At 66.4% G+C, this 57671-nt stretch carries 39 protein-coding genes and 2 pseudogenes (1 of these 41 running past the window's edge); 24 read left to right on the forward strand and 17 right to left on the reverse strand.

Annotated elements, in window-relative coordinates; translation table 11 throughout:
- Positions 1 to 406 precede the first annotated feature (406 nt).
- The 6 genes from FHR66_RS07970 to FHR66_RS07995 form a co-directional block, all read right to left on the reverse strand.
- Entirely contained in the window at positions 407 to 847 is a 441-nt protein-coding gene (locus FHR66_RS07970; protein ID WP_202394753.1) for a hypothetical protein, read from the reverse strand.
- Positions 848 to 851: 4 nt separating this feature from the next.
- Complete coding sequence (yeiP, locus tag FHR66_RS07975; RefSeq protein WP_160967726.1) at positions 852 to 1418, reverse strand: elongation factor P-like protein YeiP; 567 nt, start codon at positions 1416 to 1418, stop codon at positions 852 to 854.
- 109 nt (positions 1419 to 1527) lie between these two features.
- Positions 1528 to 2298, reverse strand: coding sequence for an SDR family oxidoreductase (locus tag FHR66_RS07980; RefSeq protein ID WP_160967728.1), 771 nt, complete (start codon positions 2296 to 2298; stop codon positions 1528 to 1530).
- 111 nt (positions 2299 to 2409) lie between these two features.
- Positions 2410 to 3306 (reverse strand): hydroxymethylglutaryl-CoA lyase, encoded by an 897-nt coding sequence (locus tag FHR66_RS07985; RefSeq protein ID WP_160967730.1) that lies wholly within the window; start codon positions 3304 to 3306, stop codon positions 2410 to 2412.
- Between the two features lie 144 nt (positions 3307 to 3450).
- Positions 3451 to 3855 carry a VOC family protein gene (locus tag FHR66_RS07990; protein ID WP_160967732.1) on the reverse strand — a complete coding sequence of 135 codons (405 nt, stop codon included), beginning with the start codon at positions 3853 to 3855 and terminating at the stop codon, positions 3451 to 3453.
- Complete coding sequence (locus FHR66_RS07995) at positions 3852 to 4640, reverse strand: enoyl-CoA hydratase-related protein (protein ID WP_160967734.1); 789 nt, start codon at positions 4638 to 4640, stop codon at positions 3852 to 3854. Before FHR66_RS07995 ends, FHR66_RS07990 begins: the two co-directional genes overlap by 4 nt.
- Positions 4641 to 4764: 124 nt before the next feature.
- Between FHR66_RS07995 and FHR66_RS08000 the strand changes: the two genes are divergently transcribed.
- From FHR66_RS08000 to recJ, 12 genes are all read left to right on the forward strand, one after another.
- Complete coding sequence (locus tag FHR66_RS08000) at positions 4765 to 5016, forward strand: FeoA family protein (protein WP_343160673.1); 252 nt, start codon at positions 4765 to 4767, stop codon at positions 5014 to 5016.
- Positions 5013 to 6872: a FeoB small GTPase domain-containing protein gene (gene feoB / locus FHR66_RS08005; protein ID WP_160967736.1), complete on the forward strand. Its 1860-nt coding sequence runs from the start codon at positions 5013 to 5015 to the stop codon at positions 6870 to 6872. The genes FHR66_RS08000 and feoB overlap by 4 nt, the downstream gene beginning before the upstream one ends.
- Position 6873: 1 nt before the next feature.
- A complete protein-coding gene (locus tag FHR66_RS08010; RefSeq protein WP_160967737.1) occupies positions 6874 to 7128 on the forward strand; it encodes a DUF6587 family protein in 255 nt (84 codons plus the stop codon).
- A 73-nt stretch (positions 7129 to 7201) separates the two neighbouring features.
- Positions 7202 to 8410 carry an aminotransferase-like domain-containing protein gene (locus FHR66_RS08015; protein ID WP_160967739.1) on the forward strand — a complete coding sequence of 403 codons (1209 nt, stop codon included), beginning with the start codon at positions 7202 to 7204 and terminating at the stop codon, positions 8408 to 8410.
- A gap of 20 nt (positions 8411 to 8430) precedes the next feature.
- Positions 8431 to 9144, forward strand: a complete 714-nt coding sequence (locus tag FHR66_RS08020) for an MOSC domain-containing protein (protein WP_160967741.1) — start codon at positions 8431 to 8433, stop codon at positions 9142 to 9144.
- A 287-nt stretch (positions 9145 to 9431) separates the two neighbouring features.
- Positions 9432 to 10148: a 4-hydroxy-tetrahydrodipicolinate reductase gene (gene dapB, locus FHR66_RS08025; protein WP_160967743.1), complete on the forward strand. Its 717-nt coding sequence runs from the start codon at positions 9432 to 9434 to the stop codon at positions 10146 to 10148.
- 162 nt (positions 10149 to 10310) lie between these two features.
- The gene (gene carA, locus FHR66_RS08030; protein ID WP_160967745.1) at positions 10311 to 11435 is read left to right on the forward strand and encodes a glutamine-hydrolyzing carbamoyl-phosphate synthase small subunit; all 1125 of its coding nucleotides are present in this window, start codon (positions 10311 to 10313) and stop codon (positions 11433 to 11435) included.
- Positions 11435 to 11878 carry a DUF6973 domain-containing protein gene (locus FHR66_RS08035; protein ID WP_167087695.1) on the forward strand — a complete coding sequence of 148 codons (444 nt, stop codon included), beginning with the start codon at positions 11435 to 11437 and terminating at the stop codon, positions 11876 to 11878. Before carA ends, FHR66_RS08035 begins: the two co-directional genes overlap by 1 nt.
- A gap of 8 nt (positions 11879 to 11886) precedes the next feature.
- A complete protein-coding gene (gene carB, locus FHR66_RS08040; RefSeq protein ID WP_160967749.1) occupies positions 11887 to 15129 on the forward strand; it encodes a carbamoyl-phosphate synthase large subunit in 3243 nt (1080 codons plus the stop codon).
- A gap of 8 nt (positions 15130 to 15137) precedes the next feature.
- Positions 15138 to 15602 (forward strand): transcription elongation factor GreA, encoded by a 465-nt coding sequence (greA, locus tag FHR66_RS08045; RefSeq protein WP_026143501.1) that lies wholly within the window; start codon positions 15138 to 15140, stop codon positions 15600 to 15602.
- 4 nt (positions 15603 to 15606) lie between these two features.
- Entirely contained in the window at positions 15607 to 16527 is a 921-nt protein-coding gene (locus FHR66_RS08050; protein WP_160967751.1) for a phosphoglycerate mutase, read from the forward strand.
- Positions 16524 to 18257 (forward strand): single-stranded-DNA-specific exonuclease RecJ, encoded by a 1734-nt coding sequence (gene recJ, locus FHR66_RS08055; RefSeq protein ID WP_167087697.1) that lies wholly within the window; start codon positions 16524 to 16526, stop codon positions 18255 to 18257. The genes FHR66_RS08050 and recJ overlap by 4 nt, the downstream gene beginning before the upstream one ends.
- 75 nt (positions 18258 to 18332) lie before the next feature.
- Here recJ and FHR66_RS08060 read toward each other — a convergent pair whose 3' ends face one another.
- Positions 18333 to 19289 (reverse strand): IS1595 family transposase, encoded by a 957-nt coding sequence (locus tag FHR66_RS08060; protein ID WP_160967755.1) that lies wholly within the window; start codon positions 19287 to 19289, stop codon positions 18333 to 18335.
- A 453-nt stretch (positions 19290 to 19742) separates the two neighbouring features.
- On the opposite strand from FHR66_RS08060, the gene FHR66_RS08065 reads away from it, so the two are divergent.
- From FHR66_RS08065 to FHR66_RS21060, 4 genes are all read left to right on the forward strand, one after another.
- Positions 19743 to 21896, forward strand: coding sequence for a type I secretion system permease/ATPase (locus tag FHR66_RS08065; protein WP_160967818.1), 2154 nt, complete (start codon positions 19743 to 19745; stop codon positions 21894 to 21896).
- Positions 21893 to 23314: an HlyD family type I secretion periplasmic adaptor subunit gene (locus FHR66_RS08070; protein WP_160967757.1), complete on the forward strand. Its 1422-nt coding sequence runs from the start codon at positions 21893 to 21895 to the stop codon at positions 23312 to 23314. The genes FHR66_RS08065 and FHR66_RS08070 overlap by 4 nt, the downstream gene beginning before the upstream one ends.
- Before the next feature lie 208 nt (positions 23315 to 23522).
- A complete protein-coding gene (locus tag FHR66_RS08075) occupies positions 23523 to 24038 on the forward strand; it encodes a hypothetical protein (RefSeq protein WP_237475343.1) in 516 nt (171 codons plus the stop codon).
- A 27-nt stretch (positions 24039 to 24065) separates the two neighbouring features.
- Positions 24066 to 31166, forward strand: coding sequence for a putative Ig domain-containing protein (locus FHR66_RS21060; protein ID WP_160967760.1), 7101 nt, complete (start codon positions 24066 to 24068; stop codon positions 31164 to 31166).
- 154 nt (positions 31167 to 31320) lie between these two features.
- Here FHR66_RS21060 and FHR66_RS21065 read toward each other — a convergent pair whose 3' ends face one another.
- A complete protein-coding gene (locus FHR66_RS21065) occupies positions 31321 to 31473 on the reverse strand; it encodes a hypothetical protein (RefSeq protein WP_237475348.1) in 153 nt (50 codons plus the stop codon).
- Here FHR66_RS21065 and FHR66_RS08115 point away from each other — a divergent pair.
- The 5 genes and pseudogenes from FHR66_RS08115 (at position 31406) to FHR66_RS08135 (ending at position 38448) form a co-directional block, all read left to right on the forward strand.
- Positions 31406 to 32180, forward strand: a pseudogene (locus FHR66_RS08115) (LytTR family DNA-binding domain-containing protein). The gene FHR66_RS21065 and the pseudogene FHR66_RS08115 sit on opposite strands and share 68 nt — an antisense overlap.
- A 69-nt stretch (positions 32181 to 32249) precedes the next feature.
- A protein-coding gene (gene prfB, locus FHR66_RS08120; protein ID WP_160967761.1) for a peptide chain release factor 2 occupies positions 32250 to 33375 on the forward strand; the annotation gives its coding sequence in 2 pieces (ribosomal slippage) (positions 32250 to 32324 and positions 32326 to 33375; 1125 coding nt in all).
- Between the two features lie 94 nt (positions 33376 to 33469).
- Positions 33470 to 34987, forward strand: a complete 1518-nt coding sequence (lysS, locus tag FHR66_RS08125; protein WP_160967763.1) for a lysine--tRNA ligase — start codon at positions 33470 to 33472, stop codon at positions 34985 to 34987.
- 141 nt (positions 34988 to 35128) lie between these two features.
- Positions 35129 to 36266 (forward strand): annotated as a pseudogene (locus FHR66_RS08130) (HD domain-containing phosphohydrolase).
- A gap of 1 nt (position 36267) precedes the next feature.
- Positions 36268 to 38448: an ATP-binding protein gene (locus FHR66_RS08135; RefSeq protein WP_160967765.1), complete on the forward strand. Its 2181-nt coding sequence runs from the start codon at positions 36268 to 36270 to the stop codon at positions 38446 to 38448.
- Between the two features lie 54 nt (positions 38449 to 38502).
- On the opposite strand, the gene FHR66_RS08140 is transcribed toward FHR66_RS08135, so the two are convergent.
- From FHR66_RS08140 to acnA, 3 genes are all read right to left on the reverse strand, one after another.
- Positions 38503 to 39375 (reverse strand): crotonase/enoyl-CoA hydratase family protein, encoded by an 873-nt coding sequence (locus FHR66_RS08140; protein ID WP_160967767.1) that lies wholly within the window; start codon positions 39373 to 39375, stop codon positions 38503 to 38505.
- A gap of 149 nt (positions 39376 to 39524) precedes the next feature.
- A complete protein-coding gene (locus FHR66_RS08145) occupies positions 39525 to 41210 on the reverse strand; it encodes a long-chain fatty acid--CoA ligase (protein WP_160967769.1) in 1686 nt (561 codons plus the stop codon).
- A gap of 533 nt (positions 41211 to 41743) precedes the next feature.
- Positions 41744 to 44503, reverse strand: coding sequence for an aconitate hydratase AcnA (gene acnA / locus FHR66_RS08150; protein WP_160967771.1), 2760 nt, complete (start codon positions 44501 to 44503; stop codon positions 41744 to 41746).
- A 148-nt stretch (positions 44504 to 44651) separates the two neighbouring features.
- Here acnA and FHR66_RS08155 point away from each other — a divergent pair, with 148 nt between their 5' ends.
- From FHR66_RS08155 to acnB, 3 genes are read left to right on the forward strand one after another with little or no spacing between them, the layout of a single operon-like run.
- On the forward strand, positions 44652 to 44915 hold the full coding sequence (locus FHR66_RS08155; RefSeq protein ID WP_010343322.1) for an AbrB/MazE/SpoVT family DNA-binding domain-containing protein: 264 nt from the start codon (positions 44652 to 44654) through the stop codon (positions 44913 to 44915).
- Positions 44912 to 45319 carry a type II toxin-antitoxin system VapC family toxin gene (locus FHR66_RS08160; protein WP_019798091.1) on the forward strand — a complete coding sequence of 136 codons (408 nt, stop codon included), beginning with the start codon at positions 44912 to 44914 and terminating at the stop codon, positions 45317 to 45319. The genes FHR66_RS08155 and FHR66_RS08160 overlap by 4 nt, the downstream gene beginning before the upstream one ends.
- Before the next feature lie 52 nt (positions 45320 to 45371).
- Entirely contained in the window at positions 45372 to 47963 is a 2592-nt protein-coding gene (gene acnB, locus FHR66_RS08165; protein ID WP_160967773.1) for a bifunctional aconitate hydratase 2/2-methylisocitrate dehydratase, read from the forward strand.
- A 136-nt stretch (positions 47964 to 48099) separates the two neighbouring features.
- Here acnB and FHR66_RS08170 read toward each other — a convergent pair whose 3' ends face one another.
- The 6 genes from FHR66_RS08170 to FHR66_RS08195 all read right to left on the reverse strand — a co-directional run.
- Positions 48100 to 50697 (reverse strand): sensor domain-containing protein, encoded by a 2598-nt coding sequence (locus FHR66_RS08170; protein WP_160967775.1) that lies wholly within the window; start codon positions 50695 to 50697, stop codon positions 48100 to 48102.
- Positions 50698 to 50701: 4 nt separating this feature from the next.
- Positions 50702 to 51775, reverse strand: coding sequence for a protein-glutamate methylesterase/protein-glutamine glutaminase (locus FHR66_RS08175; protein ID WP_160967776.1), 1074 nt, complete (start codon positions 51773 to 51775; stop codon positions 50702 to 50704).
- The gene (gene cheD / locus FHR66_RS08180) at positions 51772 to 52374 is read right to left on the reverse strand and encodes a chemoreceptor glutamine deamidase CheD (protein WP_160958665.1); all 603 of its coding nucleotides are present in this window, start codon (positions 52372 to 52374) and stop codon (positions 51772 to 51774) included. Before cheD ends, FHR66_RS08175 begins: the two co-directional genes overlap by 4 nt.
- Positions 52371 to 53237 (reverse strand): CheR family methyltransferase, encoded by an 867-nt coding sequence (locus FHR66_RS08185; RefSeq protein WP_160967778.1) that lies wholly within the window; start codon positions 53235 to 53237, stop codon positions 52371 to 52373. Before FHR66_RS08185 ends, cheD begins: the two co-directional genes overlap by 4 nt.
- A 97-nt stretch (positions 53238 to 53334) precedes the next feature.
- Complete coding sequence (locus FHR66_RS08190) at positions 53335 to 55578, reverse strand: methyl-accepting chemotaxis protein (protein WP_160967780.1); 2244 nt, start codon at positions 55576 to 55578, stop codon at positions 53335 to 53337.
- A gap of 391 nt (positions 55579 to 55969) precedes the next feature.
- Positions 55970 to 57671, reverse strand: partial view of a methyl-accepting chemotaxis protein gene (locus tag FHR66_RS08195; protein WP_160967782.1) — the 3' portion only. 524 nt of this gene lie beyond the right edge of the window; only the last 1702 of its 2226 coding nucleotides appear in the window; the start codon falls outside the window, past its right edge — the gene reads right to left on this strand; its stop codon occupies positions 55970 to 55972.

The raw sequence follows: 57671 nt of genomic DNA on the forward strand, positions 1-57671 counted from the left end.
TCGATGCGAGTTCACGCCGGGGGCGGACTCTGGATACCGTTCGGACACCCAAGGGCCAGCATGTGGAGAGGGGAGCCGATCTACGATGCAAGCTCGAAGCTTCAGGAGCGACTGGACTTCCCACACCTCCTCCGATGATCAGTCGGAAGACATGACGCCTGTTTAGGGGCGCCAGGTCCAGATACAAGGAGCGGCTTCAGCCGCGACGAGCAAAGCGGTGAGGCGATTCGTCCAGGATAGCTACCGGGGCCGAAGGTATTCCCACAGGTGCCGCACAGAGTGGCCAACACCTGTAGGAGCGGCTTCAGCCGCGACGAGCGAAGGCGGGAACTGGCCGATATCGATTGCTCTCAGGGCTGAGGTCCGTTCCCGCAAGGGCGCGACCTTACCGGCCTGAAAGCCGCCATCAGGGCTGTTCGAGATCGGCATCCTCGCCGTAGCGGCGCAGCCAGGCGTCGCGCGGCGGATCCTGGCGGTACTGCGCGCGCAGTTTCGCCCAGGTCTGTGCATTGCCGTCGCAGTACCTGGCCATCGCCTTTTCCAGTTCGCGACGCCGCGCCGCATCGTAGGGCTCCTCGCCCGCGAAGTGGTTGCAGGTGTCCTGGCGCGCGACGAAGGCGCGGATCGGCTCGGGCAGCGCGCAGAAACCGGCGTAGTGCTCGGGATCGACCGCGTCCGGAATCGTGCACGCGGGCTTGGCCGCAGCTGTGGCGGCCGGCGTCACCGGCGCGGCGAGCGCCAGCGCCGGCAGCGCCAGCAGCGCCAGCAGCAGGCCGAGGCAGGCGCGCCGTGACGCGCGCTCGGCGCTCCCTGCGCGGGAGGCGTGGTTGGCACGGCGCCCGCGCATCGGGTCAGTCGGCGCGGCCGGCGAATTCGCCGGTGGTGGTGTTGACCAGCACGCGCTCGCCGTTACCGATGTACTCAGGCACCATGATCTCGATCCCGGTGTTGAGCTTGGCCGGCTTGGGCCGCTTGGTGGCGGTGCCGCCCTTGAGTTCCGGCGGGGTCTCGATCACTTCCAGGGTCACGCTCTGCGGCAGCTGGATCGCCACCGGCTGGTCGTCGATGACCTGCACGTAGATGCCGCTGAGGCCCTCGGTGATGTAGCCGGCATCGGTGCCGATCACATCGGCGTCCAGGGTGTACGGCGTGTAGTCCTCGTCGTCGAGGAATACGAAGGCCTCGCCATCCTTGTAGGAGAAGGTGGCCTGGCGACGCATCAGCTCGACCTCGCGCAGGTCGTCGTCGCCGTCGAAGCTGGCATCGAGCTTGTTGCTGCCCGGCACGCTGTACATCACGAAGCGGAAGCGCACGTTGCCGCCGCGGCCCTGCGGCGAGCTGCGCTCGATGTCGCGGATCTGGTACACGCCGTTGTTGTATTCGACGACGTTGCCTTTCTTGATTTCGTTGGCTTTCATGGGTGTGGGGCCGGGATTGGGGATTGGGGAGTCGGGATTGGAGAGCGCCGGGCAGGGATGAGGAACGGGGAGCGCTTACGAATCCCCAATGCCGAATCCCCAATCCCGGCTACTTGGGCGCCAACCGCACCGCGCCGTCCAGGCGGATGGTTTCGCCGTTGAGGTAGCGGTTGCGCAGCAGGAACATCACCGTGTCGGCGAATTCGTCCGGGCGGCCGAGACGCGAAGGATACGGGATCGATGCGGCCAGCGACTGCTGCACGGCCTCGGGCATGCCGTCGACCATCGGGGTCCAGAAGATGCCCGGGGCGATGGTGTTGACGCGGATGCCGAAGCGCGCCAGTTCGCGTGCCATCGGCAGGGTCATCGCCACCACGCCGCCCTTGGACGCGGCGTAGGCGGCCTGGCCGATCTGGCCTTCGTAGGCGGCGACGCTGGCGGTGTTGACGATGGCGCCGCGCTCGCCGTCCTCGCCCGGGGCGTTGTGCTGCATCAGGTCGGCGGCGGCCTTGGCGACGTTGAAGCTGCCGACCAGGTTGACCATCACCGTGCCCTGGAAGGTGGCCAGCGGCATCGGCGCCTCCTTGCCGAGTACGCGGCCGGCGCCGAGGATGCCGGCGCAGTTGATCGCGGCATTGAGTCCGCCGAGGAAGTCGCGCGCCGCGCCGAGCTGCGCGGCCACCTGGGCCTCGTCGCTGACGTCGGTGCGCAAGTAGCAGGCCCGGTCCGCGCCCAGGGCGGCGACCGCGGCCGCGCCCTTGTCGTCGTTCAGATCGAACAGCGCCACCTTGCCGCCTTCGGCGACGATGCGTTGCGCCACCGCCAGGCCGAGGCCGGACACGCCGCCGGTGACCACCGCGTTGAGATCGGCAAGCTGCATGATGTTCCCTCCCAGGAAAACGCCCAGTTTAGAGGGTGCCGCCCCATCGCGGCGAGATCGGCGACGGGCCGCGGCACGCAGGCACGTCACGGGGTACGGACCTGCAGTGGCTCAGGCCTCGGCGGCCAGCGCCTGGCCGACCTTGCTGCCGGTGGGCCGGCCGAGTTTCTGCGCCAGCCAGCGTCCGGTCGCGGCCAGCGCCGGCAGGTCGATGCCCGTCTCCACGCCGTTGCCGTGCAGCAGGTAGACAACATCCTCGCTGGCCACGTTGCCGCTGGCGCCCTTGGCGTACGGGCAGCCGCCGGCACCGGAGACGGCGGCATCGACCACGCGCACGCCTTCTTCCAGGCAGGCGGCGATGTTGGCCAGGGCCTGGCCGTAGGTGTCGTGGAAATGCACCGCCAGCGCCGTCATCGGTACCGCCGCGGCGACCGCGCGCAGCATCGCCCGCGCCTTGCCCGGCGTGCCCACGCCGATGGTGTCGCCCAGCGAGATCTCGTAGCAGCCCATCGCATGCAGCCGCTGCGCCACGCGCACCACGTCGGCCAGCGGGACCTCGCCCTGGTAGGGGCAGCCGAGCACGGTGGAGACGTAGCCGCGCACCTTGACCCCGTCCGCCGCCGCGCGCTCCAGCACCGGCGCGAAACGCGCCAGCGATTCGTCGATGCCGGCATTGGTATTGGTGCGGTTGAAGGTCTCCGAGGCGGCGGTGAACACCGCCACCTCGCGTACGCCGACCGCGGCGGCGCGCTCGTAGCCCTGCAGGTTCGGCACCAGCACCGGATAGTCCACGCCCGGCACCTGCGCGATGCCGGCGTAGACCTCGGCCGCATCGGCCAGTTGCGGGACCCATTTGGGGCTGACGAAGCTGGTCGCCTCGATGCTGCGCAGGCCGGTACGCCCCAGCCGTGCGATCAGCTCGATCTTGTCTTCTGTTGCGACCCAGGCCTTCTCGTTCTGCAGGCCGTCGCGCGGGCCGACTTCGACGATGCGCACGCGGTCGCTCATCGGCGAAGTTCCTGTGCGGTTGTCCGCGCACTGCGCACGAGACGAGAAGCGATGATGGTCATGGGGATTCCTGATAGGGCAGATGGGGAAACGGCAGCAGGCACGGCCAGCGCCGTAGGCGCCAGCGTGACACCGTAGTGCGGATCAGGCCGACGCCGGGCGGTGGCAGACCGCTTCGATGTTGTGGCCGTCCGGATCCAGCAGGAACGCACCGTAGTAGTCGGGGTGATAGTGCGGTCGCAGGCCCGGTGCGCCGTGGTCGCGGCCGCCGGCGGTCAGGCCGGCGCGGTGGAACGCGTCCACCTGTGCGCGGCTGGCGGCGACGAAGGCCACGTGCACACCGTTGTCGCCGGCGTCGCGGCCGCCGTCGGCGATCCAGAAGCTGGGCTTGCCGTCGCGGCCGAAACCGACGTGGCGCTGGCCGCCGCTTTCCTCGGCGCTCACCTGCATCACCACGTCCATGCCCAGCGCAGCCAGGGCGGCGCGGTAGAAAGCCAGGCTGCGGTCGAGGTCGCTGCAGCGCAGGCCGAGATGGTCGATCGGATTCATGGGCTGGCCCTCCAGGCCGGTTCGCGCTTCTCCAGGAACGCATTCAGCCCTTCCTGGCCCTCGGCCGAGACCCGCAATTGCGCGATCAGGGCCGCGTTGGCCTGGTCCAGCGCATCGCGCTCGCCGCCGGCGGCGACCCGCCGCACCAGGGCCTTGGCGCCGGCGGCGGCCAGCGGACCGGCCTGGCCGAGCAGGGCGACCTGGCGCTGCACCGCCGCGTCCAGCGCGTCCGGCGCCACCGCCTGGTGGACCAGGCCGATCTGCGCCGCGGTGGCGGCGTCGAAGGTCTCGGCGCTGGCGAACCAGCGCCGCGCCTGGCGCGCGCCGATCGCCGCGATCACGTACGGCGAGATCACCGCCGGCAGCAGGCCCAGCCTGCTTTCGCTGAGCGCGAAACGCGCATCGGTGGCGGCCACGGCGATGTCGCAGCAGGCGACCAGGCCCACCGCGCCGCCGAACGCGGCGCCCTGCACCCGCACCACGGTGGGCTTGGGCAGTTCGTCGAGCAGGCGCATCAGTCGCGCCAGGGCCAGCGCGTCGTCCAGGTTTTCCTGTTCGCCGGCGCCGGCCATCGAGCGCATCCACTGCAGGTCGGCGCCGGCCGAGAACGCCGCGCCGGCGCCGGCCAGGACCAGCACCTGCACCTGCGGGTCGGCGCCGATCTGCAGCAGCGCGTCGCTGAGCTGGGCGATCAGCGCGGCGTCGAAGGCGTTGCGGACCTCGGGTCGGTTCAACTGCAGGGTCAGGACCTTGCCGGATCGTTGCAACAACAGGGCATCGCTCATCGAACACTCTCGTACGCAGGGAAAACGGCAGCCATACGGCGATCATAGCCGGCCGTGCCGGCGCCGCCATGACGCGCCGCGGCGATGCTACAATTGATAACCATTCTTATCGACGGAACGTGCTGTGACGTTGTCCGACATGCCGTTGCGCAGCAGCGCCCTCGTTGAATCCGTGCACGACCGCCAGCCCAACGACGCCATCGCCCGGCGTCTGCGCGAGCTGGGTTTCGTCGCCGGCGAGCAGGTGCAGATGCTGGCCAGCGGGCCGATCGGCGGCGAGCCGTTGCTTGTGCAGGTGGGCTATACGCGCTTCGCGCTGCGCCGTAGCGAGGCGGCGCGGGTGCAGGTCAGCGCGCTGGACCAGGTGTGCCCGTGAGCGCGGTGGCCGCGCCGCTGCGCCTGGCCCTGGTCGGCAATCCGAACTGCGGCAAGACCGCGCTGTTCAACCAGTTGACCGGCAGCAAGCAGAAGGTCGCCAACTACGCCGGCGTTACCGTCGAGCGCAAGGAAGGCCGCTTCCGCGCGCCGTCCGGCCGCGAGTTCGCAGTGCTGGACCTGCCCGGGGCCTACAGCCTGCAGCCGGCCAGCCTGGACGAGGCGATCACCCGCGACCTGTGCCGCGGCTTCTACCCGGGCGAGCCGGCGCCGGACGTGCTGGTCTGCGTGGTCGACGCCACCAACCTGCGCCTGCACCTGCGCTTCGCGCTGGAACTGCGCGAGCTGGGAAAGCCGATGGTGGTGGCCTTGAACATGGTCGACGCGGCGCAGCGCCGCGGCATCCAGATCGACCGCCAGGCGCTGGAGCAGGCGCTGGGCGTGCCGGTGATCGAGACCGTGGCGGTGCGCCGCAACGGTGCTCGTGCCCTGGTCGAGCGGCTGGACATGCTGGCACCGGCACTGCCGCCGGCGGTGGCGCCGAGCGAGGGGCAGGGCGACTACCACCAGCAGGTGCGCGCGATTCTCACCGCGGCGGTGTCGATGCCGACCCGCACCTCACGCATCGACGACGCGCTGGACCGCTGGCTGCTGCACCCGGTGGCCGGGCTGCTGACCCTTGCGGTGGTGATGTTCCTGATCTTCCAGGCGGTCTACGCCTGGGCCGCGCCGTTGATGGACCTGATCGAAGGCGGTACCAAGGCGCTGGGCGCCTGGGTCGGCGCGACGCTGCCGGAGGGTCCGCTCAACAGCCTGCTGGTGGACGGCATCATCGCCGGCCTTGGCGGCGTGGTGATCTTCCTGCCGCAGATCCTGATCCTGTTCGCCTTCATCCTGGCGCTGGAGGAATCCGGCTACCTGCCGCGCGCAGCGTTCCTGCTCGACCGCATGATGGCCGCGGCTGGCCTGTCCGGGCGCTCGTTCATCCCGCTGCTGTCCAGCTTCGCCTGCGCCGTGCCCGGGATCATGTCCACCCGCAGCATCCAGGACCCGCGCGACCGCCTGGCCACCATCCTGGTGGCGCCGCTGATGACCTGTTCGGCGCGCCTGCCGGTGTATGCCTTGTTGATCGGTGCGTTCATCCCGCAGAAGCAGGTGTGGGGCGTGTTCAACCAGCAGGGGTTGGTGCTGTTCGGCCTGTACTTCGCCGCCATCGCCAGCGCGCTGGCGGTGTCGTGGACGATGAAGAAGTGGCGCCGCGACAAGGGCGAGCACCCGCTGCTGCTGGAGCTGCCGTCCTACCGCGTGCCGCACCTGCGCGACCTGGCGCTGGGCCTGTGGGAGCGCGCGGCGATCTTCCTCAAGCGCGTCGGCGGCATCATCCTGGCGCTGACCATCCTGCTGTGGTTCCTGCTGTCGTTCCCGGCGCCGCCGGCCGACGCCACCTTGCCGGCCATCGACTATAGCTTCGCCGGTCGCATCGGCCACGCCATGACCACGGTGTTTTCGCCGCTGGGCTTCAACTGGCAGATCTGCATCGCGCTGATTCCCGGCCTGGCCGCGCGCGAGGTGGCGGTGTCGTCGCTGGCGACGGTGTACGCGCTGTCGGCGGCCGACGACGATGCCGCCGCGCAGGCGCTGTCGCCGCTGATTCATGACGGCTGGTCGCTGGCCACCGCGCTGTCGCTGCTGGTCTGGTACATCTACGCACCGATGTGCATTTCCACCCTGGCCACGATCAAGCGCGAGACCAATTCCTGGAAGCAGATGAGCTTCGCCGCGTTCTACCTGTTCGCGCTGGCGTATCTGGCCTCGCTGGTCACCTACCAGGTCGCGGTGGCGCTGGGAGCCGGCTGAGATGAGCACCTCGCTGCTGCTGCAGTACCTGGTGATCGCGCTGGCGGTGCTGGTCAGCGCCTGGGTGGTGCTGAAGAAGCAGTTCCCCGGCACCGCGCGCAAGCTGCGCGGCGCCATCGCCGTGCGCCTGCTCAAGCCCGGCCGTGCGCCGTGGCTGCAGGCCCTCGGTCGCAGCATCGCGCCGGCGCCCACCGCGGGCGCAGGCGCTTGCGGCGGTTGCGACAGTTGCGGGCCGACGCCGCCGCGGCGGCACTGAGCCGCGCCACGCGTTGCCGGCCGGCGCCGGCTTGTGCGCCGCACATGCGCGCCGTGAAGGCGGCGACTATCCTATGCCGATGACCAGCCCATTCCAGTTCTCCCGCCGTGCGCAGGCGCTGACCAGTTCGGCGATCCGCGAAATCCTCAAGGTCACCGAACGTCCGGAAGTGATCTCCTTCGCCGGCGGCCTGCCGTCGCCGGATACCTTCCCGGTCGAGCGCATGCGCGAGGCCTGCGCCAAGGTGCTTCGCGACGCGCCACAGGCGGCGCTGCAGTACGGCCCGACCGAAGGCTATCTGTTGCTGCGCGAATGGGTGGCGGCGCGGCTGAGCCGCGACGGTGCCCACATCCGTCCCAGCCAGGTGCTGATCACCACCGGTTCGCAGCAGGGCCTGGACCTGCTCGGCAAGGTGTTCATCGACGAAGGCAGCAAGGTGCTGGTGGAAACGCCCAGCTATCTCGGCGCGCTGCAGGCGTTCTCGCTGTTCCAGCCTGCGTTCGCGGCGATGCAATCGGACGACGATGGCGTGGTGGTGGACGCGCTGGACGATGCGCAGCTGGCCGGCGCGCGCTTCATGTACGTGCTGCCGAACTTCCAGAATCCGACCGGGCGGCGCCTGCCGCTGCACCGGCGGCAGGCACTGGTGGCGCGTGCGGCCGAGGCCGGCGTGCCGATCGTCGAGGACGATCCCTACGGCGAGCTGTGCTACAGCGGCGACACGCTGCCGAGCCTGCTGTCGATGAACCCGGACGGCGCCATCTACATGGGCTCGTTCTCCAAGGTGTTCGCACCCGGCCTGCGCCTGGGCTACGTGGTCGCGCCCGAAGCGGTGCACGCCAAGCTGGTACAGGCCAAGCAGGCGGCGGACCTGCACACGCCCTCGTTCAGCCAGCGCATCGTCTACGAGGCGGTGCAGGACGGTTTCCTGGATGCGCACATCCCCGGCATCCGCGCGTTGTATGCCAGCCGCTGTGAGCAGATGCTCGCCGCCCTGGCCAGGTATTTCCCGGCGCAGGTGCGCTGGAACCGCCCGGCCGGCGGCATGTTCATCTGGGTCGAACTGCCGGAGGGCATGGACGGCAGCGCGCTGCTGAGCAAGGCGATCGAGCGCAACGTGGCCTTCGTGCCGGGCGCGCCGTTCTTCGCGGTCGCGCCGCAGCGCAATACCCTGCGGCTGTCGTTCGTGACCGTGCCGGCCGAGCGCATCGAGACCGGCGTGCGCATCCTCGGCGCGCTGTTGCAGGACGAAGTCGCCGCGCATCGGCGCGCGACGGCCTGAGTCCGGGCGCGCCTCCGTCCATGACGTCGTCCGATTCCGCCGCCGCGGCGTGGACCATCGATGCGGTGCTGGTCGGCCGCGCGCAGGCGTTCACCCGCCCAGGCAGCCGCAGCGCCATCGACAAGCGGTCGCAGGCCGGGCGCCTGCGCATCGGCCTGGAGGGGCTGGAACTGGACGAGCAGGGCGACCGCCGCGTGCATGGCGGCCCCGACAAGGCCTTGCACCACTATCCGCGCGACCATTACCCGGCCTGGCGCGAGGAACTGGGCGCGCATGCCTTGCTGGACGCGCCGGGTGCGTTCGGCGAGAACCTCAGCAGCTGCGGCGTGACCGAGGCCGACCTGTGCCTGGGCGACCGGTTGCGCCTGGGCACGGCCGTGGTCGAGGTGTCGCAGTCGCGGCAGCCGTGCTGGAAGCTGTCCGACCGGTTCGGCGTGGCCGCGCTGGCGCGGCGCGTGCAGGACAGCGGCCGCACCGGCTGGTACTACCGCGTGCTGCAGCCCGGCGAGGTCGCCGCCGGCGATCGTTTGACCTTGCTGGAGCGCCCGTATCCGCAGTGGCCGCTGGCACGGTTGATCGGCCTGCTGTACCGGCGCGAGATCGATCCGACGCAACTGCAGCAGGTGCTGGCGCTGCCGCTGGTGCCGAACTGGCGCACCTTGTTCGAGCGGCGCCTCGCACAGCATGCGGTGGAGGACTGGGACAAGCGCTTGTTGGGGCAGGCGGCCGAGTAGGGCTTGCTTGCTGCTGCGCGGGCGCGTTCCTGGCGTCGGGGCTGAAGCTCCTCCCACAGCTGGGGCGATCGGCTGCGATTGCGTTGTGGTGCCAGGTGCCAAACGCCTCGCGCGCCAGCTTTTTCTGTCGCTTCCAGTGCCACCACGCTGTTGTGGGAGCGGCTTCAGCCGCGACGAGTGAAGCATCGCCACTTCCGAGGCAGCGCGCTGGCTGCCCGTCGCGCGCTTGCGTCTCCCATGCACGCACCCTCTGTCGCACCCGCCCGCAAACCGCTAGCCTTGTGCCGATGACGACTTCTCCGCTGCGTGTGTTGATCCATGGTGCGTCCGGCCGCATGGGCCAGGCGTTGTTGCGACTGGCCGCGCAGGACCCGGCGCTGCAGGTGGTGGCCGCGGTGGTGCGGCGCGCGCCGGCGCAGCGGGTGATCGACGGCGTGCCGTATTTCGCTGCGGCCGAGCTGGGTGGGGTGCCGGCCTTCGACGTGGCGATCGATTTCAGCCTGCCGCAAGGCTTCGATCCGGTATTGGCCTTGTGCACGGCGCGCGGCGCGGCGCTGGTGTCCGGCACCACCGGGCTGGAGGAGGCGCAGCGGCAGGCACTGACTGCCGCCGCCGAACGCATTCCCTTGATCTGGGCATCGAACTTCAGCCTGGGCGTGGCGGTACTGCACGATCTGGTCGAGCGTGCCGCCGCGGCGCTGCCGGGCTGGGACTGCGACATCGTCGAATCCCACCACGTGCACAAGCAGGACGCGCCCTCCGGCACCGCGCTGACCCTCGGCGACGCCGCGCAACAGGGCGGCGCCACCCCGCGCTACGCCAGCCTGCGCGCCGGCGATATCGTCGGCGAACATCTGGTGCAGTTCGCCGGACTCGGCGAGCGGGTGGAACTGGTGCACCGCGCCAGCAACCGCGACATCTTCGCCCGCGGCGCGCTGCATGCCGCCGCGCGCCTGCCGGGGCGTGCACCCGGGCCCTACCGGCTGCGCGACCTGCTCGGCTGAACAGGCGCTTCACCCAAACGGCTGGCGCGGACCGTCCCGCGCCGGTACAATTCTCGCTCGCCTGTTACCCATCGCCACGGACCCGGAGAAGCGCCGAGTTCGCGGTTTCTTGCAGCCTGCAAGTTGGTGGGGCAGGGTTCCTCTCTCCCCAAGGCGAACCCCGTGACTCAACCCGCAATCCTTGTCCTTGAAGACGGCACCGTGTTCGAGGGCGAATCCGTAGGCGCTGCCGGCCTGTCCGTCGGCGAAGTGGTGTTCAACACCGCCATGACCGGCTACCAGGAGATCCTCACCGATCCCTCCTACGCCCGCCAACTGGTCACGCTGACGTATCCGCATATCGGCAACACCGGCTGCACCGACCAGGACGACGAGGCCGCCCAGGTCTGGTCGGCCGGCCTGATCGTGCGCGACGTGCCGCGCCGTCCCAGCAACTGGCGCAACCAGGTGGCGCTGCCGGACTGGCTGATCCAGCGCGGCGTGGTCGCCATTGCCGGCATCGACACCCGCAAGCTGACCCGCATCCTGCGCGAGAAGGGCTCGCAGAACGGCGCGCTGATGGCCGGCGAGGTCGACGTGGACACCGCGCTGGAAGCGGCGCGCAAGTTCCCCGGACTGAAGGGCATGGACTTGGCCAAGGTGGTCTCCACCGAGAAGGCCTACCCCTGGCGCGACGGCCAGCTCGACCTGGACAGCAACGCCTTCGTGCAGGCCGAACCCAAGTTCAAGGTCGTCGCCTACGACTACGGGGTCAAGCACAACATCCTGCGCATGCTCGCCGAGCGCGGCTGCGAAGTGACCGTGGTGCCGGCGCAGACGCCGGTCGCCGAGGTGCTGGCGATGAATCCGCACGGCGTGTTCCTGTCCAACGGCCCCGGTGACCCGGCGCCGTGCGACTACGCGATCGCCGCGATCAAGGAATTGCTGGCGCGCAAGATTCCGACCTTCGGCATCTGCCTGGGCCACCAGCTGCTGGCGCTGGCCGCCGGCGCGCAGACCCTGAAGATGGGGCACGGCCACCACGGCGCCAACCACCCGGTGCAGGACCTGGACAGCGGCCGGGTGATGATCACCTCGCAGAACCACGGCTTCGCGGTGGACGAGGCGACCTTGCCGGCCAATGTGCGCGTCACCCATCGCTCGCTGTTCGACGGCAGCAACCAGGGCATCGCGCTCACCGACGCGCCGGCCTTCAGCTTCCAGGGCCACCCGGAAGCCTCGCCGGGCCCGCGCGACGTGGCGCCGCTGTTCGATCGCTTCACCGCGCTGATGGCGGCCGCCGCCTGATGGCCGTAGCGCCGGCCATGCCGTTGCCGACCCGCCGCTGGCGGTGGCCGGCTACGGCGTTGCTGGTGCTGGCCGCGTATCCGGCCTTCGTGCTGGGCGCGGTGTACCCGCAGTGGCTCAGCGCCGGCCTGCCAGGCGGGCGCGATGGCCCTGCCGATGCTTACCGCCACAGCCTGGCCAGCGCCGTGGTCGCCTACACCCTGTCGCCACGCTGTGTGGACTGGGTCACGGCGGTCATGGAGCGCGACGGCCGCGGCTCCGCGAGCCGGGCGATGGACGCCCACAACAACCGGATCGGCGCGCGCATCGGCGCCACCGCCAGCAGTTGGGCCGCGATGCAGCGCGAGGTTCGCGCCGCGGTCGACCATGGCGCGATCGATGCGCGTTCGTCCGATCAGATCACCTGGCGCGCCCCCGCGGCGTGGCAGGACCGCCTCTACTGAGAATCCCCATGCCCAAGCGCACCGACCTCCAAACCATCCTCATCATCGGCGCCGGCCCGATCGTCATCGGCCAGGCCTGCGAGTTCGACTACTCCGGCGCGCAGGCGTGCAAGGCGCTGCGCGACGAGGGCTACCGCGTGGTGCTGGTCAACAGCAACCCGGCCACGATCATGACCGACCCGAACATGGCCGACGCCGTGTACATCGAGCCGATCAACTGGCAGACGGTCGAGAAGATCATCGCCAAGGAAAAGCCCGATGCGCTGCTGCCGACCATGGGCGGGCAGACCGCGTTGAACTGCGCGCTGGACCTGGCCGACCACGGCGTGCTGGAGAAGTACGGCGTCGAGCTGATCGGCGCCAAGCGCGAGGCCATCCGCATGGCCGAGGACCGCGAGCTGTTCCGCGTGGCGATGGGCGAGATCGGCCTGGAGTGCCCGAAGGCGGCGGTGGCCCACACCCTGGAAGAGGCGCTGGAGATCCAGACCACGGTCGGCTACCCGACCATCATCCGCCCCAGCTTCACCCTCGGCGGCAGCGGCGGCGGCATCGCCTACAACCGCGAAGAGCTGATCGAGATCGTCGGCCGCGGTCTGGAACTGTCGCCGACCAGCGAAGTGCTGGTCGAGGAGTCGGTGCTGGGCTGGAAGGAGTTCGAGATGGAAGTGGTCCGCGACACCGCGGACAACTGCATCATCGTCTGCTCGATCGAGAACCTGGATCCGATGGGCGTGCACACCGGCGACTCGATCACCGTGGCCCCGGCGCAAACCCTCACCGACAAGGAATACCAGCGCCTGCGCGACGCCTCGATCGCCGTGCTGCGCAAGATCGGCGTGGACACCGGCGGCTCCAACGTGCAGTTCGGCATCAATGCGCAGACCGGCCGCGTGGTGGTGATCGAGATGAACCCGCGCGTGTCGCGCTCCTCGGCGCTGGCCTCCAAGGCCACCGGCTTCCCGATCGCCAAGGTCGCGGCCAAGCTGGCGGTCGGCTACACCCTGGACGAACTGAAGAACGAAATCACCGGCGGCCTGACCCCGGCCTCGTTCGAGCCGTCGATCGACTACGTGGTCACCAAGATCCCGCGTTTCGCCTTCGAGAAGTTCCCGCAGGCCGACGCGCGCCTGACCACGCAGATGAAGTCGGTAGGCGAAGTGATGGCGATGGGCCGCACCTTCTCCGAATCGCTGCAGAAGGCGCTGCGCGGGCTGGAGACCGGCAAGATCGGGCTCGATCCGACCGGCCTCAACCTGGCCAGCGAAGACGACCTGGCCGCGCTCAAGCGCGAACTGAAGGCGCCGGGTCCGGAGCGGCTGTTCTACGTCGCCGACGCCTTCCGCGCCGGCATGAGCGTGGAGCAGGTACACGCGCTGTCGTTCATCGACCCCTGGTTCCTGGACCAGATCGAAGACCTGATGGCGCAGGAAGCGCAGGTGGCCGCCGACGGTCTCGCCGCGCTGGACGCGGCACGCCTGCGCACGCTCAAGCGCGCAGGCTTCTCCGATGCGCGCCTGGCCGAGCTGTGCGGCACCAACGAGGCCGCGGTGCGCGCGTTGCGCCGCGCGCACAAGGTGCGGCCGGTGTACAAGCGGGTGGACTCGTGCGCGGCGGAATTCGCCACCGACACCGCCTACCTGTACTCGACCTACGAGGACGAGTGCGAGGCCAAGCCCAGCAACCGCGACAAGATCATGATCCTTGGCGGCGGTCCCAACCGCATCGGCCAGGGTATCGAGTTCGATTACTGCTGTGTGCACGCGGCGCTGGCGCTGCGCGAGGACGGTTACGAGACCATCATGGTCAACTGCAATCCGGAGACCGTGTCCACCGACTACGACACCTCCGATCGCCTGTACTTCGAACCGCTGACCCTGGAAGACGTGCTGGAGATCGTCGAGCTGGAGCAGCCCAAGGGCGTGATCGTGCAGTACGGCGGGCAGACCCCGCTGAAGCTGGCGCGTGCGCTGGAAGCCAATGGCGTGCCGGTGATCGGCACTTCGCCGGACTCGATCGACCTGGCCGAGGATCGCGAGCGCTTCCAGCAACTGGTCGACAAGCTCGGCCTGAAGCAGCCGCCGAACCGCATCGCCCGCAACGCCGAGGAAGCATTGGTGCTGGCGCGCGAGATCGGCTACCCGCTGGTGGTGCGCCCGAGCTACGTGCTCGGCGGCCGCGCCATGGAAATCGTCTACGGCGAATCCGACCTGGCGCGCTACGTGCGCGACGCGGTCAAGGTCTCCAACGATTCGCCGGTGCTGCTGGACCGCTTCCTCGACAACGCGGTGGAAGTGGACGTGGACATCATCGCCGACCAGGACGGCCAGGTGCTGATCGGCGGCGTGATGGAGCACATCGAGGAAGCCGGCGTGCATTCGGGCGATTCGTCCTGCTCGCTGCCGCCGTACTCGCTGTCGCCGGCCACCCAGGCCGAGCTGCGTCGCCAGGTGGTCGAACTGGCCAAGGCGCTGAACGTGGTCGGGCTGATGAACACGCAGTTCGCGGTGCAGGTGAACGATGCCGGCGACGACATCGTGTATCTGCTGGAAGTGAACCCGCGCGCCTCGCGCACCGTGCCGTTCGTGTCCAAGGCCATCGGCGTGCCGCTGGCCAAGATCGCCGCGCGCTGCATGGCCGGCAAGACCCTGGCCGAGCAGGGCGCGCTGAAGGAGATCGTGCCCGACTACTACTCGGTGAAGGAGGCGATCTTCCCGTTCGCCAAGTTCCAGGGCGTCGATCCGATCCTCGGCCCGGAGATGCGTTCCACCGGTGAGGTGATGGGCGTGGGCCGCAGCTTCGGCGCGGCGTTCGCGCGCGCGCAGGAGGCCGGCGGCATCAAGGCGCCGCCACTGGGCAAGGCCTTCGTGTCGGTGCGCGATCCGGACAAGCAGCGCGTGCTGCCGGTGGCGCAGGCGCTGGTCGAGCGCGGCTACACCCTGGTCGCCACCCGCGGCACCTGCGCCTGGCTGCAGCAGCACGGTCTGCAGTGCGAACAGGTGAACAAGGTGGCCGAAGGCCGTCCGCACATCGTCGATCTGATCAAGAACGGCGAAATCGTGTATATCGTCAACACCACCGAGGGCCGGGCGGCGATCTCCGACTCGTTCTCGATCCGTCGCGAAGCCCTGCAGCATCGCGTCACCTATTCGACCACGGTCGCCGGCGCGCGTGCGCTGGTGCATTCATTGGAATTCCGCGGCACCGGTCCGGTCTGGGCGCTGCAGGAATTGCACAAGGAGCTGGAAGCGTGAGAGCCCCGATCACCATGCAAGGCGCGCAGCGGTTGCGCGAGGAACTGGATCACCTGAAGTCGGTCAAGCGTCCCGAGGTCATTACTGCCATCGCCGAGGCGCGTGCGCACGGCGACCTCAAGGAGAACGCCGAGTACCATGCCGCGCGCGAGCAGCAGGGTTTCATCGAAGGCCGCATCAAGCAGCTGGAGAGCGAGCTGTCGCACGCCGAGGTCATCGACGTCAGCAAGCTGGCGGTCGGCAGCAAGGTGGTGTTCGGCGCCACCGTGACGCTGGCCGACGTCGAGACCGACGAAGAGAAGCGCTACCAGTTGGTCGGCGACCTGGAAGCGGACATCAAGCTCGGCCTGATCGCGATCTCCTCGCCGCTGGCGCGTGCGCTGATCGGCAAGATGGAAGGCGACAGCGTCAGCATCGATGCCCCGGCCGGTCGCCGCGAGTACGAGATCGTCAGCGTCGCCTACGTCGGCTGATCCGATGGCGGTCGCCACCTTGCTGTTGCCGGAGCGGGTTCGCCTGGCCGGCGCCGTGCTGGCCGGCGAGGTGGCGCGTGCGTTCGCCCGTGCCGACCGCACGCAGGCCACGCCGGGCGGCGAGGCACAGTTGCGCCGCCATTTCGTGCTGGCGGAAGCATCGCTGCCGGCCGCGGCGCTGACGCGGCAGCTTGACGCTGGCGATGCCGCCGATGGCCTGTGGCTGCGCGCCGATCCTGCCTACGTGGTGCCGGACATGCAGGGCGCGCGGCTGATGGCGCATGGCGACATGCTGCCGCTCGACGCGGTGGACCTGGACGCGCTGCTGCCGGCGGTGCAGGGTCTGTTCGCCGAGAGCGGGCTGACCCTGGACGCGCCCGATCCCACCCGCTGGTATCTGCGCCTGCCGCTCGACAGCGTGCTGCCGGTCTTCGCGGCGCCGGCGCAGGTGCTCGGTGCGGACCTGTTCGATCATCTGCCGCAGGGCGAGGACGCGCGCCGCTGGCGTGCGCTGCTGACCGAGGCGCAGATCGTGCTGCATCAGCATCCGTGGAACCGCGAGCGCGTCGCCCGCGGCCAGCCGGCGATCAATTCGCTGTGGTTCTGGGGCGGCGGCCGCCTGCCGGCCACGGTCGGCACCGCGCATGCGCAGGTGCGCAGTCGCGATCCGCTGTTGCGTGCCTTGGCCCAGGCCGCCGGCGTCGCCGATGCGCAGGCGCCGCGGGTCGATGCGCTGGTCGACCTGCGCCAGCTGCGCGCGCCCGAGCAGTTCGTCGGCGAGGTGGTGCAACCATTGCTGCAGGCGCTGCGCGATGGCGAGCTGCAGCAGCTGCAGCTGGATTTCGAGGACGGCACCTGTTTCCGCATCGCCCCCGCGCAACGCTGGCGCCTGTGGCGGCGGCCGTTGTCGCGCCTGGACGCATGAGTTCGATCGCGCGCATCGTGCGGCGGCCCGCGGCGGCCGCGGCTGGCCCGTGGCACGAGGCCACATTGCCGCTGCTGCGGCGCATCTACGCCGCGCGCGGCGCGCACCATAGCGGACTGGCGCAGCCCAAGCTGGCGCAGTTGCTGCCGCCGGATGCGCTGAGCGGCATCGACGCCGCAGTGGCATTGCTGGCCGAGGCGATCGCCGCGGGCAAGCGCATTCTGGTGGTCGGCGATTTCGATTGCGACGGCGCCACCGCCTGCGCGGTGGCGGTGCGCGGGCTGCGCCTGCTCGGCGCCGCGCAGGTGCTGCACGCGGTGCCCAACCGCATGGTCCATGGTTACGGCCTGTCGCCGGCGCTGGTCGCGGAACTGGCGCCGTTGCAGCCGGACCTGCTGGTCACCGTGGACCACGGCATCGCCTGCCATGCCGGCGTCGCCGTGGCCAAGGCGCTCGGTTGGGAGGTACTGGTCACCGACCACCATCTGCCGGGTCCGGCGCTGCCGCCGGCCGATGCCATTGTCGATCCGAACCTGGCCGGCGACGCGTTCCCGAGCAAGATGCTGGCCGGCGTCGGCGTGATCTTCTATGTGCTGCTGGCATTGCGCCGGCACCTGCGCGCGCACGGCGCGTTCGCCGCGGCGCCGCCGGATCTGGGCGTGCTGCTGGATCTGGTCGCCGTCGGCACCGTCGCCGACCTGGTGCCGCTGGACCCGAACAACCGTGCACTGGTCTCGGCCGGCCTGCGCCGGCTGCAGCGTGGCGAGGGCTGCCTCGGCCTGCGCGCCTTGATCGAAGCCAGCGGTCGCGACCCGGCGCGGCTCAGCGCCAGCGACATCGGCTTCGCCCTGGCCCCGCGGCTCAACGCCGCCGGCCGGCTCGAGGACATGGCCCTGGGCATCGAGCTGCTGTTGTGCGAGGACCCGCAGCAGGCGCGTGCGATCGCCGCGACGCTGGAAGAGATCAACGCCGAACGCCGCGCCGTGCAGCAGCAGATGACCGACGAGGCCGAGGCGGTGGTGGCGCAGGCGCTGCTGGCCGCGCCCGAGCAGCCGCCGGTGGCGGTGTGCCTGTTCGATGCGCAGTGGCATCCCGGCGTGATCGGCCTGGTCGCCTCGAAGATGAAGGACCGCCTGCACCGGCCGGTGATTGCCTTCGCCCCGGCCGAGCCCGGCAGCACGCAGTTGCGCGGCTCGGCGCGTTCGATTCCCGGTTTCCATATCCGCGACGCGATGGCGGCGGTGGAGGCGCAGCGGCCTGGCCTGATGGAGAAGTTCGGCGGCCACGCGATGGCCGCGGGCCTGAGCCTGCCCCAGGACGCGCTGGCCGAGTTCGAACAGGTGTTCCGCGCGCATGCGCTGGCCAGCCTGGACGCGGAACTGCTGCAGGCCGAACTGCTCAGCGACGGTGCGCTGGACCCGCACGAACTCGACCATCACCATGCCGAGGCGTTGCGCCAGGGCGGGCCGTGGGGGCAGGGCTTCCCCGAACCGCTGTTCGACGGCGAATTCGAGGTGCTGCAATGGCGCGTGCTGAAGGAGCGCCACCTCAAGCTGAGCCTGCGCTGCCCCGGCCGCGACGAGCCCTTGAACGCAATCCATTTCAATGGCTGGCACGGCCGCGAACCTGGCCGCCGCGTGCACATCGCCTATCGCCTGGTGGCCGACGATTATCGCGGCGGCAATGCAGTGCAACTGGTGGTGGAGCACTGTCTGCCATTGGGTAGTTGAATATCTGGCGGTCTGCAGATGCAGATCGCGTCGCGTGTGCCGACCCTCACCCCAACCCCTCTCCCGGCGGCCTGATTAGCGCTGTGTCTCAGCTGGCGTACGCAGGTGCTGCTCTGTGAGCCGTCCGGCGCCGGCTAAAGCCCTGGCCAGGCGCGGCACCATAGCGGCCAGGTTGAAGCGGCGGTTGAACCGGTAGGCGTGCGCATGCAGGTACCGTGCGCCGTATTTCGGGAAGTCCACCGCATGGTGGGTGCCGCTAAGCGCCGTCTTGAGATTGCCCAGGATCGTGTTGACCCAACGCAGACGCGGCTGCTGGGCACCTTTGCGGCCGCTTCCGGTCACGATGGCATCGTGAGTAAGGCCTGCCCAGCTCACCCCTGTGAACGCTGTCAGTCCATCACTGACAACATGGGTGCCCGGTGTCAATGCCTGCTGGGCCCACGTGTGCACGACACTTCTTCGGAAGCTGGAGACCACATCCAGGCGGAGATAACGCGGGCGCCCTTGATGCAGGGAAACCGCTGCGATAAACGGCACTTTGTTCCGCCACTGCGGTTCGCCTGGACCACCGGCGCGTTCGCCGCCCAGATAGGCATCATCGATCTGTACCTCTCCGTCGAGCCGACGTGACTGCTCACGATCGGCCATCGCCGACATCACTTTGTGCTTGATCCGCCAGGCAGTGCGATAGCAAACGCCCAACTGCCGAGCCAGTTCCAGCGCAGCAACTCCATTCTTGGCTTGGCTCACCAGATAGATGGCCAGCCACCACACCCGCAAGGGGAGTTTGGTGTCTGCCATGGGCGTGCCGGCAGTCAAACTGGTTTGTACCCGGCAGCGTACGCACTGCCATAGTTGCTGGTGACCTCGCTCAAAGCGACTGACATGTGTGTGCCCGCACTGCGGGCACACGAAGCCATCGGGCCACCTGGCCTGAACCAACGCCTCCACACATTGCGCCTCGGAGCCGTAGCGGCTCAGAAAAGCCGGAATCGAAAGCCCCCTCTGGAACTGGATCCGATTGAGCGTCATCGCCGTATCTCACTGAAGATCCTAAGGTTTTAAACCCAGGTAGCATCACCAGCTGAGACACAGCGCTAATCAGGTCCCGGCGGGAGAGGGGCTTTGCTTTCCCTTCTCCCATCGGGAGAAGGTGGCCCGAAGGGCCGGATGAGGGTACGGGCGCAGCCTCGTTCAGTCCATTGCATCGCGCCTTGCGCCGTACCCTCACCCCATCCCTTCTCTCACCGGGAGGGGGTGGCATGCGGCGGCTGACCGAACGCAAGAAAACGGTGCTGATCGGTGAGTTCGAAATTCGCTGAATTAATTCATGTTTATGAAAAAACGAAATTGTCAAGGAGTTTTATTGACCTTGATTGCAAATAAATGGGATGTGAATCGAGATTGACGGCAGGCTACAAAGCGTGGATTCTATGCGCCCATTAAGCCTTTGTTTAGTTGCGGCAAGGATCGCTCATGTCAAAGATGGTGCCGCTCTCGCTGGACGAGAGCGCCGGCCCAGGAGAGGGCTGTCCGCAACTGGCGTTGCACGGCCTGGTATTGCTTGCCCAGTTTCACGGCATCGCCGCAGATGCGGCTCAGATCGCGCATGCCTTCGGGCGTGCCGGCGAGCCATTCGATGAGACGACACTGCTGCTGGCTGCCAAGCAGCTTGGACTCAAGGCGAAAGTCACTTCACAACCTGCATCGCGCATTTCCATGGCGGCGCTCCCGGCGCTCGCGCTTTCGGCGGACGGTGATGCCTTCATCGTCGCCAAGGTCGGACCCGATCAGATCCTGATTCACGACCTGGAGAAGAAACGCCCAGTTTCGCTCTCGATCGAAGAGTTCGTTGCGCGCTACGCCGGCCGTCTGCTCCAGGTGGCTTCGCGTGCGTCGGTGCTTGGTGATCTCGCCAAATTCGACTTCAGCTGGTTCATTCCTGCGTTGGTCAAGTACCGCAAGCTGATGATGGAGGTCTTTGTCGTCTCCTTCTTCATTCAGCTGTTTGCGTTGGTGACGCCGCTGTTCTATCAGGTCGTGATGGATAAGGTGCTTGTCCATCATGGCTTGACTACATTGGATGTCATCGCCATCGGCCTGCTTTCGATGGCGCTGTTCGAGGTGCTGCTGACGGGACTGCGGACCTACGTCTTCGCCCATACAACCAGCAAGATCGACGTGGAACTGGGGGCGCGGCTGTTCCGCCACGTACTGGCGCTGCCGTTGGCTTACTTCGAGTCCAGGAGGGTTGGCGACACTATCGCGCGCGTGCGGGAACTGGAAAACATTCGCAATTTCCTGACTGGGCAGGCGCTGACGTCCGTGCTGGACCTGCTCTTCACTGTGGTGTTTCTTGCAGTGATGTTCTGGTACAGCGGCTGGCTGACCTTGATCGTTGTGCTGTCCCTGCCGTTGTACGCGCTGATTTCGACCCTGATCACGCCGCTGTTGCGGACGCGTCTCAACGAAAAGTTTGCTCGTGGTGCAGACAATCAGTCGTTCCTGGTGGAGACGGTCAGCGGAATCGGGACGGTCAAGGCGATGGCGGTGGACCCTCGCGTCACGCGGACCTGGGACAACCAGCTCGCCGGCTACGTCAGCGCCGGCTTCGGGGTGACGCGGGTGGCGACGCTTGGTCAGCAGGGCGTGCAACTTGTGCAGAAGGCAACCGCGGTCGCCGTGCTGTTCTGGGGCGCCAAACTGGTCATCGAGGGCAAGCTTTCCATCGGTCAATTGATCGCCTTCAACATGCTGTCCGGCCAGGTCACCGCGCCGATCATCCGCCTGGCGCAGCTGTGGCAGGACTTTCAGCAGGTCGGCATCTCCGTCGAGCGCCTTGGCGATATTCTCAACACGCGCACTGAAGTGCCGGGCAGCAGGCTTGCGCTTCCCCCGATACGGGGCCAGGTCACGTTCGAGCGCGTGACGTTCCGCTATCGACCGGACGCGCCAGAGGTGCTCAACGCGATCGATCTGGAGATCCGCCCAGGCGAAGTGATCGGCATCGTCGGCCGATCCGGGTCGGGCAAGAGCACGTTGACCAAGCTGGTACAGCGGCTTTACACGCCGGAGCAGGGCCGTGTATTGATCGACGGACAGGATCTGGCATTGGCCGATCCGGCATGGCTGCGGCGGCAGTTGGGGGTCGTGCTCCAGGAAAACTTCCTGTTCAACCGCAGTGTGCGCGACAACATCGCGTTGTCCGATCCCGGGATGCCGTTGGAGCGCGTCATCCAGGCTGCCAAGCTTGCCGGAGCCCACGATTTCATCGTGTCGCTTCCGGAAGGCTACGACACCAAGGTGGGCGAACATGGCGCCGGCCTGTCCGGTGGGCAGCGTCAGCGCATTGCGATCGCCCGTGCCTTGATCGGCAATCCACGTATCCTGATTCTCGATGAAGCGACCAGTGCGCTGGATTACGAATCGGAACACGCGGTGATGCAGAACATGCGTGCGATCTGCAAGGGCCGCACGGTTCTGATCATCGCCCACCGCCTGTCGACCGTGCGCCATGCCGATCGCATCGTGGTCGTAGAAAAAGGCCGCATCGTCGAGAGCGGGCCGCACGGCCAGTTGGTCGATGTGCCGAATGGTCACTATGCGCGGTTGCACCAACTGCAGCAGGCGGCACCATGAGACATAAGCTCCAGGGATGGCAGGATTTCCTGCGCCGGTACTGGAAGGTAATGCGTTCCGCATGGTCCGTTCGCGCGCAGTTCGATACGCCCACACGCAGCGCGGACGAACGCGCTTTTCTCCCTGCGCATCTGGAACTGACCGAGACGCCCGTCTCTCCCACCGCCCGGTGGACGATGCGCATCCTGATCGCGTTTTTCTGTGCTGCGTTGCTATGGGCGTGCCTGGGGAAGGTGGACATCGTCGCCGTCGCACCCGGCAAGACGGTGGTCGACTCGCGGACCAAGGTGGTGCAAGCGGCCGAAACGGCGGTGGTGCGCAGGATCATGGTGCGTGATGGGCAGGCGGTGAAGCACGGCCAACTGCTGGTCGAACTCGATGCCACTGCCACCGGTGCCGACTTCACCCAGGCCGGCGATGCGCTAGTGAACGCGCGTCTAGCGGCTTTGAGACAGGCGGCGCTAGTACGCGCAATCGCCGAAAGCCGACTTCCGGTGCTTGCTGTAGCGAATGGTCTGAACTCGGAGCGGGTCGCGACTGAACAGCAACTGGTGGTCAGTCAGTACGACGCTTTTCAGGCGCATCGCCGCAATCTGGAGGCCAACATCGCCCAGCGTGAAGCGGAACTGCGGACGACGGAGGACGCCATCGGTCCGTTGGCCGAATCCGCGCGCATTTCCGCGGCGCGTGCGCAGGACTACGCGCGTCTGGTCGAGGGCAAGTACGTGGGGCGGCACGAATACTTGCTGCGCGAACAGGAGCGCATCGCGGCCGAGAGCCAACTGGCGACCCAGCGTAATCGTCTCCAGGAGATCCGCTCCTCGCTGAGCGCCGCACAGGGGGAGTTGCGGATGCTGGTGACTGAGACGCGTCAGAATGCGCTCGATGCGCTGCGCCAGGCCAACGAGCAGGTGGCGCAGTTGACCCAGGATGTCACCAAGACCGAGCAGCGCAACAGGCTGATGGCATTGCACGCGCCCGTGGACGGCACGGTCCAGCAATTGGCTGTCCACACCGTGGGCGGGGTCGTGACGCCTGCCCAGCCCTTGCTGGTCGTCGTGCCGGCCAAGGAAGGGTTGGAGGTCGAGGTGAGCGTGTTGAACAAGGACATCGGCTTCGTGCGCCCGTCGCAGGCGGTCACGCTCAAGGTCGAAAGCTTCCCCTATACCCGATACGGCCATTTGACCGGCCGTGTTCTATCCGTCTCCCACGATGCGGTGCAGGACGAGAAGCTCGGTCTGGTCTTCCCGGCGCACGTCAAGCTGGATAGCGCGACGTTGAATATCGAGGGCGTCCCGGTTCGTTTGACCCCGGGGATGAGCCTGAGCGCAGAGATCAAGACCGGAAGGCGCCGCATCATTGATTATTTGCTCAGTCCCCTCCAGCAGCATACGGATGAGGCGTTGAAGGAGCGGTAGTGCGCGCTGTGTTTTGCGTGTTGCGCTTGAGCGTCTAGAGCAGAGATGCATGGCGGTTCGGGTTTGACGAATTGAACGCTCTGGTGCTGCTGGTACTGACGTGTATATGAATTCTTCTGAGTGAGGCAGTATGAAGTGCCATAGATTGCCAATTTTACTGATTCTCCTTGTCTGCTCTAGCGTTGTGGCATGCAGTAATAAACAGGAAATGCGATGGAAGGAACAGGTGTGGCTGAGCGATGGTCGGCGTATCGAGGTTGAGCGCTATTCCGTTGCTTTAAAAAGCGGATTTCCAGATTCAAGAAATGGCCCTCAAGTCTATCAGCGAATTTCTTACTCCCCGATGGGAGTCTACTGGGAAAGCGATCGGCCAGTAGGTATGTTGTCTTTCGATATTTTTGATAATTCTGCATATCTTATTACTGATGCGGGCGGAAGGCGCGAAGATTTCTGTCGTGGAAAGATGAGAGGAACTTATCTCGCTAGAATTTATCGTTGGCGTGAAGGTGTGCTGCAGGAAATAGAACAAGGCGATGCTCCAATTGCGAGAATGCGAATAAATCTCTCAGGAATGGGGAACTGGATGTTTAGAGATGCTAGTCCGGCTAAGACATATTTTTCGTGGGATGACATCGCATTTGCTACTGGGCAGCCTAGCAAGGGTCCTCCCGAGCTAGTCTCGAAATTCTTTAATTCGCGAAGCAGCTATGCAGTTTGCAATTGATGTAAAGCTTATATAAAAGGAGATTTTGTGGATTTTACTCAACAGCAGCTAATCTATGCGCAACTCGCGGCCAATGTCTATGGCGCAAGTGATAAGGTAAGGAGCGATCTGAATTCAATTCAGGTGCCGGAGGGCTGGAAAAGGATTCATCCGGCCGTTTCTGAAGTTTCTAAAACCGGCTTCATGGCGCGTGCCTATCAGAATCAGGAAACAGGGGAGGTGGTCGTTTCATATTCTGGAACCACCACGGAGTCGTATGCCGATTGGTACACTGGAAATCTCCCAGCCGGCAAAGGAGTCTATTCGCCACAAGTTTATGAGGCCGCTGCTTTTTATCTGGAAGTGCTGGAGTTAGATGGGGTTGATCCTGCAAAAATCAGCTTTACGGGTCACTCCTTGGGTGGTGGTTTGGCCTCGCTTATGGCAGTTTATTTTGACCGAAAAGCAATTGTTTTTGATCAGGCTCCATTTAAGGCTTCAGCTTTGAATTGGATGCACTTGATATATTCAAAGCAATTGATTTCGGCGGGTTATGATGTCCCTGTTGAATTGAAGGATTATAGTATTTTTGATTATGATGAACGTCGCTCGAATGTGGCTCAAATAGCGGTCAAAGGCGAGATTCTCGAGTATCTAGGCTGGAATTATGCGAAAATCAACAATGGATCTCCTCTGATTATTGACCCCGAAGTTGGGGATGTTTTGGACTGGGGCGGGTCTGGTCGCGCAACCGATCTTCATTCCATGAGTCTGTTGACGGGGTTTATGAATTCTGAGGCGTTCCTGGATGCTAGCAAAAAGCATAAAGAACTGTTGCCTCGAATATTTTCGGGTGCATATGGTGATATCGATCAAACTGCGCCTTCTGTGAATACTCTTCTTGAACTCTTGGTTAACTCCCAAGTTGCAGGAGGGTCGTCGCTTGATGTGCTTGCCACTGATTTAAATAAGATAGATGGGGTCGAGCTTCGCGGGCCTGATGGCGATTTTTTGGTGGATGAGTCTGGCAAAGTCAAGAAAATTAACTTGTTGGCGGCGGTAATTGATGTTGTTCTCGCTGGGTTGTATGAACAGCGTCATTATGGTGCGCCAGTTTCTACGGGTCGAGCTGAGGAAGTCCTATCTCGGGCCGATGGCTATCTAGGCTTCGACGCGAAAGATCTTGGTAGTCAAAGAAAACGAGGTATTCAGTCGCTTAGTCAATATGTCGCTTCGAAGACGCAAGGTATGCCAGTTGACATGAGCGCTTTGGAAAGCGCTCGCTGGAGTATTCAGGACGGCGGCGCCATGCACTACGTCGCCTCGGAGAGCGACACGCGTTCGGACGTAGTCGTTGCGTTGCACAACAGCAACATCATTGCCACCGGCGGCGGGGACGACTTGGTGCTGGGCGGTAGCAGCGACGACGATATCACCGGCGGATCGGGCAACGATCAGCTCTATGGTGGCGCAGGCATGGATATATACCGGTTCTACAGCAACGACTCCGTGCTGGCGACCGTCGACCGCATTTACGACAGCGGCGGAGATGGCGTCATCTATATGGACGACGTTGCTGTAGTTGCAGGCGAGCGCATCTCCGACACGGCCTGGTTGGACGGCAGTGGGAAGTTGGTCTTGAAGTGGATTCCGGCGCCGTTCGCTGGCCTGGTCGTCAAGAACATCGCCACCGGCGATACGATCTACGTAGACAAGTGGTCCAATGGTCAGTTAGGCATCACGCTGGCTGGTGAGGTGGCGGTGGTCGACGCGGCGACGATGACCGACGAGGCGGACGCCTTTGGCGATCCTGCCCTTAACGGCGGCGGCGATACCGTCGCCGCGCTGGGTGGCAACGACGGACTGAGTGGTGGCCTCGGCGACGACTATCTCGATGGCGGAGACGGCGATGACCTGATCGCCGGCGGCGCAGGCGACGATCGCCTGGTCGGTGGCGACGGCAACGACTACATCTTCGACGGCGCACGGCAGGTGAGCTTGAGAGCGCTCGACGACCAGCAGCGCGATGCCGATGGGAAGACCGAGCTGGATCGCTTCAAGGAGCAGTGGGCTGCTGCAGGTCAGGCCGTCATCGCAAGCGGCAAGAATTGGTTCATCTACCGTGATGCCGAGGGCAAGATCGTCGTCAATGCGCCAGGTTGGCTGGACGTGGACGCGAATGTCTCGCCTGGAGGCGATGACGTGATCGATGCCGGGGCTGGCGATGACCATGTCTTCGCTGGCGAAGGCGACGACGTGGTCATGGGCGGCGCCGGTAAGGACGTCATCGAGGGGGGAGATGGCAACGACATCCTCAGCGGCGGCAAGGACGATGATTTCATTATCGGCGACGGCCGAAGTGCAGACGCGCTGCTTGGTCCGGCGGCAAGCGGCGCGAATCCGAATGGCAACGACGTCCTCAGTGGAGAAGAGGGCAACGATCGCCTATATGGATATGGCGGCAACGATCAGCTGTTCGGAGGCGATGGCGACGACATCCTGAAGGGGTTCGGCAATCCGGACGCCCAGGAAGTCGCCGGCCAGGAAAACGACTACTTGGATGGCGGAGCAGGCAACGACAAGATCGAAGGCGGCGGCGGCAACGACATTATTTACGGTGGTGCTGGAGCGGACGAACTGTCTGGCGACGATCAGCTCGTCGATGTCGCACTGCATGGTAACGACTTCATCGATGGTGGCGACGGCGACGATCTCATCTGGGGATTCGGTGGCGCCGATACGTTGAATGGCGGCGCCGGCAACGACATCATCACCGGCGACTATGCCGGTCTACCGCTGTGGGCACAGGGCGACGATGTGATCGATGCCGGAGAGGGCGATGACGTTGTCCAGGGCAATGGCGGCAACGATCTCATCTATGGTGGGGCCGGCAATGATGTGCTCGGCGGCGGTGAAGGCGATGACCGCGTGTTCGGCGGAGACGGAAAGGATGAACTGCAGGGCGGGGCAGGCGACGACGTGTTGTACGGCGGTGCCGGCGATGATCGTCTCTACGGCGAGGCGGGCACCGACTATCTGCAGGGCGGGGAGGGCAATGACGAGTTGCAGGGCGGCGACGGCAACGACGCGCTGTATGGCGACGCAGGCGCCGACATCCTTTTCGGCCAGGCTGGCGACGATGTTCTGAATGGCGGAGAAGGAGACGATTCCCTTCAAGGAGGGAACGGCAACGATACGCTCGATGGCGGAAACGGCATCGACTATCTCTCGGGTGGCGAAGGCGACGATATCCTCCGCGGAGGCCAACAGAACGATGAACTGAACGGTGGTGCCGGCGACGATGCGTTGGACGGAGGCGACGGCAACGATCTCCTGTTCGGAAACGAAGGCAACGACTACCTCAGCGGTGGCAATGGCGACGACCAATTGACCGGCGCCACGGGGAATGACACCTTGCTCGGCGGCGCCGGTGCGGACTCCCTGTATGGTCAGGAAGGCGACGACGTGCTGGATGGCGAGGATGGCAACGACGTGCTGTTCGGTGGCGCAGGAAACGATACGCTTTCCGGTGGCGGTGGCGATGACGTCCTGGTCGGGGAAGCGGGCGACGATGTGATGGCAGGCGGTGGCGGCAACAACAGCTACTTCTTCGATCGCGGCTTCGGGCACGATGTGGTTCGCTTGACTGCCGGTGCAAAGGATCAGATCGTCTTCAGGGGCGACATCACGTCCGACGAGCTCATTTTTACGCGTAACGGGGATGACCTCACCGTTCGCATGGCGGACGATACAGATGCCGTCAGCCTGATGGGCTATTTCCTCGCCGGCAATCAAGGTGTGATCCGTACGTCGGACGGATACAGTTATTCTGCCTCCAGTTTCGCCAATGGCGCGCTGCAGGGCCGCGCGACCAAGGGGACCGACGGCGCCGATACCATCGAGGGAACCGATTCGGCCGACCGTATCTACGGCTTGGCCGGCAACGATACGCTCTATGGCGGCGCCGGCGACGACCTGTTGGACGGAGGGGCGGGCGACGACGTCCTGTACGACGGAGCGGGCAACGACACCTTGGTCGGTGGTACCGGTAACGACACCTACTTCGTCGGGTCGTTCAGCGGCTTGGATACGATCGCCCAATTGGGTGCACCCAACGCGGGCAACGATCGGATCGTGCTATCGCAGTTCGACTCGCAATCGGCCATGAATTACCAGATCTCGGGTAGCGATCTGCTGATTGCCGCTTACTCGGATAATGGGCCTGGCGCGATAGTGAGACTGGAAGGATTCCTGGCTGCAGGCGCCCCGCGGCACGTGATCGAGTTGGGCGATGGAAAGACGTTGACGTCGCTGGACTTCAATCGAGTCTCCTGGTGGGGAACCAGTGGTGACGACACCTATTCCGGTGGGTTCAGCCCGGACTCCATCCATGGCGGCGCTGGCAATGACGTGCTTTCCGGTGGCGCTGGCGATGACGACATCAGCGGCGACGACGGCGACGACACGCTGTATGGCGGTATCGGTAACGATTCCCTCTCCGACGGCCAAGGGCGGGACGTGCTTTACGGGGAAGACGGCGACGATACATTCAATATAACGCGCGATTCCCAGGTCGATCGGTTCATCGGCGGCAAGGGGAATGATGCCTATTATATGTATCATAATTACACCAGCTCCTGGCAGCCTCCGGTCGCTGATTTGAGCGAAATCGAAGAGGATGTTGATGGCGGTATCGATACCGTCTATACAAATTATTATATCGTTCGTTTGACGTCGAATATCGAGAATGCCGTCGTCAAGGCGGCTTCCTTCTGGTACACGACTGCTCCGAGCCAGGTGATCGGCAACGAATTGAACAATGAGATCCGCATTGAGCAGGACAGTGCGGCCGGTAGCTATACCGGGAGAACGTATCTATTGGACGGCGGTGCTGGCAACGATACGCTGATTGGCCGGGAAAGCGACGATACCTATGTCGTCGACAGCGAGGGAGACATCATTGTCGAGTCTTCGATGTATACGTCGATCGACACTGTGCGCGCCAGTTTTTCGTATTCCATCGCGGACAAGCTACAGTTGGAGAACATCGAATTGACGGATGATTCGGTGGAAAGTACCGCGACGGGCAATCGTTTGAACAATGTGCTGAATGGCAGGATGTCTTCGGCAGTGAATACGCTGATCGGCGGCGCTGGCGACGATACCTATATTGCTGGCAACAATGACATCATCGTCGAAGAGGTCGGTGGCGGTCAGGATACCAGGCTGATCTATGGCGATTTCGACGTTCCATCCGGCGCAAATATTGAGATCTACCGGCTTGTCGAAGGTTATAACGCGACGCTACGGGGTAACGATGAAGACAACATCCTCTACGCCAGTGTCGGGGGCGGGGTGTTGATCGGAGGCGATGGCAGCGATCACATTTATGCGACGAGCTGGGTCTCGAATCGGCTCGAAGGTGGTGATGGCGATGACCTTTTGCAGTCGTCTGCCAGGAGCGCCACCCTGATCGGTGGACGTGGGGCGGACGAAATTGTGACCGGTGCCGGCGATGAGCGCATCGTCTACTCGCTGGGCGACGGGAAGGATGTCGTTCGAGCGGAATCCCAAAACAACAGCGGTACCGATGTTCTTCAGTTTTCCGCGGATATTCGTCCTGAGGACGTCCTCTGGTCGCGCGCTGGCAATGATCTGCTCATCACCATTGGATCCTCTGGCGATGCGGTGACGGTGAAGGACTACTGGAAGAAGGACGGAGCGGATGCAGAGTCATTCGGAAACACTGTCGGCGAATTCTATTTCGACTACGATCAGAGTACCCACCGGGGCAACCTCGCGCAATTGCCCTATTTCAACAAGCCGCCTGTCGCCGATTCGCAAGTCGAGGCGACCATCAATGCGGTTCACGGTGAGGAAGTGCGCTATGCACTGCCCGCGGGGATGTTTATGGACGATCCCAGCGATACGTTGACGTATTCCCTTCAGCCCAGCCGGTGGGGCCTCCCGGACTGGCTGTCGATCGACAGTGCCACGGGTTCCATCTCGGGCGTGGCGCCTATGGGCGATTCGACAGTCCCCTTGTTCTATGTTGTCGCAACCGACAGTGCTGGGGGTACCGCAACGCATGATGTCAGGTTGAATGTCCGCAATCTAATTCAGGGAAGTTCGGAGTCAGACGTATTGGAGGGAACATCGGCTGCCGAAGAGTTGCGCGGCCTCGAAGGCAACGATCGCCTGGATGGTAAGGGCGGGTACTATGATCGTCTCGTGGGTGGTAGTGGCGACGATGTCTACGTGGTGCGTACTGGTGGCGAAGACATTGTCGAACTGCCGGACGGCGGTTTCGATACAATTGAAATTTCCGAAAATTATTTCGATCTCCGCGCCGACTTTGTTGAAAGAATTGTGCTCGTAGAGGGAAGCTCGGCGACACAGGCGACTGCCAACAGTCAAGGTCAGCAGATCGTTGGCAATTCTTACGGAAATACCCTGTCGGGCGGGCGAGGCAGTGATGTGCTGATCGGTGGTGCCGGAGATGATATGTACATCTTTGGTGCGAATTGGGGTGGCTACGACATTGTTGATAATTCTGGTGGGGGACAGGATGGAATTATGTTCCAGGACCTTGGTATCACACGGGATCAGCTTGTGCTCCATCGCCAGGGGGATGATTTGATCATTGGAATTGAAGGGAGGAGCGAGGGTGAAGTTCGCGTCCTCAATCAATTCAAGGGCGATGGATCCGGGATCATCGGCATGGTCATTGATGGTGATGATCCGATCATGGCGTCCGACTTCGAGGGGCTTCTATCGCCAGACGATTCTGCGTCGTCGAACGCGAGGATTGCTGCGAACGCCATGACTGCAAGCAATGGTGCTGTTCACGAGGCGGAATTCGATGATGTCGAGAGCATGCAATCAAGACGTGCCGGGGTCAGCGGCCGGCGTTCCAACAGTGTGTTTCCTCATAGATTCGATGAAGGCGGGCGAATGGGCGCTATTAGGTATATCGACGACTTCCGTGAAGTTCGGACACTTGTCGAAGCCATGAGCGGGTTTTCAGGCGCAGCAAATCCACATTTCGGTGATGCGCCTTTTGCCGATACGGCAGCGTTTCCTTTGCGTTCCGCCTGGCTCGCCAGCGCTCATGCCCGAGCAACGCACGTGAGCCATCTGGAGATGTAGCTCGCTTGCAGGTGCGTGGATGCGGATTTTTGCTATTCAGGCGGGCGCCAAGCGCCCGCCTTTCTTTTTTGACATCCCAGATGAGGCTTGCAGGGTCTGCGCGCTACACTTTGGCGATGTCCGATCCGTCCGGCGCCAGCGCCTACTCCCGTTTTCAGCCCTGGCGCCGCAGCTTCGAGATCGGCTTCTGGGTCGCGCTCACCCTGATCAACGCCACCGCCAACAGCGTCACGGTGCTGATCGACATCCGCAACACCGGGCTGCACTTCGCCGCGTGGGAGCCGGTGGTCTGGGAGTGGTCCAGCAACCTGATGTTCCTGCTGATCGTGCCGCTGGTGGTGGTGCTGACCCGACGCTACCCCGTTGCACTGGGACCCCTGGCGACGCCGGTTGCCGGGTTATCTGCTGGGCAGCGTGGCGCTGTCGGTGTTGCACGTGGTGGGGATGGTCGCCCTGCGCAGCCTGGTCTACCGCCTGCAGGGCCAGCACTACGATTTCGGCCCGTGGCCGCAGGGGCTGGTCTACGAATACCTCAAGGACGTGCGTAGCCTGGCCTCGATCGCGCTGTGCGTGGAGATGTACCGGTTCCTGCTGCGGCGCTGGCAGGGCGAGGCGGCGCTGCTCGGCGCGCCCGACGCCGGCCCGCCGATGGGCTCGCTGGAGCGGCCGGAGCGCTTCCTGGTGCGCAAGCTGGGCCGCGACTTCCTGGTCGCCGCGGCCGACATCGAATGGCTGCAGGCCTCGGGTAACTACGTCAACCTGCGCGTGCGCGGCCACGACTATCCGTTGCGCAGCACCATGGCCGCGATCGAGGCAAGGCTGGACCCGGCGCGGTTCGTGCGCATCCACCGCAGCTACATCGTCAACCTGGCCAGCGTGGTCTCGATCGAGCCGCTGGAGGCGGGCGAGGCGCGGGTGCATCTGCGCGACGGCAGCCAAGTGCCGTGCAGCCGCCGCTACCGCGCCGCGCTGCGCGTGGCGGCCGGCGAGGGCGAGGCCGCCACCGTCGAGTAGGCCGGCGGCGCTGTGGCGCGGCGGCCGGAATTGCTAGAATCGCGCTCTTGTCTGCCGGAAAAAGCCGCAATGATCGAACTCAATCCGATTCGCCACCGCATCGCCGATCTGTCCGATCGGGTGCTGTCGCTACGGGGGTTTCTTTGACTACGACGCCAAGAAGGAGCGTCTAGAGGAAGTCACCCGCGAGCTGGAAAGCCCTGACGTCTGGAACGACCCCGAGCGCGCCCAGGGCCTGGGCCGCGAACGCGCCGGCCTGGAGAAGACCGTCGGCGGCATCGCCAGCGTGCTCGATGGGCTGAACGAATCGCTGGAATTCCTGGAACTGGCCGAGAGCGAGAACGACGAGGCCACCGCGCAGGCGGTGCTGGCCGACGTCGACCGCTTCCAGGCGCAGGTGGAGAAGCTGGAATTCCAGCGCATGTTCTCCGGGCAGATGGACGCCAGCAACGCCTTCGTCGACATCCAGGCCGGCGCTGGCGGCACCGAGGCCCAGGACTGGGCCGAGATCCTGCTGCGCATGTACCTGCGCTGGTGCGAATCGCGCGGCTGGAAGACCGAGCTGATGGAAGTCTCCGGCGGCGAAGTGGCCGGGATCAAGTCGGCCACGCTGCGCGTGGAAGGCGACTTCGCCTACGGCTGGCTGAAGACCGAGACCGGCGTGCACCGGCTGGTGCGCAAGTCGCCGTTCGACTCGGACAACCGCCGTCATACCAGCTTCACCTCGGTGTTCGTGTCGCCGGAAGTGGACGACAACATCGACATCGACATCAATCCGGCCGACCTCAAGACCGACGTGTACCGGTCCTCCGGCGCCGGCGGCCAGCACGTCAACAAGACCGAGTCGGCGGTGCGCATCACCCACGTGCCCACCGGCATCGTGGTGGCCTGCCAGACCGGGCGCAGCCAGCACCAGAACCGCGACAATGCGATGAAGATGCTGGCCGCCAAGCTGTACGAGCTGGAGATCCAGAAGCGCAACGCCGAACGCGACGCGGTGGAGGCGACCAAGTCCGACATCGGCTGGGGCAGCCAGATCCGCAACTACGTGCTCGACCAGAGCCGGATCAAGGACCTGCGCACCGGCGTGGAGCGCTCGGACACCCAGAAGGTGCTTGACGGCGACCTGGACGAGTTCGTCGAGGCCAGCCTCAAGTCTGGCCTGGAAGTCGGCTCCAAACGCAGCGACGCCTGAACCGGCGGCCTCCGTCCTGGCGACGGAGGCCGTGCGGCGGCACACGGCCCGCCGGCTGGTGCATTCTTTCCCTTCCTCACGCATCCCCCATCCCATGACCGAGCAGACCCCCGCGCCGTCCCTTGCTGTCGACGAGAACAGCCTCATCGCCGAACGGCGCGCCAAACTCGCCGCGCTGCGCGCGCAGGGCGTGGCCTATCCGAACGATTTCCGCCGCAGCGACTTCGCCGGCGATCTGCAGGCCGAGTTCGCCGACACCGAGCGCTGGACCGCCGAGGCGCTGGAGGCCCAGGGCCGCAGCCTGCGCCTGGCCGGGCGCCTGCTGGCCAAGCGGGTGATGGGCAAGGCCAGCTTCGTGCAGTTGCAGGACGAGTCCGGGCGCATCCAGCTGTTCCTGCAGGCCAACGCCCTGGGCGAGGCCTACGACGCCTTCAAGGGCTGGGACATCGGCGACATCATCGGTGTGGAGGGCGGGCTGACCCGCACCAAGACCGGCGAGTTGTCGATCAAGGCCACCGGCCTGCGGCTGCTGACCAAGGCCCTGCGGCCGCTGCCGGACAAGTGGCACGGCCTGTCGGACGTGGAGCAGCGCTATCGCCAGCGCTACGTCGACCTGATCGTGTCGCCGGAGGCGCGCGAGGTGTTCGTCAAGCGCTCCAAGATCATCCGCGCCATGCGCGCCTGGCTGGACGCGCGCCGCTTCCTGGAAGTGGAGACGCCGATGATGCACTACATCCCCGGCGGCGCCACGGCCAAGCCGTTCACCACCCACCACAACGCGCTGGACCTGGATCTGTACCTGCGGGTGGCCCCGGAGCTGTACCTGAAGCGCCTGGTGGTCGGCGGCCTGGAACGGGTCTACGAAATCAACCGTAATTTCCGCAACGAAGGCGTCAGCACCCGGCACAATCCGGAATTCACCATGATGGAGCTGTACGAGGCCTACGCCACGTACCACGAGGTGATGGACCTGACCGAGAACGTCATTCGCGATGTCGCCCGCGAGGTGTTGGGCACTACCCAGGTGCACTGGGACGGGGCCGACATCGACCTGGCGCCGGCATTCCGCCGCTGGCGCATGGACGAGGCGGTGCGCCACCACAACCCGGAGATCAGCGCCGCCGACTGCACCGACCGCGAGGCCCTGCTGCGCCATTGCGAGCGGTTGAAGATCCGCACCAAGCCGTCCTACGGCTGGGGCAAACTGCTGCTGGAGATCTTCGAGGCCACGGTCGAGCACACCCTGATCCAGCCCACCTTCATCACCGACCACCCGGTCGAGGTCTCGCCGCTGGCCCGCTCCAGCGACACCGAGCCGGGCTATACCGACCGCTTCGAGCTGTTCATCAACGGCAAGGAAATCGCCAACGGCTTCTCCGAGCTCAACGACCCGGAAGACCAGGCGGCGCGGTTCCAGGCCCAGGTAGCGGCGAAGGAAGGCGGAGACGACGAGGCGATGCATTTCGATGCCGACTACATCCGCGCACTGGAAGTCGGGCTGCCGCCGACCGGCGGCCTGGGCATCGGCATCGACCGGCTGGTAATGTTGCTCACCGGCAGCAGCTCGATCCGTGACGTGCTGCTGTTTCCGTATATGCGTCCGGAGGCTTAACCTAGCCCCGCTGGCGCGGTTCTTGCACCAGGCGTTGCACGCAAAAGGAAGTGAGGTGGACGGGTCGGCGTGAATGCGCGGCGGCGCGTTCCCGTTGTCGTCTCAGCAGCCCGCGCAGATGCGACGGGCGGAGGATTGCAGATGCATGATGCCAGCATGAGCCTCTCCGGCGCGTCCTCGAACGGGGACCGTCTCCACTGGGCCGACGGAAGCGACAATCGTTTGAACATCGTCATCGTCGACGATCAGACCTCCGCGCGGACGATGCTGCGGCATGTCATCGAGGACATCGCCCCGGAACTGACCGTGCGCGATTTCGGCGATTCGCAGGCCGCGCTGGCCTGGTGCGAGGCCGGCAAGGTCGATCTGTTGCTGCTCGACTACCGCATGCCGGGCATGGACGGGCTGGAGTTCGCGCGGCGCCTGCGCCGGCTGCCCAAGCACCGCGACATCCCGATCATCCTGATCACCGTGGTCGGCGACGAGCCGATCCGCCAAGCCGCCCTGGAGGCGGGGGTGATCGACTTCCTGGTCAAGCCGATCCGTCCGCGCGAACTGCGTGCGCGCTGCCACAACCTGCTGCAGTTGCGGCTGCAGAGCGAGAACATCAAGCAGCGCGCGATGTCGCTGGAGCAGCGCCTGCTGGCCAGCATGCGCGAGGTCGAGGAACGCGAACGCGAGACCCTGTCGCGGCTGGCGCGGGCCATCGAGTACCGCGACGTCGGTACCAGCGCCTACCTGGAACGCATGGCCCACGTGGCCGGGCTGATCGCCGAGCAACTGGGCCTGTCCGAGGACGAGGTGCGGGTCATCGAGATGGCGGCGAGCCTGCACGACATGGGCAAGATCGCCATTCCCGATGCGGTGCTGCTCAAGCCGGGCAAGCTCAACGAGGACGAGATGGCGGTGATGCGCATGCACCCGCGCATCGGCTACGAACTGCTAAGCGGCAGCCAGAACCGCTTCATCCAGGTCGGCGCGCTGATCGCCCTGCGCCACCATGAGCGCTACGACGGCAGCGGCTACCCGGACGGCCTGGTCGGCGAGGCGATTCCGCTGGAAGCGCGGATCGTGGCGGTCGCCGACGTGTTCGACGCGCTGATCTCGCCGCGCCCTTACAAGGAAGCCATGGACCATGGATGCGACGCTGGCCTACCTCTACGCCCAGCGCGGCCGCCTGTTCGACCCGCGCTGCGTGGACGCGCTGTTCCGCGGTCGCGAGCAACTGCAGGTGATCTGCGAGAAATTCTCCACCGCCTCGGCGCGACCAGGGGTCTGACATGATCGCGGCGATCAGGTGGGTGCGGCAACGGTTCGCGGAGCGAAAGGATACCGAGCACGGGCAGGCGTTCGTCCGCATCTGCATGGTCGCCCTGATCCTGGCGTACGAGCTGTCGTTCTCGCACACCTGGGACATCGCTCCGCGGCAGCGCGCCTACGTCATCGGCCTGACCCTGATCTCGCAGGCTGTGGCCCTGGCCTTGATGAGCTGGATCCTGGCCCTGCCGCAGCGCTCCGACGTGCGCCGGATCATCGGCATGGTCGCCGACTACGGACTCATGTCGATGGCGATGAGCGCCATCGGCGAACCGATGGCCTGCATCTACGTCGTCATCATGTGGGTCACCATCGGTAACGGCCTGCGCTACGGCAACCGCTATCTGTACCTGGCCGTGGCCATGGCGGTGGCCAGTTTCAGCATCACGCTGATGACCAGCGACTACTGGATCGCCAATCGCGGCCTGGGCATTGGCCTGCTGGTCGGCCTGGCTGCCATCCCGCTGTACCTGTCCGGGCTGTTGCGGCAATTGACCTCGACGACGGCCGAGGCGCGTCGCGCCAGCGAGGCCAAGAGCCGCTTCCTGGCCAATATGAGCCATGAGTTCCGCACCCCATTGAATGGCCTGTCGGGCATGACCGAAGTGCTGGCGACGACGCGGCTGGACGCCGAGCAACGCGAGTGCGTCAACACCATCCAGGCCTCTGCGCGCAGCTTGCTGTCGCTGGTCGAGGAAGTGCTGGACATTTCCGCGATCGAGGCCGGCAAGCTCCGGCTCGACAAGCGCGATTTTTCGCTGCGCGAAACCCTGGACGGGATCAGCCTGATCCTGCAGCCGCAGGTGCGGGCCAAGCGCCTGGCCTACCAGGTGGACGTCGCTCCGGACGTGCCGGACTATCTTTCCGGCGATCCGGGTCACCTGCGCCAGGTGCTGCTGAACCTGGCCGGCAATGCCATCAAGTTCACCGAGACCGGCCGGGTGGACATCCGGGTGCGCCTGCACAAGAACGAGCAGGGGCAGCCGAAGCGCTTGAGTTTCGACATCGTCGACACCGGGATCGGGGTGACGCCTGAAATGCGGCCGCGTCTGTTCGAAGCGTTCGAACAGGCCGACGTTGGCCTGGCGCGCCGCTACGAAGGCAGCGGCCTCGGCACCACGATCGCCAAGGGCCTGGTCGAGGCGATGGGGGGAAGCATCGGCTACCAGGAAAACGTGCCGCGCGGCAGCCACTTCTGGTTCGAGTTGCCGTTCGTGGCCGCGGCGGTACCGGCGTCGACGGACATCGGCGTGCCGGCGACGAGCGCGCCGGCCGCAGTTGAGGAGTTCGATACCAACGGCAACGTCATCGCGTTCTCCGATCCGTTTCTGCGCCACCGCGCGCGGGTGCGCGGCATGCGCATCCTGGTTGCCGACGACCATGCCGCCAACCGCATGGTGCTGCAGCGCATGCTGCAGAAGGCCGGCCATCGCGCCATTTGCGTCGACGGTGCGGAGGCGGTGCTGGATGCGCTGGCCGAGAGCGAATTCGATGCGGTGATCGTCGACCTGCACATGCCCGGCATGAGCGGCCTGGACATGCTGCGACAGTTGCGGGTGATGCAGGCCGGCGGGCCACGCACGCCGGTGGTGGTGCTCAGCGCCGACGTCACCCCCGAGTCGATCCAGCGTTGCGAGCAGGCCGGTGCGCGGACCTTCCTGGCCAAGCCGGTGGTGGCCAACCGTCTGCTCGACACGCTCTCCGATATCGCGATGGAGGGGCGCCTGCGCGCGGGCAGCGAGAGCAGCGTGCGGCAGATTGCGGTGTCGAGCGAAGGGGTGCTGGATTCGTCGGTCCTGGACGAACTCGCCGGGCTCGGCATGGGCGACGGGTTCGAACGCGAATTCATCTCGCAATGCCTCAACGACGCCGAAGGCTGCCTCGGTGGCATGCAGATCGCGGGTGAGGCCGAGCACTGGGAACGCCTGCGCGAACACGCGCATGCGATCAAGGGCGTCGCCAGCAATCTTGGCCTGGTACGGCTCGCCAGCCTCGGTGGCGAGTTGATGCAGATGCCGGAATGGCAGGTACGCAGCGAGTGGCGGGCACGGCTGATGGCGCTCAACGCCAGCCTGACCGAAGGCCGCGAAGCCCTGGATCTGCGCGCGCGGCAGAGCGCCGTGCAGGACGGCGAGCTGCGCTGAGGAAAGCCCGGCGCTGGGCCGGGTCATCCCCCGTTGCCGGCAGCGGCGCCATGCTCAGGCGGCAACGACGCCGGCTTGAGCGCGCCGGACCTGTGCGCGCACCAGCCGATCCATCGTCCGCAGCGACTTCTCGCCCAGCGCCAGCGCGGCATCCACCCAGATTTCCGTCACCGCCAGCAATTCTTCGCGGCCAACCGGCTGCACCACGTTGCGCATCGCATTCATCGCCAGATGCGCCAACGGCGCGCGCCGCTGGCGCTGGATCAGGTCGCGCACCGCGTCCTTGCCTTGACCCTTGGGCACCAGCACATCGACGATGCCCATGGCATGCATCTCCTGGCTGCTGAAGACGTGGCCTCCCAGGATGAGCTTCTCCGCGGCATGCGGTGCGATGCGCCGGCTGAGGAACGAATACGCGCCCATGCCCGGAAACAGGCCGAACATGATTTCCGGCAGGCCCATGCCGACGTCCTCTTCGGCCACGATCAGATGACACGACAGCGCCATCTCCAGGCCGCCGCCGAGCGCGTCGCCTTGCAGCAGGGCGATGGTGCGGAAACTGCCGCCGAGCCCTTCGTGGAAACGATGCACGCCATCGATGCAGCTTGTCGCGTAGGCCATCAGGCCGGCGCGGTCACGGCGGCGGATGTAGTGGCCGAACAGTTCCAGATCCCCGCCCAGGTTGAACGCACTGCCGTCGGATGCCAGCACCAGACTGCCCAGACGCGCCGATGCCAGGTTGCCGGGCTGGCTGATGGACGCGAGGTAGCTGTGCATCTCGCGCATCAACGTGGGGTGGAAGCAGGGCCGCTGCTTGGCGGCACTGCCTGCATGCATGTACAACCAATGGCTATCGTCGTCGCCGTCCGCATCGATGCGGATGCTGGAATAGGTGCGGGTACGGGGCAGCGTGTCGATCGTGCTCATGGCGGGCTCTCGGAAAGACGCCCGCGGAGATGGCGTGGCGCAGCGGGCGAGTGCGTTTCCACCCGGCGGATGCTACACCCGGGTGCCGTGGCCGGAACTCGCCCCGCCAGCGCCTGCACGGGCGCCGCGTGGGCGCCCGCTGGACCTGCTTATTGCGGCGGCGGTGCGTCGCGCAACTCGCGCCGCAGGATCTTCCCGACGTTGGTCTTGGGCAGCTCCTTGCGGAACTCGACGATGCGCGGGTGCTTGTAGCCGGTGAGGTTGGCGCGGGCGTGCGCCTTCACCTCGTCGGCGGTCAGGTTGGGGTCCTTCTTGACGATGACCACCTTGACCGCCTCGCCGGATTTTTCGTCCGGCACACCGACCGCGGCCACTTCCAGCACGCCCGGCATCATCGCGATGACGTCCTCGACCTCGTTCGGATACACGTTGAAGCCGGACACCAGGATCATGTCCTTCTTGCGGTCGACGATATAGAAGAAGCCCTGCGGATCCATCCGCGCCATGTCGCCGGTGTGCAGCCAGCCGTCGGCATCGATGGCGCTGGCGGTGTCCTCCGGCCGGCGCCAGTAACCCTTCATCACCTGCGGCCCGCGGATGCACAGCTCACCGACCTCGCCATGGGCGAGGGTCTGGCCCTGGTCGTCCTTGACGCAGGCGTCGGTGGAGGGGATCGGCAGGCCGATCGCGCCGTTGTATTCGGTCAGGGTCAGCGGGTTGATGCAGGCGGCCGGCGAGGTCTCGGTCAGGCCGTAGGCCTCGACCAGGGTGACGCCGGTGACCTGCTTCCAGCGTTCGGCCACCGCGCGTTGCACCGCCATGCCGCCGCCGAGGGTGAACTTCAGCGAGGAGAAATCCACCTTGTCGAAGCCAGGCGTGTTGAGCAGGCCGTTGAACAGGGTGTTGACGCCGGTGAAGGCGGTGAAGCGGGTCTTCTGCAGTTCCTTGACGAAGCCCGGCATGTCGCGCGGATTGCTGATCAGGTGGTTGAGCCCGCCGAGCTTCATGAAGACCAGCCCGTTCGCGGTCAGCGCAAAGATGTGGTACAGCGGCAGCGCGGTGATGATGACTTCCTTGCCTTCCTCCAGCTTGCCGGTCGCCGAGATCCAGGCGCCTGCCTGCAGCATGTTGGCGACCAGGTTGCGGTGGGTCAGCATCGCGCCCTTGGCCACGCCGGTGGTGCCGCCGGTGTACTGCAGGAAGGCGATGTCGTCCGGCGCGATGTCGATCGGCGGCAGCGTGTGCAGGCGGCCGAGGGTCAGCGCGTCGCGGAAGCGGATCGCGTTGGGGAGGTCGTAGTCCGGCACCAGTTTCTTGACGTACTTCAGGACGAAGTTGACCAGCGGCCCCTTGGGGAAGCCGAGCATGTCGCCCAGGCCGGTGGTGATGACCTGCTTGATCGGTGTGTCGGCAAGCACTTCCTGCACGGTGGTGCCGAAGTTGTCGATCACTACCAGCGCGCTGGCACCGGAGTCGATCAACTGGTGGCGCAGTTCGCGCGGGGTGTACAGCGGGTTGACGTTGACCACGGTCATGCCGGCCAGCAGCACGCCGAAGGTGGCGATGGGGTACTGCAGGCAGTTGGGCATCATCAGAGCGACGCGGTCGCCCTTCTTGAGCTGCAGTTCGCCCAGCAGGTAGCCGGCGAATTGCCGGGCCAGTTCGCCGGCCTCGCGGTAGGTCAGGGTCTTGCCGAAGTTGCAATAGGCGGGGCGGTCGCCGAACTTGGCCACGGAGCTTTCGAAGACGGCGGCGACGGAGCGGTATTCATCGACATCGATGTCGGCGCCAACGCCGGCCGGATAACTCTGCAACCACGGACGATCCAGACTCATATTCCCCCTCCAGGAAATGTATTGATGGGCGCGCAGCGGACAGTATCCGCCGGAATCCCGTAATGGGAGCATACCGTTCCGTAGGGGAGAAAGGCGAACAGGGGCGGGGGATGCCTTGTGGGCGAGCGTGTTTTTGTGCCGGTAGGGCAAGAGTGCCGAAGGCTATCTGCTGTTGCTGTTGCTTTTACCGGTCCCCTTCCGAAGCGGCGGCCAGCACGGGGAAAAACCCCGAAGGGGCGGCGCACAGGGACGTGCGCCGTCCGCGGCAGGGGCAGGATGCCCCTTCCGCGGATCCCCGGGCTGGACGCGGACCCGGAGCGCGCAGCGCGCAGCGCGTAGGGCGTAGGGCGCGAGGCAGGGTGTGCTTTCTTTTGGTTACTTTTCTTTGCACAAGCAAAGAAAAGTAACTCGCCGAAAGGCGAAAGCCTTTGCTCTCGAGTGCGCGCGCATGCAAGTGTCAATTCGCGTACCCGAGCATCGCCCCCGCGCTAGGCGCGGGGGCCAGGGTTCCGTGTGGGAAACCCGTGCGGCTGTCAGCGCGCAGCCAATTGCCGCAACACGTACTGCAGCAGGCCGCCATGGCGGAAGTACTCCACTTCCTTCGGGGTCAGCAGCATCACCGCCACCTCGAAGGACTGCGCGCTGCCGTCGGCCTTGGTCGCCACAACCTTGGCGCGCTTGCTGGCGCCGTCCTGCAGGCCGGTGATCTCGAACACTTCCGAGCCGTCCAGGCCCAGGCTCTGCGCGTTCTGGCCGTCGAGGAACTGCAGCGGCAGCACGCCCATACCGACCAGGTTGGAGCGGTGGATGCGTTCGAAGCTTTCGGCGATCACCGCCTTGACCCCGAGCAGATTGGTGCCCTTGGCCGCCCAGTCGCGCGAGGAGCCGGTGCCGTATTCCTTGCCGCCGATCACCACCAGCGGCACGCCGTCGGCCTTGTACTTCATCGCCGCGTCGTAGATCGCCAGCTTTTCCGGCTGGCCGCCGCCGGGCGGGTGGTACAGGGTGTTGCCGCCTTCCTCGCCGCCGAACATCAGGTTCTTGATGCGGATGTTGGCGAAGGTGCCGCGGACCATGACGTCGTCGTTGCCGCGGCGGCTGCCGTAGCTGTTGAAGTCGGCCGGCTGCACGCCGCGCTCCTGCAGGAAGCGGCCCGCCGGCGAGTCCTTCTTGATGTTGCCGGCCGGGGAGATGTGGTCGGTGGTGATCGAGTCGCCGAACAGGCCGAGCACGCGCGCACCGTGCACGTCGTCGATGCGGCCGACCTGCATGGTCATGCCGTCGAAGTAGGGCGGGTTCTTGATGTAGGTGGAGGCGCCGTCCCAGGCGTAAAGCTCGCCGTCGGGCGAGGCGATGGCGGCCCAGCGGCTGTCGCCCTTGAACACGTCGGCGTAGTTCTGCTTGAACATCTCCGGGCCGACCGTGGCGGCGATGGTGTCGCCGATCTCCTTGTTGCTCGGCCAGATGTCGCGCAGGTACACCGGCTGGCCGTCGCTGCCGGTGCCGAGCGGGTCGCGGGTCAGGTCGATGTCGGTGGTGCCGGCGATGGCGTAGGCGACCACCAGCGGCGGCGACGCCAGGTAGTTCATCTTCACTTCCGGATGCACGCGGCCTTCGAAGTTGCGGTTGCCCGACAGCACCGACGCCACCACCAGGTCGTCCTGGGCGATGGCCGCGGACACGTCGTCCGGCAGCGGGCCGGAGTTGCCGATGCAGGTGGTGCAGCCGTAGCCGACCACGTAGAAGCCGAGCTGTTCCAGGTCGCCCATCACCCCGGCCTTCTTGAGGTAGTCGGTGACCACCAGCGAGCCCGGCCCGAGCGAGGTCTTGACCCACGGCTGCGCCTTCAGGCCCTTGGCCACGGCGTTGCGCGCGAGCAGGCCGGCGCCGAGCATCACCGCCGGGTTGGAGGTGTTGGTGCAGGAGGTGATCGCCGCGATCACCACCGCGCCGTCGCGCAGCTGCCAGCCGGCGCCGCTGGCCTCGGCATCCTGTGCATGCGCCGCCTGGGCGCCGACCGCAGTGCCGCCGCCGCCTTCGTTCTTGAGCCGGTCTTCCTGTTTCGCATCGCTGTGGCGCTTGCTGCGCGCGTCGGCGAACGGCACCAGGCTGTCGCGGAAGTTGCGCTGCATGTCTTCCAGCAGCACGCGGTCCTGCGGGCGCTTGGGGCCGGCCAGCGAGGGCTTGACCTGGCCCATGTCCAGTTCCAGGGTGGCGCTGTATGCGGCATGCGCGCTGTCGGCGTCGTGCCACAGGCCCTGCGCCTTGGCGTAGGCCTCGACCAGCGCGATCTGCTCCTCGCTGCGCCCGGACAGGCGCAGGTAGGTCAGCGATTCGGCGTCGATCGGGAAGATGCCGCAGGTCGCGCCGTATTCGGGCGCCATGTTGCCGATGGTGGCGCGGTCGGCCAGCGGCAGGTGCTGCAGGCCGTCGCCGAAGAACTCGACGAACTTGCCGACCACCCCGTGCTTGCGCAGCATCTGCGTCACCGTCAGCACCAGGTCGGTGGCGGTGGCGCCTTCGGGCAGCTTGCCGGTGAGCTTGAAGCCCACCACCTGCGGGATCAGCATCGACGAAGGCTGGCCGAGCATCGCCGCTTCCGCCTCGATGCCGCCCACGCCCCAGCCGAGCACGCCGATGCCGTTGATCATGGTGGTGTGGCTGTCGGTGCCGAACACGGTGTCCGGGTAGGCGATCGCCTCGCCGTCGCGTTCGCCGGTCATCACCACCCGCGCCAGGTGCTCCAGGTTGACCTGGTGCACGATGCCGGTGTTCGGGGGCACCACCTTGAAGTTGTCGAACGCCTTCTGGCCCCAGCGCAGGAAGCCGTAGCGCTCCTTGTTGCGCTGGAATTCGATCTTGCCGTTGAGGTCCAGCGCGTCGGGCTTGCCGAACACGTCCACCTGCACCGAATGGTCGATCACCAGTTCCGAGGGAATCAGCGGGTTGATCTGTTCCGGGCGCCCGCCGAGCTTGACCACCGCGTCGCGCATTGCGGCCAGGTCGACCACGCACGGTACGCCGGTGAAGTCCTGCAGCACCACGCGCGCCGGCATGAAGGCGATCTCGGTGTCCGGCTCGGCCTTGGGATCCCACTTGGCCACTGCCTCGATGTGGTCCTTGCCCACGGTCACGCCGCCGTCTTCGTGGCGCAACAGGTTTTCCAGCAGGATCTTCAGCGAGTAGGGCAGGCGGGCAATGTCGAAGCGCTCGGCGAGCTTGGGCAGGCTGTAGTAGGCGTAGCGTTGGCCGTTGACCTCGAGCGAGGCACGGGTGGAAAAGGAATCGCTCATCACGGAACTCCTATGGCATCGCGGCTGTAGGGACTGCGGTCATTCTGACCGATTCAGTGTGTATGGCAGGTGTGACCTGCGCTGTATGCGGGCTTGAGTATGACGCTTCAAGTATGTAAAATTCGTGCATACCTTGTGGAGCCCGCCCATGGAAGCCACTGTCGCCGAGCGCGGTCAGATCACCTTGCCCAAGGCCGTGCGCGACGCATTGGGCCTGAGCAAGGGCACCATCCTGAAAGTGGAACTGGACGGCGGCCGGATCATCCTGCGCAAGAGCGTGGACGATGCCATCTCGCGCGCTCGCGGCCGCTTCAAGCTCGACGGCTTCGCCAGTACCGACGAGGCGATGCGCGCCATCCGCGGCCGCGCCCCGGGCGATCCGTTCGAACCCGAGCCCGACGCCGGCGCATGATCGCCATCGACTCGTCCGTGCTGGTGGACCTGCTGGCCGACGGCCCGCAGGCCGACGCCGCCGAAGCCTGCCTGCGCCAGTGCCTGAGCACCGGCCCGGTGGTGGTCTGCGACATCGTCCTGGCCGAAGTGTGCAGCGCGCTGCGCGACGGCGCCGAGGCCTTGTCGGTGCTGGAGGACATGAGCATCCGCTTCAGCGCGCTGGAGGCCAAGTCGGCCTTGCGCGCCGGCGAGATGCAGCGCCGCTTCCGCGCCCGCGGCGGCAAGCGCGAGCGGGTGGTGGCCGATTTCCTGATCGGTGCGCATGCGTTGCTGCAATGCGATGGCCTGATCACCCGCGACGACCGTTTTTTCCGCGATTACTTCAAGGGCCTGAAGATCATCGTCCCCAAGCCTGCCGGCTGACGCCGCGCCGCCGCTACCGCACATCCCCACCGTATTTTTCCGGAGAACCCGCATGTTGGAAGCCTACCGCCACCACGTTGCAGAGCGCGCCGCGCTCGGAATCCCGCCGCTGCCGCTGAGCGCGCAGCAGACCGCGCAGGTCATCGAACTGCTGAAGAATCCGCCGGCCGGCGAGGAGCAGTTTCTGGTCGAACTGCTGAGCCATCGCGTGCCGGCGGGCGTCGACGACGCCGCCAAGGTCAAGGCCTCGTACCTGGCCGCGGTCGCCTTCGGCAGCGAGAAGACCCCGCTGATCTCGCCCACCCGCGCCACCGAACTGCTGGGCACCATGCTCGGCGGCTACAACATCCATCCGCTGATCGAGCTGCTGGACAACGCCGAACTCGGTGCAGTCGCCGCCGAAGGCCTGAAGCACACGCTGCTGATCTTCGACGCCTTCCACGACGTGCAGGAGAAGGCCGAGGCCGGCAACGCGCACGCCAAGGCGGTGCTGCAGAGCTGGGCCGAGGCCGAGTGGTTCACCAGCAAGCCGGAAGTGCCGCAGAGCCTGACCATCACCGTGTTCAAGGTGCCGGGCGAGACCAACACCGACGACCTGTCGCCGGCGCCGGACGCCACCACCCGTCCCGACATCCCGCTGCACGCGCTGGCGATGCTCAAGAACAAGCGCGACGGCGCCCCGTTCGAGCCGGAAGAAGACGGCAAGCGCGGCCCGATCCAGGCCATCGCCGATCTCAAGGCCAAGGGCCATCTGGTCGCCTACGTCGGCGACGTGGTCGGCACCGGTTCCTCGCGCAAGTCGGCGACCAACTCGGTGCTGTGGTGGACCGGCGAGGACATCCCGTACATCCCCAACAAGCGCTTCGGCGGCGTGTGCCTGGGCTCGAAGATCGCGCCGATCTTCTACAACACCATGGAAGACGCCGGCGCGCTGCCGATCGAGCTGGACGTGTCGCAGATGGAGCACGGCGACGTGGTCGAGCTGCGTCCGTACGAGGGCAAGGCGCTGAAGAACGGGCAGGTGATCGCCGAGTTCGCGATGAAGTCGGACGTGCTGTTCGACGAAGTGCGCGCCGGCGGCCGCATCCCGCTGATCGTCGGCCGCGGCCTGACCGCCAAGGCGCGCGAGTTCCTGGGCCTGCCGGCCTCGGACCTGTTCCGCCTGCCGATGGACCCGCCGGACACCGGCAAGGGCTTCTCGCTGGCGCAGAAGATGGTCGGCCGCGCCTGCGGGCTGCCGGAAGGCCAGGGCATGCGCCCGGGCACCTACTGCGAACCGAAGATGACCTCGGTGGGCTCGCAGGACACCACCGGCCCGATGACCCGCGACGAGCTGAAGGACCTGGCCTGCCTGGGCTTCTCCGCCGATCTGGTGATGCAGTCGTTCTGCCACACCGCCGCGTATCCGAAGCCGGTCGACGTCAAGACCCACCACACCCTGCCGGAGTTCATCTCCACCCGCGGCGGCGTGTCGCTGCGTCCGGGCGACGGCGTCATCCACAGCTGGCTCAACCGCATGCTGCTGCCCGACACCGTCGGCACCGGCGGCGACTCGCACACCCGCTTCCCGATCGGCATCTCGTTCCCGGCCGGCTCCGGCCTGGTCGCCTTCGCCGCCGCCACCGGCGTCATGCCGCTGGACATGCCCGAGAGCGTGCTGGTGCGCTTCAAGGGGCAGATGCAGCCGGGCGTGACCCTGCGCGATCTGGTCAACGCGATCCCGCTGTACGCGATCAAGCAGGGCCTGCTGACCGTGGCCAAGCAGGGCAAGAAGAACATCTTCTCCGGCCGCATCCTGGAGATCGAAGGCCTGCCGGAGCTGAAGGTGGAGCAGGCGTTCGAACTGTCTGACGCCTCCGCCGAGCGGTCGGCCGCCGGTTGCACGGTGCGCCTGAACAAGGAGCCGATCGTCGAGTACCTGACCAGCAACATCACCCTGCTGAAGTGGATGATCGCCGAAGGCTATGCCGACGCGCGTTCGCTGGCGCGGCGGATCAAGAAGATGGAGGAGTGGCTGGCCGACCCGCAGCTGCTCGAGCCCGATGCCGATGCCGAGTACGCCGCGGTGATCGAGATCGATCTGGCCGACATCCACGAGCCGATCGTGGCCTGCCCGAATGACCCGGACGACGTGAAGACCCTGTCCGACGTGGCCGGCGCGACGATCGACGAAGTGTTCATCGGCTCGTGCATGACCAACATCGGCCACTTCCGTGCCGCGGCCAAGCTGCTGGAAGGCAAGCGCGACATCCCGACCCGCCTGTGGGTCGCGCCGCCGACCAAGATGGACGCCTCGGAGCTGACCAAGGAAGGCCACTACGGCACCTTCGGCGCCGCCGGTGCGCGCATGGAAATGCCGGGCTGCTCGCTGTGCATGGGCAACCAGGCGCAGGCGCGCGAGGGCGCCACGGTGTTCTCCACCTCCACCCGCAACTTCCCCAACCGCCTGGGCCGCAACACCAACGTGTACCTGGGCTCGGCGGAACTGGCGGCGATCTGCTCGCGCCTGGGCCGGATCCCGACCAAGGACGAGTACATGGCCGACGTGGGCGTGATCAAGACCAGTGGCGAGCAGATCTATCGCTACATGAACTTCGATCAGATCCAGGACTATCAGGACGTGGCCGCCACGGTCGCCGCTTGATCGCCCCGGCGATGCGCTGACGCGACGTGCCGCCCATGCGGCACTGTCGCAAACGAGAAGCCCGGCATTGCCGGGCTTTTTTCTTGGGGGTTGCAGGCGTTTCCCGACGCGGCGGTCTTGCCGCGCTCGCGTGCGCTTACGTCGGCTGTGCGGACGCACGCCCCTGCAGCCAGTGCTCCAGCGCCGCCGGTGTGAGCGCCGGGGCGAACAGGAAGCCCTGCAGCACGCGGCAGCCCAGCCGCGCCAGGAACGCGCGCTGCGCCTCGGTCTCCACGCCCTCGGCGACGGTATGCAGGCCGAGGGTCTCGCCAATGCGCAGCACCGAGGTGGTCAGCGCGCGCGAGGTCTGGCAGTGCTCCAGGTCGCTGACGAAGCTCATGTCCAGCTTCAGTTCGTTGACCGGCAATTGATGCAGGTGGCTGAGGCTGGAATAGCCGGTGCCGAAGTCGTCCAGCGACAGCAGCACGCCGCTGGCCTGCAGTTGGCGCAGATTGGCCAGCACGGCGCCGGGGTTGGAGAGCATGACGCTCTCGGTCATCTCCAGTGCCAGGTCCGCTGGTTGCAGGCCGGCGGTGGCGAGCAGATCCTCCACCCGCGCGGGCAGCTGCGGGTCGGCGAAATTGTTGGCCGACAGGTTCACCGCCACGCGCGGCACCGGGATGCCGCGCTGGCGCCAGTCTGCCATCTGCCGGCAGGCCTCGCGCAGGACCCAATGTCCGAGCTCGTCGATCAGCCCGCATTCTTCGGCCATCGGTACGAAGCGGGCAGGGGAGATCGCGCCGAGGTTGGGATGTTCCCAGCGCAGCAGCGCTTCCACGCCGTACAGCGCATGCGGCGCCTGGCTGTGCAGTTGCGGCTGGTAGTGCAGTTGCAGCTTGTTGCGATGCAGGGCGTCGCGCAGCGCGGTCTCCATCGCCACGCGTTCCTGCGCCATGCGGTTCATGTCGGAACTGAAGTAGCACACGCTGTTGCCGCCCTCGCGCTTGGCCCGGAACATCGCCAGGTCGGCATGGCGCAGCAAGGTCTCGATGTCGCTGCCGTCCTCGGGGAACATCGCCACGCCGATGCTGGCGCTGGGGTGCAGGGTCACCTGGCCGACCACCAGCGGCTCGGCCAGCGCCAGCAACAGGCGCTCGGCGACGCCGGCGGCCTGTTCGACGCTGCAGTTCGGCAGCATCAGCACGAATTCGTCGCCGGCCTGGCGGCCGATGAGGTCGGTCACGCCCAGGGTGTCGCCGATGCGATGGGCGATGTCGCGCAACAGGCCGTCGCCGGCGGCATGGCCCTGGGTCTCGTTGACGCGCTTGAAGCGGTCGATGTCCACGAACAGGATCGCCACCGGCGCGCCCTGGTGCTCGGCGGCGGCGAGCGCCTGCTCGGCGCGGGCGCTGAACATCACCCGGTTGGGCAGGCCGGTGAGCGAGTCGTAGAAGGCGAGCTGGTGCACGCGCGCCCTGGTCTGCTCGCGTTCCAGCGCCAATGCGCACAGATGCACGCAGAGTTCGATCAGGCGCAGGTGCCAGGCCAACGGCTCGCGCACCTGCCGGTAGCACAGTGCGAAGCTGCCGAGGACGCGGCCGCTGCTGGACTTGATCGGGGTAGCCACGCAGGTGCCCAACTGCACGTACTGCACCAGCCCCATGTAGTCGGCGAACAGCGGGTCGGTGCGCGGGTCGAGCACCAGCACCTGCTTGCCGCGCCAGATCGAGGTGCCGAGGGCGCCGGCACGCGGTCCGGCGCGCATGTTGCTCATGGTCTCGCCGAACCGCGCCGGCATGCTCGGCGCCGCCAGCGGCTGCAGGCAGCCACTGCCGTCGACGCTGACGATCGCGGCCATCAGTTCCGGCGCGATGCGCTCGACCTCATTGCAGATCAGCGTGGCGACCTCGACCAGCGGCTGTTCGCGGACCAGCGCCTCCAGCACGTTCTTGTGCAGCACCTCGTGCATCTTGCTCTGGGTGATGTCGGTGAACGAGAGGATGTAGCGCCGTTGGTCGCCGTTCTCGCCGGCGATGGGGGTGGCCACCAGGGTGGCCCACAGCGGGGTGCCGTCCTTGCGGTACGCCAGGATGTCGGCCTGGTGGCCGAAGCCGGCGCGTACGCGTTCGCGGGTCTGCTGCACGGTCTGCAGGTCGGTACCGGGGCCGGTCAGCACGTTGCTGGGCAGGTGCCCCAGCACTTCGCTCTCGGCATAGCCGAACACCTGGCTGAAGCCGGCGTTGACGTAGAGGATGTTCAATTCCGGATCGCACACGACGATCGCGTTGTCGCTGGAGTCCAGCGCCAGCGACAGCAGCCGCATCCTGGCATCGCGGGCGCGTTCGGCGCTGATGTCGCGCACGAACAGCACCTGCAGCTGGCTGGTGTTCTCCGGCACCCGTGCCGCGCTCACCGCCAGCCAGCGTGCCCTACCGTCGGGGTCGCGCAACGTCAGTTCGTAGCTGCCGCTGCCGTCGTGGTGCAGGCAACTGGCGAGGAAGTCCGCGCGGTTCTCCGCGTCGACCAGCTCGCCGAGCGGATGGCCCAGCACCTGCGCGCGTGGCCGGTTCCACAGCGCTTCGGCGGTGTGGTTGAAGGCGACCACGCGTGCCTTCGCATCGATCACCAGCACCCCTTGCGGGGCGTAGTGCAGGCAGTGCAGCAGATCGAGTTCGGAGCAGGCCGCGGCCGCCCGCGCCGTTTCCACACTGGGGTCGCTGGAGACGCTCGAGGTGGTGGCGCGGCGGCCCGGCATGCTGTCAGCGGGCCTGCACGGACAGCGCGATCAGGCGCTCGGCGATCTTGTCCAGGGGCAGCACCTCCTGCGCCGCGCCCAGCCGGAAGGCCGTGCCGGGCATGCCCCAGACCACGCTGGTGGCCTCGTCCTGGACCAGGGTGCTGGCGCCGGCCTGCAGCATTTCCAGCAGGCCGCGCGCGCCGTCGTCGCCCATGCCGGTGAGGATCGCACCGATGGCGTTGGCGCCGGCGTTGCGCGCCACCGACTGGAACAGCACGTCCACCGCCGGCTTGTGCCGGTTGACCGGCGGGCCGTCGTCGATCTTGCAGCGCCAGCGCGCGCCGTCGCGGATCACCTGCAGGTGCTTGCCGCCGGGCGGCAGGTAGGCGTGGCCGGGCAGGATCGCTTCGCCTTCGGTCGCCTCGCGCACGGCCATCGCCGAGTGCCGGTTGAGACGGTCGGCGAAGGCAGTGCTGAAGCCCGCGGGCAGATGCTGGGTCATCACCACTGCCGGGGCATCGGCCGGCATGCCTTCCAGCACCACGCGCAGCGCTTCGGTGCCGCCGGCGGACGCACCGATCGCGATCAGCCGGTCGGTGGTGCGGAACTTCAGCGACGACACCGCGGCGGGGTTGGCGGTGGCGCTGGCCGGTTTCGGCGCGGCCGGCCGGTCCAGAGCACGGACCTTGGCCTTGGCCGCGTTCTTGACCTTGGTGATGATCTCTTCGGCGTATCCCTCCAACCCGCGGGCCACGTCGAGCTTGGGCTTGGAGATGAAGTCGACCGCGCCCAGCGATAGCGCCTGCAGCGTGGTGTCGGCGCCGCGCTCGGTGAGCGAGGAGATCATCACCACCGGCGTGGGCCGCAGCCGCATCAGGTTTTCCAGGAACGCCAGGCCGTCCATGCGCGGCATTTCCACGTCCAGGGTGATCACGTCCGGATTCAGGCGCTTGATCTTCTCGCGCGCCAGCAGCGGGTCGGCGGCCGAGCCGACCACTTCCACGCCGGGCGCGCCCGACAGGATCTCGGTGAGGATCTGCCGCACGACCGCGGAGTCGTCGACGATCAGGACACGGCAAGGGGCTTCCAGGCTCATTCGAACAACTCCACGGCGCCGGTGACAGGGGCTTTGGCGAGACGGGCGCGCACTGCCGACTCGGCCGCGGCGATCTCGGCTTCCTCGTGCGCGTGCGGCAGGCGCTGCACGACCACGCGGCCGGTGCCGGGAAAGAACCAGATCTTGCGCGGATGGATGCCGCGCAGATCCTCGGCCACCACCGGGATCTGTTCGGCCTTGAGGTAGTTCAGCACGAAGTCGGCGTTGCGCGTGCCGACCGGGTTGTTGGTGAAGCCCTTGAGCACATTGCCGCCGCCGAACACCTTGGCTTCCAGGCGATTGCGGGCGGCGCCGCGCTTGAGCAGATCGTTGATCAGCACTTCCATCGCGTAGCTGCCGTAGCGTGCCGGCGCGCCGTCGCCGCTCTGGCCGTCGGGCAGCATGAAGTGGTTCATGCCGCCGATCTTCAGCAACGGGTCGCGGATGCAGGCGGCCACGCACGAGCCCAGGATGGTGGTCAGCGCGGTGTCGTCGTCCACCACCAGGTACTGGGTCGGCAACAGCTTGGCCGCGATCGTCTGGAAGCGCGTGTCGTGATAGCGCATCACCTGGTCCAGGGCCATGGCGGCGGGGCTCATGCGCGATCCTTTTGCGCCCGACGGTACAGCGTGCGGCCACAGGGCTGGATCAGGTCGGCCGCATGCAGATAGTTCTCCGAATGGCCGGTGTAGAGCATGCCGTCGTCGTCCAGGTGCGGGATCAGCCGCGACAGGATGCCGCGCTGGGTGGGCTTGTCGAAATAGATCATCACGTTGCGGCAGAACAGCGCCAGGTACGGGCCGGCGACGTCGTAGCGCGGTTCCAGCAGGTTGAGCTGGCGGAACTCGAGCAGGTCGCGCAGCGCCGGCAGCACCCGACACTGGCCCTCGTTGGCGCCGCTGCCGCGCTGGAAGTACTTGCGCTTGAGCGCGGGGTCCAGGCTTGCGACGCGCTCCAGCGCGTACACGCCGCGCGAGGCGGTGGCCAGCACCTGGGTGTCGACGTCGGTGGCGAGGATCCGCACCGGCGGGGTCAGCGTGCCGAAGGCCTCGCAGGCGGTGATCGCCAGCGAGTAGGGCTCCTCGCCGGTGGAGGCCGCGCAGGACCAGATCTTCAGCGGCGCGGCGCTGGAGTGCTTCTGCAACTCTTCGCGCAGCCGCTCGAAATGGTGCGGCTCGCGGAAGAACGAGGTCAGGTTGGTGGTCAGCGCGTTGGTGAACGCCTCCCACTCGTCGCCGCCGTCGCGCTCCAGCCAGTCCAGGTAGTCGCGGAACGAGCGCAGGCCCAGCACGCGCAGGCGCCGCGACAGTCGGCCGTAGACCATGTCGCGCTTGGCTGGGGCCAGCGCGATGCCGGCCTTCTGGTAGATGAGGTCGCAGACCCGCTTGAAATCGCGATCGCTGAAGTCGAAGTCGCGATTGTCGGAGCCGGAAGAGGGCGAAGCAGGAGTCTGGATGGCCATGGTGTGCAGCGATGCTCGGTCACTCGGGTTATCGGCCGGCACCGGCCGAAATTGACAGCCGGCGTTCAGCGACGGCCATCAGCAAGGGTGTATCGGTTCAGAACTCCTGCCACTTGGCCTCGCTGGCGGTGGAAGCGCCCGCGGCGACTGCGGCGACGGGGCGCGGCCGTGTCGCCGGCCGGGGTCTGCCGCGGGCCGGGGCGGGCGCGGCTTGCGCCGTGGGCGCGTTGGCGGCGACACCGTGGTAGGTGTCCAGCTTGAACGCGGCGATGGCCGCGCCGAGTTGCCCGGCCTGGTCCTGCATCGAGCGCGCCGCGGCGGTGGCTTCCTCGACCAGGGCGGCGTTCTGCTGGGTGCTCTCGTCCATCTCCGTCACGGTCCGGTTGACCTGCTCGATGCCGGCGGACTGCTCCTGCGACGCGGCGGCGATCTCGCCCATGATGTCGGTGACGCGCCGCACCGAGGTCACGATCTCGCTCATGGTGCGGCCGGCCTGGTCGACCAGCGCCGAGCCTTCGGCGACGCGGCCGACCGACTCGTCGATCAAGCCCTTGATCTCCTTGGCGGCACTGGCCGAGCGCTGGGCGAGGGTGCGCACTTCGCTGGCGACCACGGCGAAACCGCGGCCCTGGTCGCCGGCACGGGCGGCTTCCACTGCGGCGTTGAGCGCCAGGATATTGGTCTGGAAGGCGATGCCATCGATGACGCCGATGATGTCGGCGATCTTCTTCGAGGACGCCTCGATGCCGTTCATGGTGGTGACCACCTGGCCGACCACGTCGCCACCCTGCGAGGCGACCGCGGCGGCGCCGGCGGCGAGCTGGTTGGCCTGGCGCGCATTCTCGGCGTTCTGCTTGACGGTGGAGGTCAGCTCTTCCATCGACGCGGCGGTGCGCTCCAGGCTGGCCGCCTGCTGTTCGGTGCGACGCGACAGGTCGTCGTTGCCGGCGGCGATCTCGGTCGAGGCGACATTGATGTTGGCGGCGGCGGCCTGGATGCGGCCGACGATGGCCGCCAGTTGCGCGGCGGTGGCGTTGGCGTCGTCGCGCAGCGCGGCGAACACGCCGTGGTACTCGCCGTGCATGCGCGCGGTGAGGTCGCCGGCGGCGATCGACTGCAGCAGCGTCGACAGCTCGCCCAGGTTGCGGTCGCTGACCGCCATCATCGCGTTGAGGTCCTGCACCATGGCGCGGAAGCCGAACTGGAAGCGGTCGGGATCGCCGCGCGTGCCGAACGCGCCGGCCGCGGCCGCCTCCGCCAGTTGCTTGATCTGCTCGCTCATCGCGGTCAGGTTCTGCTTGGCCATGTCCATGGTTTCGGTGAGCACGGCCTTTTCGCCGGGCAGCCGGTCCATGTCCTCGGACAGGTCGCCGATCGCGTAGCGCTGGATGATCTGCAGCAGGCGCATCTTCACCGCGATGTGCGAGGCGACCAACTCGTTGGTGCCCTTGACCATCTGCCCGTACTCGCCGGGGAAGGCGTTCTCGTCGATGCGGTAGCTGATGGTGCCGTGCGCATGCTGCTGCGCCATCTCGTCCTGCGCGCGGATCACCGCGTGGATGCGCGAGCGCATGACCAGCATGTCGTCCATCAGCTCGCCGATCTCGTCCTTGCCGTGCGGGTAGGTGGCGCCGTCCAGTTCGCCGCGGGCCACCGCCTGCGACAGGCGCTTGGCGGCGTGCAACTGGCGCGCGATGCCGCGCGCGATCAGCCAGGCGGTGACGCCGGCGAACAGCACGGCCAGCCCGAGCAGCGCCAGGATCAGGGTCTTGGTATTGGCCATCTGGCTGTCGGCGCGATCCATCTCCCGGTTCAGTTCGGCGACGTTGTACTGGGTCAGCGCCACGATGCGCTCGAACAGGGTCCGCCGCAGCGCACGCGACCGGGTGTCGGAGATCGTCTGCGCCGCCGCCACGTCACCGGCGCGCAAGGCGGTGCCCATGTCGGTGTTGGCCTGCAGATAGGCGTTCAGCGTTTCCTGGACACCGGCGTACATCTGGACCTGCTTGGGGTCGCGCATCATCGCCGCGATGACCTGCTGGTTCTTCGCCACCTCGGTGCGCACCTTCTGCATGCGCTTGAAGTAGTCGGCCTGGGCCTGGGCATCGTCGGCGCGCGACAGCTGCGCCAGCTCGTATGTACGGAACTCGCCCAGCTGCGCGCGCACCTCGGACAGGGCCTGGGTCGCCGGCACCCAGTCGTGCTCGATGTGCTTGAGTTCGGCGATCGACAGGTTGGTGCGGGAATAGGTGAACGCGCCCAGCACCAGCGTCAGCAGTGTGGTCAGGACGAAGGCGCCGATCAGCTTGTCGCGGATTTTCAGGTGCGAGAGCACGTTCATGGGCATTCCATGTGCGGTAGCGGGGTGGAAAAGCGGAGCGAAGGCGGCCGCGGCATCAGCCGGCGGAAGCGGGGCGGGGCGAGGGCGACGCAGAGGCAGGCTGCCGGTCGAGGCCGCGTGCGTGGCGCCGCCGGGACGGCCGGCGCGGAACCGTGCGCAGGATCTGCGCGCATGCGGCGCCGCGGCGCGGCGGCAAGCGACTGGACGACGGTGAAGATGGACAGCAAGGCATCACGTGCTCCCTGAACGGTCGCGGTCGTGACCCGGCGATGTCATGCGCGGATCACGTGGCGTGATCCTGATATCGACTAGCGCGGCGATTGCTTGAACCGCGCCAGGGGGTAAATCGCCATGCCGTGCCTGATCGTTTCTATGGCAGCGGTACGTCCGCTCAATCGGCCTCGATGGCCGGGGCCGCCGTGCGGACCAGCCGCAGCGGGGCCGATCGCGCCGCGCTCCGTGCCGCTGCGGCAGGCATGAGCGCCGCAGCGCCGTCCGCATGTGCCGACATCGCGTCCAGCCGGAACACCGCTGCGGCCTCGCCGAGCCGGCGGCCTTGCTCTTCCAGCGCCCGCGCCGAGGCGCTGGCCTCCTCGACCACGGCGACGTTCTGCTGGATCGCCTGGTCCATCTGCGCCACGGTGCGGCTGACCTGCTCGATGCCCATCGACTGCTCCTGCGAGGCCGCGGAAATTTCGCCCATGATGTCGGTGACGCGCTGCACCGAGGCGACGATCTCCTGCATGGTGCGGCCGGCCTGGTCGACCAGGACCGAGCCCTCGCTCACGCGGCCCACCGAGTCGTCGATCAGCGTCTTGATTTCCTTGGCGGCGTTGGCCGAGCGCTGCGCCAGGGTCCGCACTTCGGTGGCGACCACGGCGAAGCCGCGGCCCTGCTCCCCGGCGCGGGCGGCTTCCACCGCGGCGTTCAAGGCCAGGATGTTGGTCTGGAAGGCGATGCCGTCGATGACGCTGATGATGTCGGCGATCCTCTTCGACGACGCCTCGATGCCGCTCATGGTCTCGACCACTCTGCCGACCACCTCGCCGCCCTGCGAGGCCACCGACGCCGCCCCAGCCGCCAGTTGGTTGGCCTGGCGCGCGTGCTCGGCGTTCTGCTTCACGGTGGAGGTCAGTTCCTCCATCGAGGCAGCGGTCTCTTCCAGGTTGGCTGCCTGCTGCTCGGTGCGGCGCGACAGGTCCTCGTTGCCGCTGGCCAGTTCGGTGGTGGCGCCGTGGATGCTGCGCGCCGCGGCCTGGATGCGGCCGACGATGTCGGCGAGCTGGTCGGCGGTGGTGTTGGCATCCTCGCGCATCCGCGCGAACACGCCATGGAAGTCGCCCTGCATGCGCACGCTCAGGTCGCCGGCGGCGATCGCCTGCAGCAGCGCCGAGAGCTTGCCCAGGTTGCGGTCGCTGACCTCCATCATCGCGTTGAGGTCCTGCACCATCAAACGGAAGTCGTGCTGGAAGCGCTCGGCGTCGCCGCGCACGCTGAAATCGCCGGCGGCGGCCGCGGCGGCCAGACGCTTGATCTCGGTATTGATCGCCAGCAGGCTGGCCTTGGCGGCATCCATGGATTCGTGCAGCACCGCGCGGCTGCCGGGCAGGCGGCGGGCATCGCGATGCAGGTCGCCGTTGGCGTATTCGTTGAGCACGGCGATGGCGTCGACGATGGCGTCCAGGTGCTCGAACATCATGCGGTTGATGCTGGCGGCCAGTTCGCCGTACACGCCGGGGAAATCCTCCGGCATGCGGTGGGACATGTCCTTGTCGGCATGCAGCACGGCCATCCGGGCGGTCTCGCTGGAGAAGCGCTCCAGCATCCGGATCATCTCGCCGGTGGCGCGCAGCATTTCGCCGGTCTCGTCGCGGCCGGGGTTGTCGATGCGCACGCTGAGGTCGCCGCGCGACACCGCGCGGATCGCCTCCAGGCTGCGCGACACCGGCCGCAGCACCGAACTGCCGATCAGCCAGTTGATGCCGAAGGCGAGCAGCACCAGGATGCCGCCGGCCAGGGTCATCACCCCGGTGAAGATCAGCGCCTGCGCCTGCACGTCGTCCATGTAGACGCCGGTGCCGATCACCCAGTGC

Source organism: Xanthomonas sp. F4, from assembly GCF_011761895.1.

Coding starts and splice junctions, on each gene's coding strand:
- FHR66_RS07970 (WP_202394753.1), bottom strand. CDS start 847: ATGCGCGGGCGCCGTGCCAACCACGCCTCCCGCGCAGGGAGCGCCGAG.
- yeiP (WP_160967726.1), bottom strand. CDS start 1,418: ATGAAAGCCAACGAAATCAAGAAAGGCAACGTCGTCGAATACAACAAC.
- FHR66_RS07980 (WP_160967728.1), bottom strand. CDS start 2,298: ATGCAGCTTGCCGATCTCAACGCGGTGGTCACCGGCGGCGTGTCCGGC.
- FHR66_RS07985 (WP_160967730.1), bottom strand. CDS start 3,306: ATGAGCGACCGCGTGCGCATCGTCGAAGTCGGCCCGCGCGACGGCCTG.
- FHR66_RS07990 (WP_160967732.1), bottom strand. CDS start 3,855: ATGAATCCGATCGACCATCTCGGCCTGCGCTGCAGCGACCTCGACCGC.
- FHR66_RS07995 (WP_160967734.1), bottom strand. CDS start 4,640: ATGAGCGATGCCCTGTTGTTGCAACGATCCGGCAAGGTCCTGACCCTG.
- FHR66_RS08010 (WP_160967737.1), top strand. CDS start 6,874: ATGAGCACCTCGCTGCTGCTGCAGTACCTGGTGATCGCGCTGGCGGTG.
- FHR66_RS08015 (WP_160967739.1), top strand. CDS start 7,202: ATGCCGATGACCAGCCCATTCCAGTTCTCCCGCCGTGCGCAGGCGCTG.
- FHR66_RS08020 (WP_160967741.1), top strand. CDS start 8,431: ATGACGTCGTCCGATTCCGCCGCCGCGGCGTGGACCATCGATGCGGTG.
- dapB (WP_160967743.1), top strand. CDS start 9,432: ATGACGACTTCTCCGCTGCGTGTGTTGATCCATGGTGCGTCCGGCCGC.
- FHR66_RS08035 (WP_167087695.1), top strand. CDS start 11,435: ATGGCCGTAGCGCCGGCCATGCCGTTGCCGACCCGCCGCTGGCGGTGG.
- carB (WP_160967749.1), top strand. CDS start 11,887: ATGCCCAAGCGCACCGACCTCCAAACCATCCTCATCATCGGCGCCGGC.
- FHR66_RS08050 (WP_160967751.1), top strand. CDS start 15,607: ATGGCGGTCGCCACCTTGCTGTTGCCGGAGCGGGTTCGCCTGGCCGGC.
- recJ (WP_167087697.1), top strand. CDS start 16,524: ATGAGTTCGATCGCGCGCATCGTGCGGCGGCCCGCGGCGGCCGCGGCT.
- FHR66_RS08060 (WP_160967755.1), bottom strand. CDS start 19,289: ATGACGCTCAATCGGATCCAGTTCCAGAGGGGGCTTTCGATTCCGGCT.
- FHR66_RS08065 (WP_160967818.1), top strand. CDS start 19,743: ATGGTGCCGCTCTCGCTGGACGAGAGCGCCGGCCCAGGAGAGGGCTGT.
- FHR66_RS08070 (WP_160967757.1), top strand. CDS start 21,893: ATGAGACATAAGCTCCAGGGATGGCAGGATTTCCTGCGCCGGTACTGG.
- FHR66_RS08075 (WP_237475343.1), top strand. CDS start 23,523: ATGCGATGGAAGGAACAGGTGTGGCTGAGCGATGGTCGGCGTATCGAG.
- lysS (WP_160967763.1), top strand. CDS start 33,470: ATGACCGAGCAGACCCCCGCGCCGTCCCTTGCTGTCGACGAGAACAGC.
- FHR66_RS08135 (WP_160967765.1), top strand. CDS start 36,268: ATGATCGCGGCGATCAGGTGGGTGCGGCAACGGTTCGCGGAGCGAAAG.
- FHR66_RS08140 (WP_160967767.1), bottom strand. CDS start 39,375: ATGAGCACGATCGACACGCTGCCCCGTACCCGCACCTATTCCAGCATC.
- FHR66_RS08145 (WP_160967769.1), bottom strand. CDS start 41,210: ATGAGTCTGGATCGTCCGTGGTTGCAGAGTTATCCGGCCGGCGTTGGC.
- acnA (WP_160967771.1), bottom strand. CDS start 44,503: ATGAGCGATTCCTTTTCCACCCGTGCCTCGCTCGAGGTCAACGGCCAA.
- FHR66_RS08155 (WP_010343322.1), top strand. CDS start 44,652: ATGGAAGCCACTGTCGCCGAGCGCGGTCAGATCACCTTGCCCAAGGCC.
- FHR66_RS08160 (WP_019798091.1), top strand. CDS start 44,912: ATGATCGCCATCGACTCGTCCGTGCTGGTGGACCTGCTGGCCGACGGC.
- acnB (WP_160967773.1), top strand. CDS start 45,372: ATGTTGGAAGCCTACCGCCACCACGTTGCAGAGCGCGCCGCGCTCGGA.
- FHR66_RS08170 (WP_160967775.1), bottom strand. CDS start 50,697: ATGCCGGGCCGCCGCGCCACCACCTCGAGCGTCTCCAGCGACCCCAGT.
- FHR66_RS08175 (WP_160967776.1), bottom strand. CDS start 51,775: ATGAGCCTGGAAGCCCCTTGCCGTGTCCTGATCGTCGACGACTCCGCG.
- cheD (WP_160958665.1), bottom strand. CDS start 52,374: ATGAGCCCCGCCGCCATGGCCCTGGACCAGGTGATGCGCTATCACGAC.
- FHR66_RS08185 (WP_160967778.1), bottom strand. CDS start 53,237: ATGGCCATCCAGACTCCTGCTTCGCCCTCTTCCGGCTCCGACAATCGC.
- FHR66_RS08190 (WP_160967780.1), bottom strand. CDS start 55,578: ATGAACGTGCTCTCGCACCTGAAAATCCGCGACAAGCTGATCGGCGCC.